Source organism: Saccharopolyspora sp. NPDC047091, assembly GCF_040643635.1.
In the GTDB taxonomy this organism is placed as follows: Bacteria; Actinomycetota; Actinomycetes; order Mycobacteriales; family Pseudonocardiaceae; genus Saccharopolyspora_C.
In genome coordinates, this window is record NZ_JBEYUS010000022.1 from 1 (window position 1) to 56368 (window position 56368).

General features: G+C 72.6%; 55 protein-coding genes and 1 tRNA gene (1 of these 56 cut by a window edge). 34 read left to right on the forward strand and 22 right to left on the reverse strand.

The window, feature by feature from the left end:
* Positions 1 to 370: 370 nt before the first annotated feature.
* Entirely contained in the window at positions 371 to 571 is a 201-nt protein-coding gene (locus tag ABZ805_RS12310; protein ID WP_358438301.1) for a hypothetical protein, read from the forward strand.
* Between the two features lie 176 nt (positions 572 to 747).
* Here ABZ805_RS12310 and ABZ805_RS12315 read toward each other — a convergent pair whose 3' ends face one another.
* The gene (locus ABZ805_RS12315) at positions 748 to 1215 is read right to left on the reverse strand and encodes a histone-like nucleoid-structuring protein Lsr2 (RefSeq protein WP_358438304.1); all 468 of its coding nucleotides are present in this window, start codon (positions 1213 to 1215) and stop codon (positions 748 to 750) included.
* 400 nt (positions 1216 to 1615) lie between these two features.
* Here ABZ805_RS12315 and ABZ805_RS12320 point away from each other — a divergent pair, with 400 nt between their 5' ends.
* Entirely contained in the window at positions 1616 to 1960 is a 345-nt protein-coding gene (locus tag ABZ805_RS12320; RefSeq protein WP_358438307.1) for an Lsr2 family protein, read from the forward strand.
* Between the two features lie 90 nt (positions 1961 to 2050).
* Here ABZ805_RS12320 and ABZ805_RS12325 read toward each other — a convergent pair whose 3' ends face one another.
* A complete protein-coding gene (locus tag ABZ805_RS12325; protein WP_358438310.1) occupies positions 2051 to 2944 on the reverse strand; it encodes a ribokinase in 894 nt (297 codons plus the stop codon).
* Between the two features lie 99 nt (positions 2945 to 3043).
* On the opposite strand from ABZ805_RS12325, the gene ABZ805_RS12330 reads away from it, so the two are divergent.
* Positions 3044 to 4111 carry a hypothetical protein gene (locus ABZ805_RS12330; RefSeq protein ID WP_358438312.1) on the forward strand — a complete coding sequence of 356 codons (1068 nt, stop codon included), beginning with the start codon at positions 3044 to 3046 and terminating at the stop codon, positions 4109 to 4111.
* 60 nt (positions 4112 to 4171) lie between these two features.
* Here ABZ805_RS12330 and ABZ805_RS12335 read toward each other — a convergent pair whose 3' ends face one another.
* The 4 genes from ABZ805_RS12335 to ABZ805_RS12350 form a co-directional block, all read right to left on the reverse strand.
* Entirely contained in the window at positions 4172 to 5044 is an 873-nt protein-coding gene (locus ABZ805_RS12335; RefSeq protein ID WP_358438315.1) for a spermidine synthase, read from the reverse strand.
* Positions 5045 to 5141: 97 nt separating this feature from the next.
* Positions 5142 to 5543, reverse strand: coding sequence for an adenosylmethionine decarboxylase (gene speD / locus ABZ805_RS12340; protein ID WP_358438318.1), 402 nt, complete (start codon positions 5541 to 5543; stop codon positions 5142 to 5144).
* A gap of 95 nt (positions 5544 to 5638) precedes the next feature.
* A complete protein-coding gene (locus tag ABZ805_RS12345; RefSeq protein ID WP_358438321.1) occupies positions 5639 to 6859 on the reverse strand; it encodes a type III PLP-dependent enzyme in 1221 nt (406 codons plus the stop codon).
* Positions 6860 to 7012: 153 nt separating this feature from the next.
* The gene (locus tag ABZ805_RS12350; protein WP_358438323.1) at positions 7013 to 8467 is read right to left on the reverse strand and encodes a helix-turn-helix domain-containing protein; all 1455 of its coding nucleotides are present in this window, start codon (positions 8465 to 8467) and stop codon (positions 7013 to 7015) included.
* A 569-nt stretch (positions 8468 to 9036) separates the two neighbouring features.
* Here ABZ805_RS12350 and ABZ805_RS12355 point away from each other — a divergent pair.
* From ABZ805_RS12355 to ABZ805_RS12395, 9 genes are all read left to right on the forward strand, one after another.
* Entirely contained in the window at positions 9037 to 9918 is an 882-nt protein-coding gene (locus tag ABZ805_RS12355) for an FAD binding domain-containing protein (RefSeq protein ID WP_358438326.1), read from the forward strand.
* Positions 9909 to 10382 (forward strand): (2Fe-2S)-binding protein, encoded by a 474-nt coding sequence (locus tag ABZ805_RS12360; RefSeq protein ID WP_358438328.1) that lies wholly within the window; start codon positions 9909 to 9911, stop codon positions 10380 to 10382. Before ABZ805_RS12355 ends, ABZ805_RS12360 begins: the two co-directional genes overlap by 10 nt.
* The gene (locus ABZ805_RS12365) at positions 10375 to 10545 is read left to right on the forward strand and encodes a hypothetical protein (RefSeq protein WP_358438331.1); all 171 of its coding nucleotides are present in this window, start codon (positions 10375 to 10377) and stop codon (positions 10543 to 10545) included. Before ABZ805_RS12360 ends, ABZ805_RS12365 begins: the two co-directional genes overlap by 8 nt.
* Positions 10542 to 12836 carry a xanthine dehydrogenase subunit D gene (gene pucD / locus ABZ805_RS12370; RefSeq protein WP_358438334.1) on the forward strand — a complete coding sequence of 765 codons (2295 nt, stop codon included), beginning with the start codon at positions 10542 to 10544 and terminating at the stop codon, positions 12834 to 12836. Before ABZ805_RS12365 ends, pucD begins: the two co-directional genes overlap by 4 nt.
* A gap of 17 nt (positions 12837 to 12853) precedes the next feature.
* A complete protein-coding gene (locus ABZ805_RS12375; RefSeq protein WP_358438337.1) occupies positions 12854 to 13336 on the forward strand; it encodes a nucleoside deaminase in 483 nt (160 codons plus the stop codon).
* 100 nt (positions 13337 to 13436) lie between these two features.
* A complete protein-coding gene (locus tag ABZ805_RS12380; protein WP_358438340.1) occupies positions 13437 to 14012 on the forward strand; it encodes a nucleotidyltransferase family protein in 576 nt (191 codons plus the stop codon).
* 132 nt (positions 14013 to 14144) lie between these two features.
* Complete coding sequence (locus tag ABZ805_RS12385; protein WP_224960604.1) at positions 14145 to 14450, forward strand: hypothetical protein; 306 nt, start codon at positions 14145 to 14147, stop codon at positions 14448 to 14450.
* Positions 14451 to 14538: 88 nt separating this feature from the next.
* Positions 14539 to 15162: a TetR/AcrR family transcriptional regulator gene (locus tag ABZ805_RS12390; RefSeq protein ID WP_358438343.1), complete on the forward strand. Its 624-nt coding sequence runs from the start codon at positions 14539 to 14541 to the stop codon at positions 15160 to 15162.
* Positions 15163 to 15167: 5 nt separating this feature from the next.
* A complete protein-coding gene (locus ABZ805_RS12395) occupies positions 15168 to 15899 on the forward strand; it encodes an MOSC N-terminal beta barrel domain-containing protein (RefSeq protein ID WP_358438346.1) in 732 nt (243 codons plus the stop codon).
* A 24-nt stretch (positions 15900 to 15923) separates the two neighbouring features.
* Here ABZ805_RS12395 and ABZ805_RS12400 read toward each other — a convergent pair whose 3' ends face one another.
* Positions 15924 to 16145, reverse strand: a complete 222-nt coding sequence (locus tag ABZ805_RS12400; RefSeq protein ID WP_224960620.1) for a DUF3618 domain-containing protein — start codon at positions 16143 to 16145, stop codon at positions 15924 to 15926.
* 157 nt (positions 16146 to 16302) lie between these two features.
* Between ABZ805_RS12400 and ABZ805_RS12405 the strand changes: the two genes are divergently transcribed.
* Positions 16303 to 16376: transfer RNA gene (locus tag ABZ805_RS12405), tRNA-Leu, on the forward strand.
* A 109-nt stretch (positions 16377 to 16485) separates the two neighbouring features.
* Here the strand turns inward: ABZ805_RS12405 and ABZ805_RS12410 are convergent.
* Entirely contained in the window at positions 16486 to 17100 is a 615-nt protein-coding gene (locus ABZ805_RS12410) for a DUF2249 domain-containing protein (protein WP_358438348.1), read from the reverse strand.
* Between the two features lie 120 nt (positions 17101 to 17220).
* Here ABZ805_RS12410 and ABZ805_RS12415 point away from each other — a divergent pair, with 120 nt between their 5' ends.
* From ABZ805_RS12415 to ABZ805_RS12425, 3 genes are read left to right on the forward strand one after another with little or no spacing between them, the layout of a single operon-like run.
* Entirely contained in the window at positions 17221 to 17871 is a 651-nt protein-coding gene (locus tag ABZ805_RS12415; RefSeq protein WP_358438351.1) for a transcriptional regulator, read from the forward strand.
* A 44-nt stretch (positions 17872 to 17915) separates the two neighbouring features.
* Complete coding sequence (locus tag ABZ805_RS12420) at positions 17916 to 18290, forward strand: hypothetical protein (RefSeq protein WP_358438488.1); 375 nt, start codon at positions 17916 to 17918, stop codon at positions 18288 to 18290.
* Between the two features lie 11 nt (positions 18291 to 18301).
* Positions 18302 to 18622 (forward strand): LuxR family transcriptional regulator, encoded by a 321-nt coding sequence (locus ABZ805_RS12425; protein ID WP_358438353.1) that lies wholly within the window; start codon positions 18302 to 18304, stop codon positions 18620 to 18622.
* Between the two features lie 12 nt (positions 18623 to 18634).
* On the opposite strand, the gene ABZ805_RS12430 is transcribed toward ABZ805_RS12425, so the two are convergent.
* Together ABZ805_RS12430 and ABZ805_RS12435 are read right to left on the reverse strand one after the other, a co-directional pair.
* A complete protein-coding gene (locus ABZ805_RS12430) occupies positions 18635 to 19267 on the reverse strand; it encodes a response regulator transcription factor (protein ID WP_358438356.1) in 633 nt (210 codons plus the stop codon).
* On the reverse strand, positions 19267 to 20469 hold the full coding sequence (locus ABZ805_RS12435; protein ID WP_358438358.1) for a sensor histidine kinase: 1203 nt from the start codon (positions 20467 to 20469) through the stop codon (positions 19267 to 19269). The genes ABZ805_RS12430 and ABZ805_RS12435 overlap by 1 nt, the downstream gene beginning before the upstream one ends.
* A 179-nt stretch (positions 20470 to 20648) precedes the next feature.
* On the opposite strand from ABZ805_RS12435, the gene ABZ805_RS12440 reads away from it, so the two are divergent.
* The 3 genes from ABZ805_RS12440 to lysX all read left to right on the forward strand — a co-directional run bounded on the left by ABZ805_RS12440 (position 20649) and on the right by lysX (position 24472).
* Positions 20649 to 21719, forward strand: coding sequence for an ABC transporter permease (locus tag ABZ805_RS12440; RefSeq protein WP_358438490.1), 1071 nt, complete (start codon positions 20649 to 20651; stop codon positions 21717 to 21719).
* Between the two features lie 139 nt (positions 21720 to 21858).
* A complete protein-coding gene (locus ABZ805_RS12445) occupies positions 21859 to 22539 on the forward strand; it encodes an ABC transporter ATP-binding protein (protein ID WP_358438361.1) in 681 nt (226 codons plus the stop codon).
* A 433-nt stretch (positions 22540 to 22972) separates the two neighbouring features.
* Positions 22973 to 24472 (forward strand): bifunctional lysylphosphatidylglycerol synthetase/lysine--tRNA ligase LysX, encoded by a 1500-nt coding sequence (lysX, locus tag ABZ805_RS12450; protein WP_358438364.1) that lies wholly within the window; start codon positions 22973 to 22975, stop codon positions 24470 to 24472.
* Positions 24473 to 24527: 55 nt separating this feature from the next.
* Here lysX and ABZ805_RS12455 read toward each other — a convergent pair whose 3' ends face one another.
* The 6 genes from ABZ805_RS12455 to ABZ805_RS12480 form a co-directional block, all read right to left on the reverse strand.
* Positions 24528 to 25523 (reverse strand): YdcF family protein, encoded by a 996-nt coding sequence (locus tag ABZ805_RS12455; protein WP_358438367.1) that lies wholly within the window; start codon positions 25521 to 25523, stop codon positions 24528 to 24530.
* Between the two features lie 91 nt (positions 25524 to 25614).
* Positions 25615 to 27264, reverse strand: coding sequence for a sulfatase (locus tag ABZ805_RS12460; RefSeq protein WP_358438369.1), 1650 nt, complete (start codon positions 27262 to 27264; stop codon positions 25615 to 25617).
* 166 nt (positions 27265 to 27430) lie between these two features.
* Entirely contained in the window at positions 27431 to 27823 is a 393-nt protein-coding gene (locus tag ABZ805_RS12465) for a hypothetical protein (RefSeq protein ID WP_358438371.1), read from the reverse strand.
* Positions 27824 to 28313: 490 nt separating this feature from the next.
* On the reverse strand, positions 28314 to 31244 hold the full coding sequence (locus ABZ805_RS12470; protein ID WP_358438374.1) for a penicillin acylase family protein: 2931 nt from the start codon (positions 31242 to 31244) through the stop codon (positions 28314 to 28316).
* A 164-nt stretch (positions 31245 to 31408) separates the two neighbouring features.
* Positions 31409 to 32479: an SGNH/GDSL hydrolase family protein gene (locus ABZ805_RS12475; RefSeq protein WP_358438376.1), complete on the reverse strand. Its 1071-nt coding sequence runs from the start codon at positions 32477 to 32479 to the stop codon at positions 31409 to 31411.
* Positions 32480 to 32563: 84 nt separating this feature from the next.
* The gene (locus ABZ805_RS12480; protein WP_358438379.1) at positions 32564 to 33625 is read right to left on the reverse strand and encodes a LysR family transcriptional regulator; all 1062 of its coding nucleotides are present in this window, start codon (positions 33623 to 33625) and stop codon (positions 32564 to 32566) included.
* A 467-nt stretch (positions 33626 to 34092) separates the two neighbouring features.
* On the opposite strand from ABZ805_RS12480, the gene ABZ805_RS12485 reads away from it, so the two are divergent.
* Positions 34093 to 34947, forward strand: coding sequence for a helix-turn-helix transcriptional regulator (locus tag ABZ805_RS12485; RefSeq protein ID WP_358438382.1), 855 nt, complete (start codon positions 34093 to 34095; stop codon positions 34945 to 34947).
* 252 nt (positions 34948 to 35199) lie between these two features.
* Here the strand turns inward: ABZ805_RS12485 and ABZ805_RS12490 are convergent, their stop codons facing one another.
* The gene (locus tag ABZ805_RS12490; protein ID WP_358438384.1) at positions 35200 to 35997 is read right to left on the reverse strand and encodes a serine protease; all 798 of its coding nucleotides are present in this window, start codon (positions 35995 to 35997) and stop codon (positions 35200 to 35202) included.
* A gap of 835 nt (positions 35998 to 36832) precedes the next feature.
* On the opposite strand from ABZ805_RS12490, the gene ABZ805_RS12495 reads away from it, so the two are divergent.
* Genes ABZ805_RS12495 through ABZ805_RS12515 form a run of 5 tightly spaced genes read left to right on the forward strand, consistent with a single transcriptional unit; the run spans position 36833 to position 42861 of the window.
* A complete protein-coding gene (locus ABZ805_RS12495) occupies positions 36833 to 37927 on the forward strand; it encodes an aminotransferase class I/II-fold pyridoxal phosphate-dependent enzyme (protein WP_358438387.1) in 1095 nt (364 codons plus the stop codon).
* Positions 37924 to 38946 (forward strand): polyprenyl synthetase family protein, encoded by a 1023-nt coding sequence (locus ABZ805_RS12500; RefSeq protein ID WP_358438390.1) that lies wholly within the window; start codon positions 37924 to 37926, stop codon positions 38944 to 38946. Before ABZ805_RS12495 ends, ABZ805_RS12500 begins: the two co-directional genes overlap by 4 nt.
* 2 nt (positions 38947 to 38948) lie before the next feature.
* Positions 38949 to 39938, forward strand: coding sequence for a UbiA family prenyltransferase (locus ABZ805_RS12505; RefSeq protein WP_358438393.1), 990 nt, complete (start codon positions 38949 to 38951; stop codon positions 39936 to 39938).
* Positions 39935 to 41602: a prenyltransferase/squalene oxidase repeat-containing protein gene (locus ABZ805_RS12510; RefSeq protein WP_358438396.1), complete on the forward strand. Its 1668-nt coding sequence runs from the start codon at positions 39935 to 39937 to the stop codon at positions 41600 to 41602. The genes ABZ805_RS12505 and ABZ805_RS12510 overlap by 4 nt, the downstream gene beginning before the upstream one ends.
* Before the next feature lie 2 nt (positions 41603 to 41604).
* Positions 41605 to 42861, forward strand: a complete 1257-nt coding sequence (locus ABZ805_RS12515; RefSeq protein ID WP_358438399.1) for an NAD(P)/FAD-dependent oxidoreductase — start codon at positions 41605 to 41607, stop codon at positions 42859 to 42861.
* A gap of 26 nt (positions 42862 to 42887) precedes the next feature.
* On the opposite strand, the gene ABZ805_RS12520 is transcribed toward ABZ805_RS12515, so the two are convergent.
* Positions 42888 to 43901, reverse strand: coding sequence for a methyltransferase (locus ABZ805_RS12520; protein WP_358438402.1), 1014 nt, complete (start codon positions 43899 to 43901; stop codon positions 42888 to 42890).
* 266 nt (positions 43902 to 44167) lie between these two features.
* On the opposite strand from ABZ805_RS12520, the gene ABZ805_RS12525 reads away from it, so the two are divergent.
* A complete protein-coding gene (locus ABZ805_RS12525; protein ID WP_358438405.1) occupies positions 44168 to 45028 on the forward strand; it encodes a TauD/TfdA family dioxygenase in 861 nt (286 codons plus the stop codon).
* Between the two features lie 451 nt (positions 45029 to 45479).
* Here the strand turns inward: ABZ805_RS12525 and ABZ805_RS12530 are convergent, their stop codons facing one another.
* The gene (locus ABZ805_RS12530; RefSeq protein WP_358438407.1) at positions 45480 to 46322 is read right to left on the reverse strand and encodes an SMP-30/gluconolactonase/LRE family protein; all 843 of its coding nucleotides are present in this window, start codon (positions 46320 to 46322) and stop codon (positions 45480 to 45482) included.
* A 182-nt stretch (positions 46323 to 46504) separates the two neighbouring features.
* Here ABZ805_RS12530 and ABZ805_RS12535 point away from each other — a divergent pair, with 182 nt between their 5' ends.
* Genes ABZ805_RS12535 through rdgB form a run of 6 tightly spaced genes read left to right on the forward strand, consistent with a single transcriptional unit; the run spans position 46505 to position 50502 of the window.
* Entirely contained in the window at positions 46505 to 47062 is a 558-nt protein-coding gene (locus ABZ805_RS12535) for a rhomboid family intramembrane serine protease (protein ID WP_358438493.1), read from the forward strand.
* Entirely contained in the window at positions 47059 to 47871 is an 813-nt protein-coding gene (murI, locus tag ABZ805_RS12540; RefSeq protein ID WP_358438410.1) for a glutamate racemase, read from the forward strand. Before ABZ805_RS12535 ends, murI begins: the two co-directional genes overlap by 4 nt.
* Positions 47868 to 48635, forward strand: coding sequence for an MBL fold metallo-hydrolase (locus ABZ805_RS12545; RefSeq protein ID WP_358438413.1), 768 nt, complete (start codon positions 47868 to 47870; stop codon positions 48633 to 48635). The genes murI and ABZ805_RS12545 overlap by 4 nt, the downstream gene beginning before the upstream one ends.
* A gap of 31 nt (positions 48636 to 48666) precedes the next feature.
* On the forward strand, positions 48667 to 49086 hold the full coding sequence (locus ABZ805_RS12550) for an Imm1 family immunity protein (RefSeq protein ID WP_358438415.1): 420 nt from the start codon (positions 48667 to 48669) through the stop codon (positions 49084 to 49086).
* Between the two features lie 55 nt (positions 49087 to 49141).
* Positions 49142 to 49897, forward strand: coding sequence for a ribonuclease PH (gene rph, locus ABZ805_RS12555; RefSeq protein WP_258342625.1), 756 nt, complete (start codon positions 49142 to 49144; stop codon positions 49895 to 49897).
* Positions 49894 to 50502: an RdgB/HAM1 family non-canonical purine NTP pyrophosphatase gene (rdgB, locus tag ABZ805_RS12560; RefSeq protein ID WP_358438418.1), complete on the forward strand. Its 609-nt coding sequence runs from the start codon at positions 49894 to 49896 to the stop codon at positions 50500 to 50502. Before rph ends, rdgB begins: the two co-directional genes overlap by 4 nt.
* On the opposite strand, the gene ABZ805_RS12565 is transcribed toward rdgB, so the two are convergent.
* A complete protein-coding gene (locus ABZ805_RS12565; RefSeq protein WP_358438421.1) occupies positions 50496 to 53678 on the reverse strand; it encodes an NACHT domain-containing protein in 3183 nt (1060 codons plus the stop codon). The two genes, rdgB and ABZ805_RS12565, sit on opposite strands and share 7 nt — an antisense overlap.
* A 484-nt stretch (positions 53679 to 54162) precedes the next feature.
* Here ABZ805_RS12565 and ABZ805_RS12570 point away from each other — a divergent pair, with 484 nt between their 5' ends.
* Positions 54163 to 54366, forward strand: coding sequence for a hypothetical protein (locus ABZ805_RS12570; RefSeq protein ID WP_358438423.1), 204 nt, complete (start codon positions 54163 to 54165; stop codon positions 54364 to 54366).
* Positions 54367 to 54492: 126 nt separating this feature from the next.
* A complete protein-coding gene (locus ABZ805_RS12575; protein WP_358438425.1) occupies positions 54493 to 55248 on the forward strand; it encodes a sulfite exporter TauE/SafE family protein in 756 nt (251 codons plus the stop codon).
* A gap of 392 nt (positions 55249 to 55640) precedes the next feature.
* Here ABZ805_RS12575 and bcp read toward each other — a convergent pair whose 3' ends face one another.
* Both bcp and ABZ805_RS12585 read right to left on the reverse strand, forming a co-directional pair.
* Positions 55641 to 56114, reverse strand: a complete 474-nt coding sequence (gene bcp, locus ABZ805_RS12580) for a thioredoxin-dependent thiol peroxidase (protein WP_358438428.1) — start codon at positions 56112 to 56114, stop codon at positions 55641 to 55643.
* Between the two features lie 84 nt (positions 56115 to 56198).
* Positions 56199 to 56368: the 3' portion of a hypothetical protein gene (locus ABZ805_RS12585; protein ID WP_358438431.1), read on the reverse strand. 157 nt of this gene lie beyond the right edge of the window; 170 of the gene's 327 nt are visible here — the last part of the coding sequence; its start codon lies beyond the right edge, outside the window; its stop codon occupies positions 56199 to 56201.

Consider the following 56368-nt stretch of genomic DNA (forward strand, 5'->3'; position numbering starts at 1 on the left):
ACATCCGCCACCGGCCTGCCGTTTAGAGTTGATTCATCAGGTCGCTCACTCTACCAGTCACCTGGAAGCCCGTTTCGCAACCCCCGCCGCACCCGACCCGATTCGTTTTCGGCCCGTTCCGTGCTGGCAGAAAGAAATCTACACGGGCCTGAAACGGGCCTGAACACCACCCCCCATTAACGCGAAAACCGCAGGTCATTGCAGCTTCACCCGGATGGCGGCTTGCTGCGGGACCATCGCGCACCACGACACCGGTCCGCCGACCGCCGGAACTCCGGCGACCTCCATCGAGTGATCGCGGTGCGTTTCGCGCGCTGATGCGCGCCGCGCGCGGGTAGCGTGCTCGCCGACCAAGAGGCAGGGGGTAACCGTGGACTCCACACCCATCTACACCGAGTTGCAGCAGCAGCTGATCGACCCGGAAGCGAGCAACTGGGGCCTCAGCGCCCCACCCGAGTTCGCCGCGGCGCTCACGGAGAGCGCCGAGTCGTCGGCCGCCGAACCGGCGGCCACCCAGCACGCCGACGCCGGCGGTCGCGGGAAAGGGCGCAGGCACCGCGCGGCGGACTGAGGAGCGCGCGTTCCGCGCGCGGGGGAGGCGGCAGCGGAGCGACCGGTCCGGAAAGACGACGGTCCCGGAAAGACGAAGAACCGCATCGCGGATCACCACGATGCGGTTCTTCTGCGTTCGGGGCCGGTTGCGGCCCGGCGCCGGGAACGCGACCGGCCGAGACCACCGGTACCGGCTCAGTCCACTGCGGACGAGAATTGCGGCAGCGAGACCGAAGTGGCGGTGCCGTTCGGCCGTTCCTCCTGCGGGCGCGGAGCTTCCGGGGCGACCTGTTCCGGTTCGCGCGGTTCCACCGCGAGCACGGGTTCGGCCTCGGCCTGTTCGTCCGCTTCCGGTTCGTGCTGCTTGTGCAACCGGTCCTTGCTCCGTTGTGCGGCGCCGCGAATCTGCTCGGTCAGCTGCCGATTCGCCTGGCGGGCGTCGCGCTCATCCCGTTCCTGGCGCTTGGCCGCGGCGGGGGACTGCTCCCGCTCGGGAACGCGCGCCCGCTCGATGTACCGGGCGAAGACTCCGCGCAGGCGTTGCGCGTGCCGTTCGCTCAAGTCGATTTCGTAGGTCACGCCGTCCAGCGCGAAAGTAACGGTCTGCTGGGCTGGCGACCCGTCTATGTCGTCGACGAGTTCGACCTGAATCCGCTCGGCCATGATCACCTGTCTCGGGAACGTGCCCCGTCTCGATCCGCGACACCTGCAGGCGAGACTCCTGCGACCCTGGCCCACGTTGTAGCACGCGGCATCGCTGTTGTCTCGCGTCAACGATAGAACAGCACCACCGGCCGTTGAGAACCGCCGTGCGGGGGCACCGTCGACCCCGCGATGCCGGGTCCCCGGGCGAACCACCCGCAACACACCGTAGCCGATCGGCCGCGAAATCGAGAAAGTAATCTGAAGCACAACGCGGTCACAACAGCGTTCCGGCACTCACGGTCAGTGCTCGACGGACCCAGGGTGGCACATTTTCGCAACAACGGTTTATTGTTCAGAACGTTCTTCGTACGCTCTTGCGCGAAGGCCAGCAATAACGAACCGGAATCGAGGGTTTTCAGTGGCGCAGAAGGTCACCGTGCAGCTCGTCGACGACGTCGACGGGTCGGAAGCAGAGTCGACGGTCGAGTTCAGCCTGGACGGGGTCGACTACACGATCGACCTGTCCGCCGACAACGCAGCGAAACTGCGGGACTCGTTGGCGTCGTACGTCTCCGCCGCACGCCGCACCGGGGGCCGCAAGCGCGCGGCGGGCAAGGTGGGCAAGGCCGCCGCCGCTCCCACGGCCGCCGACCGGGAACGCAACCAGGCGATTCGGGAATGGGCCCGGGAGCAGGGCATGCAGGTGTCGGATCGAGGACGCATTCCCTCGGAGATCGTGGACGCCTACGACAAGGCCAAGTGAGGCGATCGGGATGTCGCGCGGCGCCGCCCGTGCGGGATCGGACATTTCTCCGGTCGGCGGCGTCCGCGACATTCCACCCCGCTTCCGCGCTCAGCCGCGGAACTCCCTGATCTCCTGTTCCACCGGCATCGAGGACATGGCGCCGTGGCGCCCCACCGCCAGCGCCGACGCGGCCGAGGCGGTCGCCAGCGCTTCCCGCACTTCCGCTCCCCCGGCGCGCGCCGCCGCGAAGACGCCGACGAAGGTGTCCCCCGCCGCGGTCGTGTCCACGGCTCGCACGCGGTGTGCGGGCGACCGGAGCACCTCCCCCGCCGCATTGCCGTAGAGCGAACCGGCGGCACCGAGCGTGATGATCACTTCCGGTACTCGTTTCACCAATTCCCGCAACGCCTCGTCCGGATCGTCGCATCCGGTGAGGACGGCGGCTTCGTGTTCGTTCGGCACCAGCACGTCCACGTTCGCCAGCAACGCGGCGGACAGTTCCGCGGCGGGTGCGGGCGTGAGAATCACCGGAACTCCGGCGGCGCGCCCGGCCGCGGCGGCGGATTCGACCCCGGTGAACGGGATCTCCAGCTGCAACAGGAGCGCCCCGGAACTCGCGATCAGATCGGCATCGCCGGGTGCGAGCGAATCGACGGTCGCATTGGCTCCCGGGACCACGACGATCGCGTTTCCGCCGTCGTCGTCCACGACGATATGCGCGGTCCCGCTGTTTCCGGGGACGGTGCGCAGGCCGCGCACATCGACGCCGAAGCCGCGCAATGCCTCGCGCAGCCCGTTCCCCAGTTCGTCCTCCCCCACCGCGCCGATCATCAGTGCCGTGGCGCCCGCGCGGGCGGCCGCGACCGCCTGGTTCGCGCCCTTTCCTCCCGGGTCGGTGCGGAATTCGCGCCCGAGCACGGTTTCCCCGCGCTTCGGGGCGGTTCCCACGTAGGCCACCAGGTCCATGTTGCAGCTGCCGAACACCGCCACCGTCGTCGTCACCAGGTGATGATCCCGCGTTCCGCCGCGGTGGCGCAGGGGGCTCTCCGGGAGCAGTGGCACGTACCATTCGGTGCGTCCGGGAATGGAGAGGCAGCAGCGGTGGACTACGTGGTGACGGCGGTGCTCGAACCGCCGGTGGCGGTGCAGGGACTGGACGAGTTGCAGCAGCAGGGCGTGGTCGCGTTGCTCGACCGCAGGCTCGCGCTCGTGGAGGGCGTCACCGGGCCGGACCAGGCCGACATCGACGTGCTGGACTTCCGGATCTCGCCGGGTCCGGACCGGACGACGGTGGTGCTGGTACTGGACGCGCCGTCGCTGGTGGCGGCGGAGTGGGCGGCGGCGACGGTGCTCGACGAGCTGCTCGGCGAGATCGACGAGCTCAGCGGCTGGTCGGTGGCCGAGTCGAAGGTGCGGATCACCGAGGACGAGTTCAACCAGAGCCTGGCCGCGGCGGACGTGCGCACCCCGGACGACTCCAGCGAGCTGGAGCTGGCCGTGGAGGAGGCGCTGGGGGCCGCGGAGCCCGCGGTGGAGGCGAAGCACTGGCGGGAGACGCTGCTGGAGTGCGCGCCCCGGCTGCGCGCGTTCGGCCCGGAGGCCTTCGCGGTCCCGGGTGCGGACGAGTCGGCGGCGCGGCTGGCCGCGGGTGCGCTGATCCACGCGGTGTGGGTGGTGACCGACGAGATCTTCTACGACGAGCTGTCGCTGTCCATCAACAACGCGACGGTGGACGAGGCGCAGGGCCTGCTGGTGCTCTCGGAGCTGCCGCCCTGCTACGGCGCCCGCTACGACTCGGCGTTCGCGCGCGCGTTCCTGCTGGCGTCGGCGGCGGTGGCGACCCGCCTGTCGGAGCCGGTGTGGACGCCGCCGCAGTGCGTGGCGGAGGCGCTGGCACTGCGGCTGCTGGTGCACGAGGCGCAGGTGCTGCTGGATGCGGCGGAGCTGCTGGACTGGTCGCGGAGCACGCCGATCTTCGCGGCGTTCGGAGCGGCCGCGTTCGACGACACCGCGCACGAGCTCTTGTACGAGGTGGACGCGCGGCAGTCGGACGACGCGGTGAACTCGGCGTGGGAGGGGGAGTTGCGGGAGCGGGGCATCGCGTTCGAGCAGTGGTTCGGCGCGCGCACCGGTGCTCCCGGGCTGCACCCGTACCTGCAGTTCCGCTGAGGCCGGACATGCGAAGAGCCCGCCGGATCGGGTGATCCGGCGGGCTCTTCCGCTGTTCGCTCAGCCCTGGTTGCGCACCGAGTAGGGCGGGACGGTGCAGCCGATGAGGCTGGCGTCGTCGATGGTGCGCGGCTGGTACTCGCTGTTCGGGAGGTTCTCCAGCATGAGGTTGGTGGGGTCGTCGACCGGTTCGGCGCGGCCGAACAGGAACGCCCACTCGTGCTCGTCGGAGCCGAAGTAGGTGACGCTCTCGAACACCGAGCGGAACCGGTTGTAGGCGCGGATCAGCGTTTCGTTGCGCCACACGGTGGGGCAGCCCGCTTGGAACGCGACGACGCCGCCAGGGGCGAGGACCGTTTGGCAGCGCTGCAGGAATTCGAGGCCGTAGAGCCGGTTGTGCTGGCCGTCGGCGTCGTCGGCGCGTTCGTCGGGGAGGTCGACGACGACGAGGTCGTAGCCTTCCGGCGGGGCCTGGTCGAGGAAGGCGACGCCGTCGCCGAAGTGCAGGGTGATCGGTCCGTCGCCGCGTTGCAGCGCGGGGATCTCGTCGGTGGTGTAGCCGTAGGGCAGGTGCTCGGCGCAGGCCCGCACGCAGTCCTCGTCGATGTCGACGTGGTCGACGCGGGTGGCTCCGGCGGCGACGGCGAGCTGGCTGGCGACGCCTTCGCTGGAGCCGATGATGAGCACCCGGTCCAGGTTCGCGGCGAGCAGGAATCCGGGGACCAGCATGGCTTCGTGGTAGACGAGCTGGGAGAACTCGGTGCTCTGCCGGTCGTCGTCGCAGAACAGCGAGACGCCCTGGTCGGTGCGGCCGATGAGCACGTGCTGGTAGGCGGTGTCGCCTTCCCAGATCACGTCATCGATGCGCCACAGCCGCCGCATGTCGGCGCCCATGGGTTCGCTGACCCAACGCTGCCCGTCGATTTCGATCAACGGTGCTCCTCCTCGTCGTGGCGCCCGGGTGGCGGGCATTGAGTGTCCAGTGTGGAGTGATGTCCGCCGGCTCGCGGTCGGCGAGCCGGCGGACCGCTCACGAGACCAGTTCCGGGTCGTAGTCCCGGCCCCGGCGGATCGTCCGGGTGTTCACCGACGCGGGCCGCAGCGCTTCGGCGAGCAGTTCGACCGCTCGCTCCGGCTGCGCGGTGTTCCCGCAGGTGAACACGTCGATGAAGATCGATCCCTCTTCGGGATAAGTGTGCAGCGACGCATGGGATTCCGATAGCAGTGCCAGCACTGTGACGCCCTGCGGTTCGAACCGCTTGGCGATCACCTGGCACACGGTGGCCTGCGAGCGGCTCAGCGCGCTGTGCAGGGTGTCCCGCAGGAACTGCTCGTCGTCGAGCAGTTGCGCGTCCACACCGTCGAGCTCGGCGAGTACGTGCTGCCCGGTGAACAGACCGACGGGTTGCAGGGTTCCGGCATCAATCGACATCTATCGACCTCCCAACATTTCGCAGATTTCGCGGGGAACGTTCGTGTTCGCGCATCGGCGGGGCGCACCGCTGTGGCACGGGCGTGCCGCAGCGGTCAGGGTCGCTCGTGCCCGTCGATGCAGTAGGTCGGCAGCGGCGGGAAGCCGTTGAAGCCGACCGAGGCGTAGCTGGCGGTGTAGGCACCGGCGCTGAGCAGGTCCACGGTGTCCCCGGCGCGCAGCGTCAACGGCAGCTCGTAGCGGGTGCGCTGGTAGATGACGTCGTCGCCGTCGCAGGTGGGGCCGGCGAGCACGACCGGGCCGGTCGGGTCGCCGTCGCGGGAGGTGCGCAGCCGGTAGGTGATCGCCTCGCCCTCGGTCTCGGCGAGCCCGTTGTAGCGGCCGACGTCGAGGTAGACCCAGCGCCGTTCGCCGTCGGAGTCCGGGGCGACGAGGACGACCTCGCTGCGCAGCACGCCCGCGTCGCCGACGAGACGACGGCCGGGTTCGACGAGCAGTTCGGGCCGGTCGGCGCCGAAGTCGCGGTCGAGGGCGCGCTCGATGCTCCGCGCGTAGTCGGCCAGCGGCGGCGCGGCATCGGTGTAGTGCGCGGGCAGCCCGCCGCCGAGGTTGACCAGGCGCGGGCGGACGCCGTGTTCGGCGGCGCCGCGGAACACCTGCCGCACGGCGGCGATGCCGTGCTCCCAGGCCGCGGTGTCGTGTTGCTGCGATCCGATGTGGAAGGACGCGCCGCACGGGTCGAGGCCGAGCTCGGCGGCGCGGACGAGCAGCCGGACGGCGGTGTCGGGGGTGCAGCCGAACTTGCGGCCGAACGGGGTTCGCGAGCCGTCGTTGGCGACCAGCACGCGGCAGAACACGCTCGCGCCGGGTGCGGCTTCGGCGATGGTGGTGAGGTCGGCTTCGCTGTCGGTGGCGAACAGCCGGACGCCTTGCGCGTGGGCGCGGGCGATGTCGGCGCGCTTCTTGATGGTGTTGCCGTAGGAGATCGCCGCCGGGTCGGCGCCCTGCTGGAGGCAGAGGTCGATCTCGCCGGGGCTGGCGACGTCGAAGGAGGAGCCGAGCTCGACGAGCGCGGCGATGACCTCGGGCATCGGGTTGGCCTTGACCGCGTAGCAGATCCGCGCGTCCGGCAGTGCGGCTCGCAGTTCCGCGTAGCGCTCCCGCACTGCGGTCAGGTCCATCACCAGGCAAGGGGTGCCGGGTACCGCGCCGTCCAGGTGTTCCCGGATGCGTTCAGCGGAACGTGCCGCGGTTCCGGCGACGTCGCCGTCGCTCGGGCGGTCCGTCACACCGGTGGTGGCGGACTGATCGGTCAATCCCGTTACCTCCGTGGCTTCGCGTCGCTCCGGCCGCCGGGGTGGCGGCCGACCAAGCACGGTACCGGTCGACGCACCCGATTACGAACCGATCGGGTGAAACCCCCCGGGCCGGACGGGCGTTTGTGACCACTCACACGACGCAGCGGCCGATCAGGACGGGCCGTCGTCGAGAAGTTGCAGTGCGAGGTGGAAATCCACGCGCGCGGAGAGGTTTCCGAGCTTCCGCCCGGTGATCTGCTCGACCCGGCCGATCCGGTACCGCAGCGTGTTCACGTGCAGGTGCAATCGCGCGGCGCACCGCGACCACGAACCCGAGCACTCCAGGAACACCCGCAGCGTGCGCACCAGGTCCGCGGCGTGCGCCTCGTCGTACGCCAGCAGCGGGCCCAGCAACTTGTCCCGGTAGGACCGGCGCAGCTCCTCCGGCACCGACGCCAGCAGCACCCGGTGCGAGGCGAGCGCGTCCGCCGTCACCACCACCGCGTCCGGCGACAGCTGCGCGAGCCGGCGCGCGTGTCCCGCCTCCTCCACCGCCGAGCGCAACCCGTCCGCGGCGGCGACATCGCTGATGCCCGCCCGCAACCCGATCCCCGGCTCCGCGAGAGCGGCGAACTCGCGGAACCGCGCGGGCAGCCGCGCCAGCCGCGACTCCTCGTCCGCGAACACCGCCGCCGCCACCTCGCCCAACGGCGCGGCCACCCACGGCAGGCCCGTCGCCGCCGCCAGCTCGCGCAGCACCGCCGCCGAACGCGCCGCGCCACCGGACACCGACACCTGCACCACCCGCAGCGGCTCCCCCACCGGCAGACCCGCCGCGTCCAGCCGCGCCGCCACCTCCGCCGCGCTCGACGTGCCGTCGAGCAGCCTGCGCAACGCCGACTCCGCGGAACGACCCGCGATCCGGCGAGCCTGATCCACGCGGGTGCGCACCAGCGCGACCACGGTGGCCAGCTCCGCGAGCGCCTCCGGCGGGACCGCACCGGCGCGGGACACCACGAACCAGCGGGCGAGCCGCGGCTCCCGGCCGCCGCCGACCGGGTGCACCGACCACTCGACGAGGCGGGCCGTGCCCGACAGGCCCGGCCGCAGCACCTCCGCCGCGGGCGGCTCCGGCGGGCCTGCCAGCACCGCGCCCGCGCCCGACACCACCCAGCAGCCGGTGCCCAGCTCCGCCGACGCCAGCCCCAGCACCTCGTCCAGCCCCGCGCCCGCCGCCAACGCCGGCACCCAGCCCCGGCCCGCCGCGCGGTGCGCGTCCAGCACCCGCTCGGACAGGGCGCTGAAGCTCACCGCGACCGGCACCTCCAGCAGCGGGAGACCGTGCTCGCGGCAGGCCGCCACCAGATCCGGCGGGGTGCTGCCGAGCCGTGCCGTGCCCGCGGCGACCGCCGCCACGCCCGCCGCGGCCAGGTGGGCGGCGAACCGGGCCGAATCCGCCGGGCTCGCCCGCCACATCAAGCCGGTGATCACCAGCTCGCCGCCGCTCAGGTAGCGGCGCGGGTCGAGCAGGTCGGTGACGTACACGCCGCGGAGCACCGGGTCGGTCGGGTCGGTGAGCAGCGTCAGACCCAGCTCCGGGTCGTCGACGAGATCGCTCAGGTGCACGCCGCTCACTCTGCACCGTCGGAGGCGGGCTGTGGAGGTATCCGGCGGGATGGAGTGAACGGACCGTTCGTCCGATCCCGTGGGACGAACGGTCCGTTCACCCCGCCCGGGCTGGGCGGCTGGGCGGCGGCGGTGCGCCCCTCCGCAACGCCGCGGGGGTTTCGAGTGAACGGACCGTCCGTCCGATGGAGCCGGACGAACGGTCCGTTCACTCCACCAGCAGCGGAGACGGTCTCGCGCTCGTTCGGGGTGAACGGACCGTCCGTCCCAGCACGTCGGACGAACGGTCCGTTCACTTCGAACCGGAGTCGGGGCGGAGCGGGGGTGGCAAGCCGGACGGGGGCGGCGATCTGTCCGGGTGAACGGACCGTTCGTCCCGTCAGGTCGGACGAACGGTCCGTTCACCCGGTTCGTAGGAACGCACGAGGGGCGGGTGTTCACCCGTCCGGCATTTCGGGCTTTCCACCGCTGGTCGAGTTCCGCTCGCGGGTTGTGTACTGGGACGACGACCCTCGGCGACGGGCCGCGGCCGGTGCGGCTCTCGTCGACGAGCGACGGGAGGCAGCGCCGTGGACTTCCTGCGACCGACCTCGTGGCGCGAGGCCCTGGAACTCCGGGCGGCCCGCCCGGACGCGACCGTGCTGGCAGGCGGCACGGACGTGCTGGTAGGGCTGAACTTCGGGCACGACCGGCCGGCGGCGTTGCTGGACCTCACCGCCACCGGCGCCGAGCAGGACTGGTCGGAGTCGGACGGGCTGCTGCGCATCGGCGCCCTGCTGCCCTACGCGCGGCTGATCGAGGAGCTGGGCGACCGGCTCCCGGGCCTGGCGACGGCGTCGCGCACCGTGGGTTCCCCGCAGATCCGCAATCGGGGGACGCTCGGCGGCAACCTCGGTTCGGCGTCCCCCGCCGGGGACGGGCATCCGCCGCTGCTGGCCGCGGACGCGCGGATCGAGGTGGTCTCGGTGCGCGGCACCAGGACGCTGCCGGTCGCGGGGTTCTTCACCGGTCCGAAGCGGACCGCGCTGGCCCCCGACGAGTTGATCGCGGCGGTGCACGTGCCGCCCGCAGCGGGCCCGCAGCAGTTCGCGAAGGTCGGCACCCGCAACGCGATGGTGATCGCGGTGTGCGCGTTCGCGATCGCGCTGGACCCGGACCGGCGGCGGGTCGGCACCGGGGTGGGTTCGGCGGGCCCGGTGCCGTTCCGCGCCACCGCGGCCGAGGACTTCCTGGCGGCGGAGCTCACCGCGAGCGACGGGTGGGAGCGGCCGCGGGCCCTGCCGGACCTGGTGGTGCGCCGGTTCGGTGCGCTCGTGGCGGCCGCGGCGCACCCCATCGACGACGTGCGCGGCACCGCCGGATATCGCAGGCACGCGCTGGCCGTGCTGGCCCGCCGGACGGTGCAGCGGGTGTGGGACGAGCACCGGAGCGGGAGGCGGTCATGCGCGTGAACTTCACCGTCAACGGGCGGCGGCAGCAGGCCGACGACGTGTGGGAGGGCGAGAGCCTGCTGTACGTGCTGCGGGAACGGCTCGGCCTGCCCGGTTCGAAGAACGCGTGCGAGCAGGGCGAGTGCGGTTCGTGCACGGTGACCTTGGACGGGGTCGCGGTGTGCGCGTGCCTGGTCGCGGCCGGGCAGGTGGAGGGCCGCGAGGTGGTCACCGTGGAGGGACTCGCGGACGGCGACCGGCTCAACCCGGTGCAGCGGGCGTTCCTGGACGCGGGCGCGGTGCAATGCGGGTTCTGCACGCCGGGCCTGCTGGTGCAGGCCACCGATCTGCTGCGGCGGCGGCCGAGCCCGTCGGACGTGGAGATCCGGGAGGCGTTGGCCGGGAACCTCTGCCGGTGCACCGGGTACGAGAAGATCCTGGACGCGGTGCGGCTCGCCGCCCGGCGGGAGGCCGGCGATGCCTGACCGGCCCGTCCCGCCGCGGCCGCTGCCGCGCGGCGCGCGGCGCATCGTCGAGGACGGCGCCCGCAGCGCGGCGTCCGAAGTGGACTCGGCGCGCGATCTGCGCGCCGCGAGCAGCAGGCTCCGCACCCGATCCGAGGCACGATCCGGGGAGGTGGCCCGATGAACGGCCCCACGCGCACTCCGCAGCACCTCGACACCGGCATCGCGGGCGGCATCGGGGAATCGCCGCCGCGTCCCGACGGCACGCTGAAGGTGCGCGGCGAATTCGCGTTCGCCTCCGACCTGTGGGCGGAGCACATGCTGTGGGGCGCGACGCTGCGCAGCCCGCACCCGCACGCGCGCATCACCTCGATCGACGTGACCGCGGCGCTGCGGTTGCCGGGGGTGCGGGCCGTGCTCACCGCCGCCGACGTGCCCGGCCGCAACCGGTACGGCGTGAAGCAGCAGGACCAGCCGGTGCTCGCGGAGGACGTGGTGCGCTACCGGGGCGAACCGGTGGCGCTGGTCGCCGCCGAGCACCCGGAGCTCGCGCGCCGCGCCCTGGACCGCATCGACGTGGCCTACGAGGTGCTGCCCGCCAGCACCGACGCGGAACTCGCCGCGCACGACACGGCGTTGCCGCCGCTGCACCCCGGCGGGAACGTGGTGCGCCACCAGGTGATCCGCAAGGGGGATCCGGATGCGGTCGCCGACGTCGTCGTCTCCGGCACCTACACCGTCGGCATGCAGGACCAGGCGTTCCTCGGCCCCGAGGCCGGGCTGGCGATCCCCGCCGACGACGGCGGCGTCGACCTGTACCTCGCCACCCAGGACCTGCACTCGGACCGCGCGCAGACCGCCGCCGCGCTCGGCCTCGACCCGGAGCTGGTGCGGATGACGCTGTCCGGGGTGGGCGGCGCGTTCGGCGGGCGCGAAGACCTGTCGATCCAGGTGCACGTGTGCCTGCTGGCGCTGCGCACCGGAAGACCGGTGAAGATGGTGTACGGGCGCGAGGAATCGTTCCACGGCCACGTGCACCGGCATCCCGCGACGATGTACTACGAGCACGGCGCCACCCGCGACGGCGAGCTGGTGTACGTGAAGGCGCGGCAGTACTTCGACGGCGGCGCCTACGCGTCCAAGACCCCCGTCGTGGTGGGGAACGCGACGACGCTCGGCGTCGGCCCCTACCGGGTGCCGAACGTGGACGTCGAGGCCTGGGGCCTGTACACGAACAACCCGCCGTGCGGGGCGATGCGCGGGCTCGGCGCGGTGCAGCCCACGTTCGCCTACGAATCGCAGCTGGACCGGCTCGCCGCCGAACTCGGCATCGATCCGGCCGAGCTGCGCATCCGCAACGCCCTCGCCGAAGGCGACACCCTGCCCACCGGGCAGCGGATCGACCACCCGGCGCCCGTCGCGGAACTGCTGCGGCGGCTCCGCGCCATCCCGCTGCCCGCGGACGGCGGCGAGCGGGACGTGCGGGAACTGCCCGGCGGGGTCGCCAACACCACCCGCGGCGAAGGGGTGGTGCGCGGCATCGGGTACGGCGTGACCATCAAGAACATCTGCTATTCCGAAGGCGCCGACGACTACTCCACGGCCCGCGTCCGGCTCGCCCTCGTCGGCGGTGAACCGCTCGCCGAGGTGCACACCGCGGCCGCCGAGGTCGGGCAGGGCCTCGTGACCGTGCAGCAGCAGATCGCCCGCACCGAGCTCGGCGTCGAACGCGTCACCATCCACCCCAACGACACCTCCGCGGGCCCCGCCGGGTCCAGCTCCGCGTCCCGGCAGACCTACGTCACCGGCGGGGCCGTGCAGGCCGCCTGCGCCGCGGTGCGCGACGCCGTGCTGCTGCGGGCCGCCGAACTGCACGGCGTCACGCCGGCCGCGCTGTCCCTGCAAGGCGGGAAGATCGTGTCCGCGACGGCGGGCGTGCTCGCCGAACTCGCCGAGGTGCTCGGCGACGGGCCCGTCGAGCACACCCGCGAATACCACCACCGCGCCACGTTCCCCCTGGACGCGTCCGGGGCGAGCGAACGCGCCCAGGTGCAGCACGCGTTCTCCGCGCACCGCGCCGTCGTCGACGTCGACGTCGAACTCGGGCTCGTGAAGGTCGTGCGGCTCGACTGCGCGCAGGACGTCGGGAAGGCCGTCAACCCCGACGCCGTCCTCGGGCAGATCCACGGCGGCAGCGCGCAAGGGCTCGGACTCGCCGTCATGGAGGAGGTCCAGGTCGTCGACGGCGCCGTGCGCAACGCGTCGTTCACCGACTACCTCATCCCCACCATCCTCGACATGCCGCCGATGGAGACCGACGTCATCGAGCGCGGCGATCCGAACGCGCCCTACGGGGTGCGCGGAGTCGGCGAGCCGCCGACGATCTCCAGCACGCCCGCCGTGGTCGCCGCGATCCGCGCCGCCACCGGCAGAGCCCTCACCCACGTTCCCGTGGCACCGCACCACATCGTCTGAGCCCGTTGGAGAACCCCGTGCCGTCGACCGAACCCGCCGAGGCCCGCTGGGCCGCGGAAGCCGTCGCGCTCGCCACCGGCAGCGTCAGCGACGGCGGCGGACCGTTCGGAGCGCTCGTGCTGCGCGCCGGGCGGGCCGTCGCCACCGGCACCAACCTCGTCACCGGCGAGCTCGATCCGACCGCGCACGCCGAGATCACCGCGATCCGCCGCGCCTGCCGGGAACTCGGCGGGTTCCGGCTCGACGGATGTGTGCTGGTCAGCTCCTGCGAACCGTGCCCGATGTGCCTCGGTGCGGCGCTGTGGGCGCGGGTCGACCGCGTCGTGTACGCCGCGGACCGCGAGGACGCGGCGCGCGGCGGGTTCGACGACCGCGCCTTCCACGACCTGTTCCGGCATCCCGAGCAGCCGTGGCCGACCGACGTCCGGCAGGTGGCGCTGGCCGAGCGGGCGGTGCCGTTCGAGCGGTGGCTGGCGAAGGCGGACCGGGTCGACTACTGACCCCGCGCGGGCGCTGCACCGGGTTCGGGTGAGCGGACCGTTCGTCCAGCAGGATCGGACGAACGGTCCGCTCACTCCGCGCCTCGGTAGGGTTCGGGGCATGCGGGTCGCTGGGGTGGTGCTGGCCGCGGGAGCGGGTCGCCGGTTCGGGATGCCGAAGGCGCTCGTCGAGTACCGCGGCACCCTCCTGGTCGACCGCGCGGCGCGGGTGCTCACCGAGGGTGGTTGCGCACCGGTGCTCGTGGTGCTGGGCGCGGCCGAGGCGGAGGTGCGGGCGGCGGCGGAGCTGCGGGGCGTCGAGGTGGTGTCCAATCCGGACTGGGACAGCGGGATGGGTTCCTCGTTCCGGGCCGGTCTCACCGCTCTCGCAGCGGAATCCGCGGACGTGCCCGCCGCGCTGTTCCTGCCGGTGGACATGCCGGGCGTGACGCCGGAGGCGGTGCGCCGGGTGGCCGCGCACGCCGCTCCGGACGCCCTCGCCGCCGCATCACTCGACCAGCGTCGCAGTCACCCTGTGTTGCTGGGCCGCGCGCACTGGCGGGGGGCCGCGGCGACGGCCGTCGGAGATGCGGGTGCGCGCGGTTACCTTCGTGATCACGCCGTCACCCTGGTGAGGTGCGATGGCGTCTCGGAAGGTTTCGATATCGACCGGCCCGCAGACCTCGACCACGGCTAACCCGTAGAGTCGGCTGTCACGCGTGAGGTGACGCCGAGCCACCGTCCGCGGCTGCGGCGCCCGCCGAGCAGGAGCGCCAACCCGGGCGGTGCGCGCGTGACCGGCCCGCAACAGCGCCGACGGGGAGGCAACATGGCAACGGGACACATCACGGCCAACTACGTGCCGGACGGCGACGACTGGTCGGTCACCGTTTCGACGGGGCAGACGACCCGCACCGCCCGCGCACCCGGCCTCATCGCCGCCCGGGACCAGGCCGACCAGCTCATCGAGCACTTGGCGCCGAACCCGACCGGCCGCGTCGTGATCCACCTGCTCAACGGCGATGGTTTCGCGTTCAGCACCGCCTACCTGCAGGCTCGGCACGGGTTGTCCGACGAGGCGACCCGCCAGGCCGCGGCCGCCGCCGACACCGCCAGCGCGCACGCCGCGCGGTGATCCGGTTCCCGGCGCCCTGGTTCGGGACGATCACCCGGAGGGCCCGGTGGACACCACTCCCCCGTCACTTCTCCCTAGGATGGTCGCCGTGAACGCACCGACCAGCAGCTTGCCCGACGGGACCGGACGGTCCCCCGGACGCGGCCGGCCGCGGGACGCCACGCGCGACGCCGCCCTGCGCACCGCGGCGATGGAAGTGCTCGCCGAGGTCGGCTACCGCGCGCTGACGATGGACGCCGTCGCCGCCAGGGCCCGAGCGGGCAAGGCCACGATCTACCGGCGCTGGGAGTCGAAGCTCGACCTGGTGATCGACACCTGCAACGAGCTGGTGCAGCGCAACATCCCGGAACCGGACACCGGCAGCGTGCCGGGGGACCTCGGCGAGTTCCTCCGCGCGTTCGCGGCGTTCCTCACCGGCCCGGCGGGGAAGGCGGCGCAGGCCCTGGTCGGGGAACTCCCGCACGAACGCGAACTGGCGGCGGCGTTCCGCGAATCGTTCCTGCTGCCGCAGCGCGACGTGCTGCGGCGCATCGTGGAGCGCGGCGTGCGGCGCGGCGAGATCAACGCGCAGGCGCCGATGGACACGGTGGTGGAGCTCGCCGGTGCCGCGCTGCTGCACCGCCTGATGCTCACCGGGGAACCGCTGGACTCCCGGTTCGTGGACCGGTTGCTGGACGACGCGCTGCTGCCGCTGCTGCACCGCGCCGTGTGAGCGGCGTGCTCCGCGGGACCATCGCGCGGATGCACCGCTGGCCGGTGAAGTCGTTGCGCGGTGAAGCCGTGCCCGCGGCCCGGTTCGACGAGCGCGGCATGGCCGGCGACCGGGCGCACGTCCTCGTCGACGAGCGCGAGCGGCGCGCCGGTTCGGTGCTGACGGTGCGGCAGAACCCGGCGCTGCTGCACTGGTCCGGGAGCTACGGCGCGGAGGTCGTGGATCCGGGGCCCGGGCCGACGCTGCACTCCCCGGACGGCAGCGCGTGGGACTGGTCGGATCCGCGGCTGCCCGCGGCGCTCACCGGTTCGCTGGGGATTCCGCTGCACCTGCGCAGCGAGCCGGGGAACCAGGATCGCGGGCCGACGGTGCTGATCACCGTGCAGTCCACGTTGGACGCGCTGGCCGCCGACCTGGGCGCGCCGGTGGACCTGCTGCGGTTCCGCCCGAACGTGCACCTGGAGCTGGCCGTGGCGCCGTTCGCGGAACTGGGCTGGGGACCGGGGACCACCATCACCAGCGGCGAGGTCGTCTGGGAGGTCGTCGGCCCGAACTCGGGGGCCTGCGTGCGCTGCGCGGTGCCCAGCTGGGACGCGCGCGGGCGGACGCGGTGGAAGGAGCTGCAGCGGCGGCTCATCGATCGCTGGGACAACCGGTTCGGCACGATCGTGCGCGTCACCCGGGACGGCACCGCGCACCGCGGGGCGGCCGCGGTCGTGCGCCCAGCAGGGCCGTGACCCCGCGGACGCACGCCGCGCGGCTCAGCGGAAGATCTTGCGCACGACGATGACGGCGACCAGTGCGCCGACCCCGATCATCGCGTAGCGCACCCGCGGGTCGTTCAACTTCTCCTGCACGCTGGCCTTACCGGACTCCACGAACCGCTTGGGGTCCGCTTTGGTGCTCAACTCGTCCAGTGTCACGGCCAGTGAGTCCCGTGCCTTCTCGATGTCGCGCTGAATGGCGTCCGGATCACGAGCCACGCCGTCCTCCTCCATGTTCACCTGGCTGGTGACACCGTAGATCACACGTCCGGCCCGGACCCACCGACCGTTCCCCGAGTCGAGGCACGCACCGCTCGCCGAACCACCCGGCCGGGGACACAACGGACATCACCAACCGTTAGGCTGGTGCGCACTGGGGGCCGTAGCCCAATTGGCAGAGGCACTAGGTTTAGGTCCTAGCCAGTGCGGGTTCGAGTCCCGCCGGCCTCACCGTCCGCCGCCCGGCGTCGTCGCATTCCGCGCCCGCACCGTCGAATCGGACGGCCTTCCCCGTGTGCTCCGTCGTGGCCCCGCGCTCGCGGGACGTCGCGCCACGGGGTCAGCGGCCGGAGTGGGTGAGCCCTTCGATGGTGAGGGCCTTGCGGCGCTGGTGGACCGTCAGGTAGCGGAGCCCGGACTCCCCGGCGAGGAATTCGCGGCGCGAGCGCTTCGGCAGCCAGAGCAGCACGCCGGGAGCGAGGGGGACGTCGCCGCCTTCGGTGCGCAGCGTTCCCGTTCCGCGCAGCACGTGGATCAGCACGTCGAGGTCGGGCCCGGCGTGCGCGTCGATCTTCCGGCCCGCGGGCAGCTGGATGACGTTGGAGTCCAGGTCGCGGTCGCGGACCGGCAGCGCCCACACCGCACCCGCCGCGTCGGGATCATCGCCCAGGTCGCCGGTGCCGCCCAGATCGCCGGTGTCGCACAGGATCCGGGGCAGCGGCGTGGAGTGCAGCCTGCCGATGCGCACCCGCCACTCCTGCGGACCCTCGGCCAGGTACTCCCAGCTGAAGCCACCGGGGAAGTCCGCTTCGAACTCGCCGCGCAGGGGCTGCGGATCGTGGTCGTCGACCAGGACGACCGCCGCACCGGGGGCGAGCGCGGCGAAGGCGCCGAAGATCGCGGGGTGCTTCCGCGGCTCCGGCAGCGCGCGGACGTCGAGCTCCTGCTCGGGCATGGGGCCTCCCGGGCCTGTTTCCACAACGATCGGTTGTATAAACTCTACGGCCAGGACCGGCAGCGGAACCAGGGCACCTCACCCGGCCCGCGCTCACGGCCACCACGGGAGGAGATCGTCATGGGTGGGAACCCGGCCCCGGCACCGTCCGGGCGGCGGCGGGAAGTGCTGGCGCTGCTGCGGGAGTCCCGCACGACGTGGGACATCACCGCACTCGCCGCACGGCTGCGGGTGCACCCGAACACGGCCCGGTTCCACCTGGACGCACTGGTCGGCACCGGGCAGGTGGAGCGGGTCGACGCGCGGCGCTCCGGCCCCGGGCGGCCGCCGCTGCTGTTCCGCGCCAAGCCGGGCATGGACCCGGCAGGGCAGCGCGAGTACCGGCTGCTCGCGGGCATCCTCGTCGACGAGCTCGCGCAGTCCCCGGATCCGGTGCGCAGCGCGGGCGATGCCGGGCGGCGCTGGGGCGCGCGGCTCGCGGGCGACACCCCGCGGCCCACCCGCCCGGACGCCGTCGAGCACCTGACCGGAGTGCTCGACCGGCTCGGATTCCGGCCCGAGTCGCGTGCGGGAGGCGCGGAGATCGGGCTGCGGCACTGCCCCTTCCTGGAACTCGCCGAGCAGCAGCGGCAGGTCGTGTGCCAGGTGCACCTCGGGCTCATGCAGGGCGTCGCGGCGGCGACGGGTTCGCCGGTGACCGTCGATCGGCTCGACGCGTTCGTGGCGCCCGACCTGTGCGTGGCGCACCTCGCCCCCGCGGAGCGGGGGTGACCGCGTGGGCGGTCGCGGCGGCCGTCACCTTCACCTGGATCGGCATGGTGCTCGCGATCTCGTTCGTCGAGGCCCCGCTGAAGTTCCGCGCGCCCGGGGTGACGGTGCCGATCGGGCTGGGCATCGGACGGCTGGTGTTCCGCGCGCTCAACGCCGTCGAGCTCGTGCTCGCGCTGGTCCTGCTGAGCTGCCTCGCCGCGCGGACGCCGCCGGTCGCGGCCCGGGTCGCGTCGGGGCTCGCCGTGGCGGCGCTGGTGGTGCAACTGCTGCTGGTGCGGCCGGTGCTGGGCCGGCGGACGCGGGCCGTGCTCGCCGGGCAGGAGCCACCGCGCTCGCACGCCCACCTCGCCTACGTCGCGCTGGAGGTCGGCAAGCTGATCGCGCTGCTGACCGGCGGCGTCCTGCTGCTCACGTCCTGAAGGGGAGACCGTTGGCCACGACCCCGCTCACCGAACTCGCCGCCGCCCGGCGCTCCCGCGCGGGACGGGCCGCGAGCACCGTCCACGGCGGGTCGGGGCACGCGTTGCGGCAGGTGCTGCTCGCGCTCACCGCGGGCAGCGCGCTCGCCGACCACGAAAGCCCCGGCGAAGCGACGTTGCAGGTGCTCCGGGGTTCGGTCCGGGTCACCACCGGATCCGATCGCGTCGCCGCGACGGAAGGCGATCACCTCGCCCTGCCGCGCGAACGGCACGGCCTGACCGCGGTCGGCGACGCCGTGGTCCTGCCGACCGTCGTCGCGCCCACCTCGTGACGCGGCCGGTCGTTACCGGCGGATGAGGCCGCGGTCGACGGCCACGGCCACCGCCGCCGTGCGGGAGTCCACGCCGAGCTTGCCGTAGATGTGCACCAGGTGGGATTTCACCGTGGCCTGGCTGAGGAACAGCCGCTTGCTGATCGCCTGGTTCGACAGGCCGTCCGCGACGAGCTCCAGCACCTCCGTCTCGCGGCGGCTCAGCGCGGTGCCGGGCGTGCGCATCCGGTCCATCAGGCGGTGCGCGATGGTCGGCGCCAGCGCGGACTGGCCCGCGGCGGCGGTGCGCACGGCCGCGGCCAGCTCCTCGGGAGGCGCGTCCTTGAGCAGATAGCCGGTGGCCCCGGCCTCGACCGCGGCGAGGATGTCGGCATCGGTGTCGTAGGTGGTCAGCACCAGCACGCGGGGCGCGTCCGGCAGCGCCGTGATGGCGGCGGTCGCGTCCGAGCCGTGCATGCCCGCGCCGAACCGGAGGTCCATCAGCACCACGTCGACCTGTTCGGTGGTGGCGAGCCGGACGGCGCGCGCGGCGTCGGCGGCCTCGGCGACCACCTCGAAGTCCGGTTCGGTGTCGAGCACGGCGCGCAGGCCGGTGCGCACCACCGGGTGATCGTCGGCCAGCAGCAACCGGATGGTCCCGCTCATCACGCCTCCCCTTCCGCCGCCGGCCTGCGCGGGAAGCTCACCGCGAGCGCGGTGCCCTGCCCGGGCGCGGACTCCACGCTCACCGTGCCGCCGAGCGCCCGGGCCCGCGCCCGCATCGCGGCCAGCCCGAAGCCGCCGTCGACGCGCGCGGCGCCGGACTCCGCCGCCGGGTCGAACCCGATCCCGTCGTCCACCAGGTCGAGCGCGACGCGGGTGTCCATGTAGGTCAGCGTCATCTCCGCCGCCTCGGCCCGCGCGTGCCGGACGGTGTTGGCCAGCGCGGACTGCGCGATCCGCAGCAGCGCCACCTCGAACGGGGTGGGGATCGCGGCCGGTTCGCCGTCCAGGTGGAACCGGACGGCGGTCTCGGCGTGCGCCGAGGTGGTCGCGCACAACCGCTCCAGCGCCGCCGGGAGCGAGCCGCCTTCCAGGTCGGGCGGGGTCAGGGCGTGCACGAAGCGCCGGGCCTCCGCCAAGTTGTCCTGCGCCTCCCCGCGCGCCCGCAGCACGTGGTCCGCGGCCAGTTCCGGCTGGTCGGGCAGGGCCCGTTCGGCGGCGCGCAGCAGCAGCTGGATGCTGGAGAGGCCTTGCGCGAGGGTGTCGTGGATCTCCTTGGCCAGTCGCTCCCGTTCCGCGAGCACCCCCGCGGAGCGCTCGGCCGCGGCGAGGTCGTGGCGAGCCGCGGTGAGCTCCTCGATCAGCTCGCGGCGCTGCTCGCTCTCCCGGTACAGGGCCTGGTAGCCGAGCACGACGGCCACCGCGACGGCCGCGCCGAGCGCGGGGCCGAGCGCCGCCGCCGGGGTGAAACCGCCCTGGTGCCAGGCGAAACCGGCGATCGCGAACACCGTGGTGAGCAGGACGACCGGCAGCCCCGACCGATCCGGCAGCAGGTGCAGCTGCAGGAAGAACAGCGGGAACGCCACCCACACGCCGTCCGGGGTGAGCCACAGCAGCACCAGCCACACCGCGCCGAGCAGGCCCAGCCACACCGCCGCGGCCCACTTCGACCGGCTCACCCTGGGCAGCAGCGGCCCCGCGGCGTACACGGCGGCCAGCGCGGTGGCGGCGGCGATCACCCCGCCGGGGCGCGGCAGGTCGTTGGTGACGGCGTGCACGGCGGCCAGCACGAGCAGGCCCGCCATCAGCAGGTGCAGGCACAGGCGCAACGCGCGCAGCGGTCGGGTGAGCGTCAGCGGATCCACGGTTGTTCCAGAGTACGTCCTGGTCAGGGCGGTGCATCGATCGAAAGGTTGATTCGCGGCCGCACCCTTCGACGCCGCGGAGCCGACCGCGGGCGCGATGTTCCGGAGCGCTCCTCGGACGAGTGTCGGTGCCGTGCCGGGGAGGACCCCGGCGGAACGTGAGAGAAAGGCACTCGGCCGTGTTCGTCGCCACCAGAGACCTCCGGTTCGCGAAGGGGCGGTTCGCCCTGATGGGGACCGTCATCGTCCTGATGACCCTGCTCGTCGGCTTGCTGTCCGGCCTGACCGCGGGCCTGGGCCGGGAGAGCACCTCGGCCATCACCGACCTGCCCGCCGACCACGTGGTGTTCGCCGCGCCGCGGGAGGGCCAGGAACCGACGTTCACCGAGTCCGAAGTGGACCGGCAGCAGTGGCTGCGGTGGCGCGAGGTCCCCGGCGTGCACGGCGCGGACCCGCTGGGCATCGCCACCGCCAAGGTGCGGTCCGGCACGACCAGCACGGCGCTGGCCACCTTCGGCGTCGAGCCCGGTTCCGCGCTGGTGCCCGGGGGCGGCGACGTCGGTCCCGGCGCGGTCGTGCTCTCCGAAGGGGCCGCCGAGGACCTCGACGCCGGCGCGGGCGATTCCATCACCGTGTCGGGGCAGGCGATGCGGGTGAGCGCCGTGTCCGGCGACGCCTCCTACAGCCACAACCCGGTCGTGTGGACGAGCCTCGCCGACTGGCAGCGGCTGTCGCCCGGCACCGAGCGGCAGGCGACCGTGATCGCGCTCGACAGCGACGACGACGCCGACCTCGCGGCCGCCGACGCGCGGCTGGGCACCAGCACCGCAACCACCTCCGGCGCCCTGTCGGCGATCGGCTCGTACAGCTCGGAGAACGGGTCGCTGCAACTGATGCGAGCGTTCCTGTTCGCGATCTCCGCGCTGGTCATCGGCGCCTTCTTCACGGTGTGGACCATCCAGCGCAGCGGGGACATCGCGGTGCTCAAGGCGCTCGGCGCCACCACCCGCTACCTGCTGCGCGACGCGCTCGGGCAGGCCGTGGTGCTGCTCGTCGGCGGTACCGCCCTCGGCACCGGCCTCGCCGCCGCGATCGGCGCGGTCGCCGTGGGCACCGTCCCGTTCGTGCTGGAAGTCGGCACGGTGCTGCTGCCCGCCGCCGTGATGGTCGTGCTCGGCGCGCTCGGCGCGGCGCTGGCGGTCCGGCGCATCACGGCGGTCGATCCGCTGACCGCCCTGTCCACCCGTTGACCGCTGCCCCCTCGTCGACCGCTGCCCACCCGTTGATCGGCCTGCCCGCCCGCTGATCACCCCGTTGGCCCGCCGACCGCTCTGCCCACCCGCTGATCAGCCCGGCCATCCGCTGATCGATTCGAACCTGGAGCCAGTCATGAGCTTGCAGTTGCGCGACATCACCCTCACCTACCCCGACGGCGATTCCCGGCTCACCGCCGTCGACCGGGCGAACCTGGACGTGCCCGCCGGTTCGGTGACGGCCGTGATCGGCCCGTCCGGTTCCGGCAAGTCCAGCCTGCTCGCCGTCGCCGCCGCGCTGGTCACCCCCGACTCCGGCCGGGTCGTCGTGGACGGCACCACCCTCACCGGCCTGAACCGGGCGCAGCTGACGGCGGTGCGGCGGGAGAAGATCGGCATCGTCTTCCAGCAGCCGAACCTGATCGCCTCGCTGACCGCCGCCGAGCAGGTGCAGGTCATGGCGCACCTCGACGGTCGCCCGGCGCGCGCCGCGCGGGACCGCGCGGTGGAACTGCTGGACTCGGTGGGCCTGGCGAAGGAGAAGGACCGCAGGCCGCACCAGCTCTCCGGCGGGCAGCGGCAGCGCGTCAACATCGCCCGCGCGCTCATGAACGACCCGGCGGTGCTGCTCGTCGACGAGCCGACCAGCGCGCTCGACCACGAACGCGGCGCCGCCGTGCTCGACCTGATCACCACGCTGACCCACCGCCGCGCCACTGCGACCGTGCTGGTGACCCACGACACCACCCACCTCGGCGAGGTGGACCGGGTCGCCGAGGTCGTCGACGGCCGGGTCCGCGTGCCCGCGGCGGGCTAGCCGGGACGCGATCCGGCCGCGGTGGTCGACGCGGTCCTCGGCCTGGAGCGCCGGTTCCCGTCGATCCACCGCACCCGGCCCGCGCCGATCGGCGCTGAGCCCCGCGGTCCTGGGTGAACGGACCGTTCGTCCGATCCCGTTGGGCGAACGGTCCGTTCACCTGGGCCGTGGCGGGCGGACGCGCCGCCGAGACGAGGTCCGCATCGCTCCGCCGGACCGACCGGCGGAGCGGTACCTGCGGGAGGGCACTTCCGCGGTGCTCAGCACGACCGAGGCGCTGCACGATGCGCCGGCCCCGAGCCGTTCCGCTGATCACCGGGACCACCGCGACCCGCGACCGGTGCGACCGCGCGGTGCTCGGCGCCGGGTCCCCGCGCTGCGCCGCGAGCTGAGCCCCCGGGAGGCAGGTGAGCTGGGCCGATACCATGTCCGGGTGAGCGAAGCGGTGGACGAGAATCACGAGGACCTGCCGGAGCAGATGCGCATCCGGCGGGAGAAGCTGGACCGGCTGCGGGAGAACGGAGTCGACCCCTACCCGGTCGGCTACCCGCGCACCACGTCGATCGAGCCCGTCCGCGCGAAGCACGAGGGCCTCGAACCCGACGTCGCCACCGGCGACCGGGTCTCGGTCACCGGTCGGGTGCTGCTGTACCGCACCGGCGGCAAGCTGTGCTTCGCCACGATCCGGGACGACAGCGGCTCCATCCAGATCATGCTCGCGCTGGACAAGATCGGCGCGGAGGCCCTGGACTCGTGGAAGGCCGACGTCGACCTCGGCGACCACGTGGGCATCACCGGCGAGGTGATCACCTCGAAGCGCGGCGAGCTCTCGATCATGGCCGACGAGTGGACGTTGACCTCGAAGTGCCTGCGGCCGCTGCCGGAGAAGCACAAGGGGCTCACCGACCCGGAGGCCCGGGTGCGGCAGCGCTACGTGGACCTGATCGTGAACCCGGAGGCGCGGCAGCTGGCGCACCAGCGCGGCAAGGCCGTGCAGGCGCTGCGGACGGTGCTGCTCGGGCGCGACTACCTCGAGGTCGAGACCCCGATGCTGCAGCAGGTGCACGGCGGCGCCACGGCCCGCCCGTTCACCACGCACATCAACGCCTACGACCTCGACCTGTACCTGCGGATCGCGCCGGAGCTGTACCTGAAGCGGCTCGTCGTCGGCGGGATCGAGAAGGTCTTCGAGATCAACCGCAACTTCCGCAACGAGGGCGCGGACTCGACGCACAACCCCGAGTTCACGATGCTCGAGTTCTACGAGGCCTACGGCGACTACGACACGGCGGCCGACCTCACCACCGAGCTGTTCCGGCAGGCCGCGCAGGCCGTGTTCGGCGACATGGTGGTGCGCCACCCGGAGCACGGAGACATCGACCTGGGCGCCGAGTGGCCGTCGATCACGCTGTACGGCGCGGTCGGCGAGGCCCTCGGCGAGGAGATCACCACCGCCACCCCGGTCGAGCGGCTGCGCGAGCTGGCCGACGGCAAGGAGATCACCTGGGACCCGGCGTGGGGCCCGGGCAAGCTGGTGGAGCACCTGTTCGAGGAGCTCGTCGAGCACACCCTGATCCGGCCGACCTACGTGCGGGACTTCCCGCTGGAGACGAGCCCGCTGACCCGGCAGCACCGGGAGAACCCGCTGCTCACCGAGAAGTGGGACCTGATCGGGTTCGGGATGGAGCTCGGCACCGGCTTCTCCGAACTGGTCGACCCGGTGGAGCAGCGGCGCAGGCTCACCGAGCAGTCGCTGCTCGCCGCCGGTGGGGACGCCGAGGCGATGCAGCTCGACGAGGACTTCCTGCGCGCCCTCGAGTACGGGATGCCGCCGAGCGGCGGGGTCGGCATCGGCATCGACCGGATGCTGATGGCGTTCACCGGCAAGGGGATTCGGGAGACGATCCTGTTCCCGATGGTCAAGCCCGGCTGATCCCGGTGGCTCGTGGCGGGGCGGTGCGCGTGGTCGCACCGCCCCGTTCCGCGTTTCAGAGCGCGGGGAGCACGGTGCCGAGGACCATCAGCCCGCACAGGCCGAAGTTCACCACCCGGTGGTCCAGGAAGATCGCCACGAATTCGCGGATCGTCGCGCTCGGCCAGAAGTAGCGCGCCGTCGGCGATCCGATGACCTGCGCGTTCACCCGTTCCTTCCGGGCGATGCGGGCGGCCCGCATCACGTGGAAGTTGTTCGTGACGACGAGGGCGCGGTGCTGCTGCCGGTGTTCGCGCATGATGACCGCGCTGAACCGCAGGTTCTCCTCGGTGCTGCGCGACCGGTCCTCGACCAGCACGCGGTCCGGCGGGGCACCGCGGGCAAGGAGGTGGTCGGCCATGGCGCGCGCCTCCGGAACGTCCTCACCGGGGCCCTGCCCACCGGAGGTGACCAGCACCGGGTCGCGGCCCTTCGCCCGCTGCTCCTCGAACACGGCGAGCCCCTTGTCCAGCCTGCTCGCCAGCAGCGGCGGCACCCGCGATCCGATCAGCCCCGAACCGAGCACCACGATGAAGTCGGTCTCGCGACGGTGCGGGAACGCGGCGTAGACGAGGGAGTACAGCAGGAAGCACGCGAACAGCACCGAGACGTAGCCGATGACCCGGCCCGCGGCGTCCAGCGCCACCTCCAGCGGCGTCCACCCGGTGGTGCCCGCCACGCCGCGCAGCACCACGAACGCGATGATCCCGATCCCGGCGGCCAGCGACAGTACGTTCGCGAACCGCCTGCCTTCGCGCCGCAGCATCGTGATCCCGTTCAGGACGAGGAACACCGCCAGCGCCAAGGTGGTCAGCGGGATCAGCAGGCCCAGCACGACCACCACCACCGCCGCCGCGGGCTGCGAGTACGTCGCCAGCCACAGCAGCAGGCCGCCGACCAGGAACAGGCAGGCGAGGAACAGGTAGACGCCGTTGCGGACCAGTCGCCGTTCGTAGGCGAAACCGATTCCGAAGATCACGAACAGGACGGCGGCGGGGATCAGGAACAGCACGCGGCGCAGCCTACCGAGCCGGATCGGGCGAGATGGCCGATCGCGTCGATCTCCCGCCTCGTGCGGGGATACCCCTGAGCGCGCCGGAATCTCACCCGGGCTGCGGCGGATCCGGTATCGGCTCGCCGCACTCCGCGCCGCGGCAGCCCTGCAGCGCGTCGAGGTGCCGGTCGAGGAACTCCCGCACCTGCGCGTAGCGGGCGTCGTCGTGCTTCGACGCCAGCTCGTACGGGTCCACGTGCAGGTCGTAGAGCTCGCGGTCGCCGCTGACGTACCGGACGTACAGGTAGCGTTCGGTGCGGATCGCCTCGTACGCGGCGTCGAGGACCTGGCTGTGGTCGTCCCGCGGTGCCGCCGGCGCGGGCGGCGAGGCGGAACCGTCCTGGTCCAGGTCACCGGCCCAGGCCGCCCGGCCCGAGGCCACGTCCAGCGCGGACGCCCCGTCGGACGCCGCGCCCGGCCGCACCGGCTCGGGCAGCGCGCCCTCCGCCGCCTCGTGCAGCAGCGGCCTTCCGGTGCGCAGCAACGGGTTCTGGGCGAACGGCAGCAGTGAACGCCCGTCCAGCGGGATCGTCGGTTCCGCCCCGCCGATGTCGGTGACGGTGGCCGTGAGGTCGGTGTTCGTGCTCAGCTCCGGGACGTGCGCGCCGCCCGCGATGCCCGGCCCGCGCAGCAGCAGCGGCACGTGCGCCGCCGCCTCGTGCGGCAGGAACTTGCCGGTCGGCACCCGGTGCTGGCCGAAGAAGAAACCGTTGTCCGACACGAACATCAGGTACGTGTCGTCGAGGTGCCCGTTGGCGCGCAGCGCGTCCACGATCCGCTGCACCGCCTCGTCCACGGCCAGCAGCGACTCCAGCCGCAGCCGGTAGCTGGCGTCGATCTCGGTGCGGGTGCCCGCCGAGATCCCCGGGTAGTCGCGGAGGAACTCCGGCTTGTCCGCCACGTCCTGCTCGCCGAAGGAGGCGTCGTAGGGCAACCGCTCCGCGGCGAACTCGCCCTGGTGGCGCAGCGCGGGACGCGGACCGCGGCCCACCCGGAAGAAGTCACCGTTGGTCGGGGCGCCGTGCACGTTCTCCCCGTGCGGAGCCAGGAACGCCAGGCTCAAGAAGAACGGGTTCCCCGCCGCCGACTGCCGGTCGATGAAATCGATCGCCTTGTCCCGGTACACGTCGGTCTGGTACATCGCCGGGTCCTGCACCCACGGGTCGCCGTAGGTGCGCAGCACGCCGTTCTCGTTCAACCGGTAGCCGTACATGTCGTAGGTAGTCGGGTCGATCGAACCGCGCCACTCGTCCCAGCCGGGCGGCACGTGCGTCTCGTCCGACTTGCCGTAGCCGTTCGGGTACTTGCCGATGTGCGAGGTCGTGTAACCGGCCGCCCGCATCCACACCGGCAGCGTGTTCGCCTCGTCCAGCGCGTCGTACCCGCCGAGCGGCGGCGCGTTGTGCCGCACCCCGTTGTTGTGCGCCAACTGTCCACTGAGGTACGTCGAGCGGGACGGGCAGCACAGCGGGAACGACGCGTAGTACCGGTCGAACGTGGCCCCGCCGAGCCCCAGCAGCCGCTGCACGTTCGGCATGAACCGCATGCTGTCCAGCCACTGGTCGTCGGTCATCACCACGACCACGTTCGGCTTGCCGCCCGGAGCCGCCGTGCGCACCGGGGACGCGCAGCCCGCCAGCAGCACGCCGAGGACCAGCAGAGCGGACAGGGCGCGCGGAGTTCCGGCGGAACGGGCCATGACCTCGATTTCCGCGCCGCACCGGGGAAAAGTCAAGGAGCCCGGCGCGGTGGAACACGTTCAGCCGCGTCCCATCGGGTCATCTTCGAGCGCGTGAATCGATCAGGCGGGAACCCGGCCTCCAGCTCGCCGGGCCCGCCGCCGACGGGATCAGTAGCCGACGGGATCAGTAGCCGTCGCCGCCGAAGAAGGTCTCCTCCAGCTGGTCCGCGGTGTCCGCCACCAGCTGCAGCGGGTCGAGGAACTCGTTGATGTCGAGGTTCAGCAGCGGCAGCGAGTGGCGCAGCACCACGTGTTCGCCCATGATCACCGCGCCGCAGACGACGGAGGTCTCGCCGATCTCCTTCAGCACCAGGCGCAGGTCCACGTCCGAGACGAGGCCGCACACCGAGGCGATCTGGACCCATTCCTCCCGCTGGTCCAGCACCTCCCGGCACACGATGATCACCTGGCTGCGGTCGTCCTCGTACTCGATGAGGATGCGGATCTCGTCGCCGGTGTCCTCGATGACGCGGTAATCGGACCGGACGAATGCGGCGATGTCGTCCCACGTGGCCAAGGTGCCCCCAAGGTCGTCGAGCGTGCCGCCGCGAGACTAGTGCACTCGATCATGCCGCGGGAACAGCTCGACAGCGTGATCCGATTGCCCCGATCGCACGCCACCGCCCCGAATCCGGCGACACCCCGTGCCTCCCGGCGGCAACGGTGTGACCCCCTCGGTTCTCCGAGTGAACGGACCGTTCGTCCGATCCCGCTGGGCGAACGGTCCGTTCACCCGGCTCGGCCCGCGGCCGCCGCACGGCTCGAACCGCGCCGCTCTCCTCGGGTGAACGGACCGTCGGTCCGATCCTGTTGGGCGAACGGTCCGTTCACTCCGACCTGTCCGCAGCCGTGCCGTCGCCGAGTGAACGGACCGTCCGTCCGATCCCGTTGCACGAACGGTCCGTTCACCCCAGCCGGACCACGGCCGACGCGGCTCCCCCGGCACCGAGTGAACGGACCGTCCGTCCGATCCCGCTGGACGAACGGTCCGTTCACTCCGGTTCGGGTCAGCGGTGGGTGGGGAACTCCACCACCTGCTGGTAGGTCGGCCGGTTCTGCCAGCTGATCGGGTCGTGCGCGATGCCGCCGATCTTGTTGTGCACGATGGCGTCGGCGCACCACTGGTCGCCGGGTTCGCAGTCGGCGTCGCCGGGATAGGTCTCCTCGGCGGGCGTGTCGGCGGCGGCGCGGAGGCTGTCCTGCAGGGCCTGCCTGCAGGCGTCGAGGCTGCCGTCGCCGCACAGCGAGTTCCCGGGCGCGGCGGGTCCGGCACCGAATCCGCCGGGCACGTCGTCGCCGAGCGCGCCGCGCAGGTTCTTCGACACCTGCCCGTACCAGCCGTTGAGGAACGCGGAGCCCTGGTGCGGTTGCCCGACGTGCAGCCCGGGTTCCCCGTTCTGCCAGCCGGAGGGCGATTCGTTGATGTGCTCGGCCCCGGTCAGCGCCTGGTAGGCATCGGCGCCGACGGCGGGTTCGAAGATGCCGCGGGTGAGCAGCGGCCACCAGGCGTCGAGGAGTTCGATGGCGTCGGCGTGCGCGTACTCCTCGCTGCCGGGTTCGGTTTCGGTGCGGAGTCCGCCGTCGGCGAGCCAGGCACGCAACGAGTCGACCTTCCCGGCGAGCTCGGGGTCGGCGGGCCCGCTGTCGAGGACGCGCAGCAGGTCGGGCAGCACGCGTTCGGCGCGCAGGTCGACGAGGGCGGCTTCGGACATGGCGCGGGTGAGCTCGGCCCGGTCGACGCCGCCTTGCGCGACGAGTCCGCGGACGCGGGAGTCGAGCAGGTCGCCGCGCTGCACGGCGCCCTTGTTGAGCCCCGCGCCGCTGGTGCCGGGGGCCTGCTTGTTGTTCCAGCTGACGTAGTAGTCCTGGTCGACGGACTGCGGGTGCTGCTCGGACGGCAGGTAGCGGGCGGTGTTGCCGTCGGGGTTCCAGTCCTGCCAGTCGTTGCCGGGGTCGGCGAGGATCGGCATGGCGGGGTCGACGTGCGCCGGCCGCGCCGGGTTGGCCCCGGAGTTGAAGTAGGCGGTGTGCTCGGCGTCGGCGTAGAACCAGTTGAAGGTGTAGTTCACGTCGGTAGCGGCCTGCTGGAACGCTTCGGGCGAGGTGATCTCGGCGGGGTCGTTGAACCGCTGGAACCCGATGATCGAGTCGACCTCGTGCTGGAAGGTGGAGCGCAGCGAGGCGTAGGCGACGGGCTTGCCGTCGATGGTCGCGCGGTGCGTGATCGGCCCGTACGCGGTGCGGAAGGACACCAGCCGGTAGGACCCGGCGGGGGTGTCGTCGCCGAGGTTCGGTTCCCAGGAGTCGTGCCGTTCGACCTGCTGCATCGGCACGCAGTCGCCGCGGAGCAGGTAGTGGTCGGCGTCCTTGGTGACGAGCCCGCCGTCCGGGGAGCAGAGTTCGACGGCGTAGGTGTCGATGATGTCCTGGGCGGCGGTGGTGGCGCTCCACGAGTAGTCCTGGCCGCGGCCGAGCAGCGTGTAGAAGCTGAGGCCGGCGAACGAGGCGCCCTTGGAGGAGATCCCGGGCCCTTGCAGCTCTTGCAGGGTGAGCAGCTGCGGCGCGAAGTACCCGGTCTGCGGCCCGTACACGGCGATGGGGTGGCCGCTGGCGGTGTGCTCGCCGGAGACGAGCAGCGCGTTGGACATGCCGCGGGGTTCGGCCATGTCCGCGGGCAGCACGCCGTCGTCGAACATGCCGCGCAGCGCGTCGACCTGCTCTTCGGGGGCCAGCGGCCGTGCGGGCGCGGCTTCGGGCGCGGTCTGCGGCCGGGGCGCGGCGGGTTCGGCGGGTTCGGCTGCGGAGCCGGTGGCGTCGAACACGAGCTGCTGCTCGGTGACCGAGCCGGGGTCGGGCATGGCCCGGCCCTGCGGGTCGTCGGGCGTGGCGGCGTAGGGGAATTCGTGCCCGTCGTGGACGGTGGAGATGGCTTCGGGGTCGTTCTCGGCGCGGAAGGTGCGCCACACCTGTTCGCCGCGCTCGGGACCGAAGCGCTCGTGCAGCGACATGCGGGCCACCGCCTGCTGGACCTCGTTGCCGCCGCCACCGCCGAACTGGGCGCCGACGACGGAGGCGAGCACGACGAGGTCGGTGAGCTGGAACGGTTCGATCTCGCCCGCGTTGGTGATGGCGTCGACGTGGCCGGTGGCGACGTACTCGCCGGGGAAGTAGCGGCCGTCGTGGGCTTCGCGCAGGTAGGTGTTGATGCCGTCCACGTAGGACTGCGCGTCGGCGAGGGCCTGCACGCCGCGCGGCCCCTTCTGCGCGGCTTGGTCGATCTGCCGCTGCAGCTCCTCCTCGGTGTAGGGGGAGGTGGCGAAGAAGTCCTGCTCGAGCTGGCGGTTGGCGGGGGCGCCGCCGGCGAACGAGCTGACCTCGCCGCGACCGGCGTGGCGCAGCACGTCCATCAGGAACAGCTTGTCCTCGGCGGTGGTGTACCCGGCGCCGAAGGTGGTGCCGGAGCGCGTGTCGCCGTAGATGTGCGGGACGCCCGCGGACTTGTCCCGCACGACCGTGACGTCGTCGCGCGGGTGGTAGGTGCGGTCCACGTCGTCGGGCCGCACGCCGAAGGAGTTGTCGTGGAAGAACTCGTCGATGGTGCCGGTGGTGAGCTGCTGGTACCCGGTGGCCAGGTCGGCGTAGGGCGCGATCTGGTCGTCGGAGTGCTTCGGCTTGGTGCCGAACAGCAGGTGCCCGGCGAGTTCGGCGAGCGTGGCGTTGCCGTTCTGGCCGGGCGGCAGCACCTGGTGGCACTGGCCGCCGCAGTGGTCCGGGACCTCGGGCACCGCAGGTTCGGAGGCGGCGGCTTCGGGCGCGGCGGACCCGGGAGCAGCGGGCGCGGGAGCAGCGGGCGCGGCGGCCGCCGCCGGGGCGAGCGCGAGCGCGCCGAGGAGAGCGCCGACGCCGAGTGCGGCGGTGATGCGGTGCGGCCCGGCCATCTGCGAGTCCTCTCGTCGGGTTCGGGCCGGACGCTAATCGAACATCAAGAGAAATGAAATCAATTCATGTTCTGCGTGGATTCAGATTGGGCCATCCGAGTGATCAGGTGGACCTGAATGCTCACGCACGTGACAACCGGCGCTGCGCACCTCGGCGCAGCGGCTCATCCGGCATCCGGGTGCCGCGCCACGTCCGCGGCCGCCCGCTCCGCCGCGGACGTCCCCGCTCCCGGCACCGCCCGATCCGGCATCGCCCCGCCCAGCTCCGCCTCGCCCGACGCCGCCCGATCCGACGCCACCCGATCCAGCGCCGCCCGATCCGACGCCGCCCGACCCAGCGCCGCCCGATCCGGACCGGACCGCTCGATCCCGGAACGCCCCGGCACCCCGCCCGGCGCGGCCCCCGCGATCCCGCCGCCGCGGAGCCGCCGTTCCCGGAGCCGCCGTTCCCGGCGCAGCGCCAGCACTTCCCGCACCACCACCGCCACCGCGTGCGGCAGCAGATCCGCACCGCGCCGCACCAGCCACGGCACTCCCCGGAACACCAGCCACGCCGCGTGGTGCCAGGCCGTGACCCGGACGCCCCCGGCGCAGCGCAACGGCACCGGCTCCACCAGCAGACCGGCTGCCACCAGCCGCTCCCCCATCGCCCGCGCCAGCAACCGGTGCCCGAGCTCGGAGGGGTGCAGCCGGTCCACCGACCACGCGTCCGGCTCGTAGGCGCCGGGCAGCACGTCCAGGTCCACGCAGCGCGCCCCGTGCCGGGACAGCACCTCGTCGAGCACCGCGTTGACCTGCTCGATCCGCTTGCGCAGCGCGCGGTGCAGCGGCGCGGGCAACCGGAACACCCGCCCGTGGTCGTGGTAGCGCGCGGCCACCACCACCGCCCCGGCGCGGGTCAGCTCGCCCACCACCGCGTCCAGCCGCAGCAGCAGCAGGGCCGGGTCGAAATCGGAGCGCAGCGTGTCGTTCATGCCGACCACCAGCACCACCGCGTCGGGCCGCAGCCGCAGCGCGCCCGGCAGCTGCACCTCGTGCACGTCGCGCACCCGCGCGCCCGAGGCCGCCAGGTTCGCGTACCGGATGCGGCCCGGCCCGCCGCAGGCGTCCGCGAGCAGCCGGGCGAACCCGCGCCTGCCGCCGCCCGGTGTCCGGTCGCCCATGCCGACGGTCGTCGAATCGCCCAGCGCGACCAGGGTGCGCACCGGTCGTCCTGCGGTTCTCGGCTCGCTCACGCGCAACACCTTCACCGGCGCGGGCTCACCTGCGGTGAGAACCCGGTGGCCGGGCGGAGACGTCTCGGCGAACTGTCGGGCCGGTCAGGCCCGGGTGGACTTCTCCGCGCGCCACTCGTCGTGCCTGCTGGTCAGCGCCGACCACAACCGGTTCAGCGGATGCCCCGCGTCGTGCTGCTCCAGCTCGCCCGCCCGCGCGAACGCGCCGACCAGCACCTCCAGCTCCGGTTCCAGGTCGCCGAGCACGTCGAGGGTCCGCAGCCCGCGCCCGTCCGGCAGCCTGCCGTCCATCGCCGCCTCCGCGACGCCGCGGGTGACCAGCATGCAGCCGTGCAGCAGCCCGGAGCTGAGCAGTTCGAACCCGTAGCGCACGTCGTCGACTTCGGCGGCCACGTTCAGCGCCCCCCGGTAGTCGGCGCCGTACCAGCCGCGCAGGAACTCGGTGACGAGCCCGCTGCCCGCGACGATCAGCGGCAGCCGCGGCAGCGCGGCGGCGCGGACCGCGGGACCGGCGACCAGCCTCCGGTCCAGGTTGGTGACGAGGGTGAGCCCGCTGCGCCGCCACTCCAGCACGTCGAGCCCTTCCGGGTCCGCCCCGACGTGGGTGAGGGTGCTGCCGCAGACCAGGTCGACCTCGTTGGCGCGCAACGCTTCCAGCAGGTTGCGGGTGCGCAGGTGCACCACCTTGAGGTCGATGCCGTCATCGCGGAACCCGGCGGCGACCCGCTCCACCGCGGGTGTGAGGAAGCCGAGGGTGAACCGGGTGGTGCCGACCCGCAGCGATCCGCCGACGCGGCGCCGGGAGTCGGTGACCACGTCCAGCCAGTCGTCGAGGGTGTCCCGCGCGCGCTCGACCAGCGCCTCACCGGTGCCGGTGAACAGCGCGCTCTTCCCCCTGCCCTGCTTGAGGACCAGCGGTTCGCCGCACAGTTCGCGGAAGTTCCGGTTCAGGGTGTCCAGTTGCTTCTGCACGCTGGACTGCTCGCGGCCGAGCAGCCGGGCCGCGGCCAGCGCGGTGCCCGCCTCGTGCACCACCACCAGGGTGCGCAGCTGGTCCAGGGTCGTGTCCAGGAGTGCCTGCGGGGCGTGCACCCGCCGGTGTTCGGCGTCGGCGGCTGCGATCTCGGAGGTTCCGGTTGACGGCATGTGTCCTTCCACATGTGCGGTGCCGCCCGCTCTGCGGAGCGTGCGTGCTGCGACCGTTGCGCGCGGCGGCTGACGGCCCTCCCCGGGCCGAGTCTATCCCCGCGAACTGATCTCGAGGGCACTCCACATGTTCCGGCGAATTGTCGGCCGTTCCAGTGGAAGCGGTGGTGGCGGTCGTGCCAACCTGATCTCAGCGGCACCGCGGGGGAGGCGCCGCACGGCATCCGGGGGGTCGGATGGCCTGGGGGTGGCGGGGGCCCGGTTTCCGGGTCCCCGCGACATCACCGCGCGTGGTCGGCCGGGAGGTCCGGTGCCGGAGCGGGGCTGCGCTGGTGGATCGCGGCCCGGAAGTTCTCGGCGGAGGCGCATCTTCGAGGTGGAATCGGGAATCTGCGGCGGTTCGGGCAGTTCACCAGTACCTGATCGAGCGACGGTTTTTTCCGCGCTGGCACCATATTCTGACGATCATGTCGAACTCCCCCCGGGCCCGCGCACTGGCGGCAGAGGTACGCAAGGTGCGCAAGGACAAAGGGATGTCCCAGGGAGTGCTCGCCGAACAGCTCGGCTGGAGCATCGCGAAGATCAGCCGCATCGAGACGGCGCAGCGCGGTATCGGCGGACCCGACCTGGCTGCGGTGCTGGCGGCGCTGCGGGTGCGCGGCAAGCGGCGCGAGCAGCTGCTGACGATGGCCGAAGAGCTGGGGCGCCCGTCGTGGTGGGAGGCGATGGCGGGGTTGTCGGCGCACACCCGCGCCTGCATCGACGCGGAGCAGCGCGCGTCCCGGCTCACCGAGCTCAGCCTCGGTTACGTGCCGGTGCTGCTGCAGACCCGGGCGTACGCGACCGCGGTGTGCGCGGCGTCCGGCGCGGGGACCGGTGAAGTCGACGAGCAGGTCAACGTGCGCCAGGTGCGGCAGGGCATCCTGCACAAGGCGTCGCCCGTGTCGTTCACCGCCTACCTCGACGAGTCGGTGCTGGCCCGGCCCGTCGGCGGTCCGGCGGTGAGCGCCGGGCAGCTGCGGCACCTGCTGCGCTGCGCGGAGGCGCCGAACATCGCGGTGCGGGTGCTGCCGACGAACCTGGGCGTGCACGCCGGGCTCGGCGGCCCGTTCACCGTGATCGAGTTCGCCCGTGGCGTGGCGACGGTGCTGCTGGAGAGCCAGGAGTGCGGACTGCTGCTGGACGACGAGGAGCGGGTCGCGGCGTTCCGCGAATCCGTCGACTGCCTGGACCGGGTCGCGCTGGGGACCGTGGAATCGCGCGCGGTCATCGGCGGCTACGCCACCAAGTTCGAGGACCGCTCGGCCCGCCAGCTCGCGTGAGCTCGGGTTCCCGCTCGGCCGGCGGAGCGCATCCACCGCTGCGGGGTCCTCGTCCCCGGTGGCTCCACCGCGGGAGAAGCCCACGTCCTCGCGGGGAAAGCGCGGCGAACCCGCTGCGGTGCGCGCGGGTGGCCGCCGCTCGGCGGCTGAGGGGACGTCGCCGGTAGGACGAGGCCAGGACGGGACGTCCGCCGGGAACGCGAGAACGGGGCGGTCCGCGTGGACCGCCCCGTTCTCGTACCGTTCAGCGGATCAGTTGCCGATCTGCTCGGTCAGGACGTCGTTGTAGGCGCCGACGCGGGCGTAGACGCCGGGCTTGCCGGGGCGGGCGCAGCCTTCGCCCCAGGAGGTGACGCCGATGAGGCGGCCGTCGGCCACCATCGGGCCGCCGGAGTCGCCCTGGCAGGCGTCGACGCCGCCCTCGGGCAGACCGGCGCAGACCATCGAGTCGGGGCTGTACTCGTCGTACCCGGCGGAGCAGTCGGCGTCGGAGCTGACCGGCACGGTCGCGGTCTTGAGGTGGTCGGAGGTGGAGCCGCCTTCCTGGGTGGTCCCCCAGCCGAGGAGGGTCGCGTCGGTGCCCGCGGTGTAGCCGGCGTCGTCGGCGGTGGCCAGCTCGATCGGCGCGGCGCCTTCGACGGGCGCGGACAGGGTCAGCACGGAGACGTCGAAGCCCTGGGTGGCGTCGGTGTACTCGGGGTGCACCCAGACGTCGCTGACCTCGGAGACGGTGCCGCCGGTGCCGCTGATCTCGGTCTGCCCGCTGAGCACGTTGATCTCGGACGGGTCGGAGCCGGTGGTGCAGTGCGCCGCGGTGACGACCTTGGTCTCGGAGACGAGCGAGCCGCCGCAGAACTGCTGTCCGTCGGGCGTGGTGAGGGCGACGACGAACGGGTGGTCGGCGATGTCGGCGTCCTGGCCGCCGACGATGTACGGGCTGACGTCGGCCGGTTCGGCCTGGGCGGCCGAGACGGAGACGGTGGCGGCGGCCGAGAGGGCGACCGCGGCGATCCCGGCGATGCGGGCCAGACGACGTGGGGCAGCGACCATCTTGCTCTCCTCGATCTCGCGTCCGGGTCGATGGGGCGTCCCGGGCGTTGTCGGTTGTCCGGGATCGGCTGCGCGTGGTCCGTTCCCGGGTCCCTCCACGAAACGGGCCGGTGCCCGCCCCGCTGCCATTGAGGAATCGTCTGCGACCCTAATCGCGGCGACATTCGGCCCAAAAGTGCCGGTATTTGCCGTTTTCACAGTGCCGTTCGGCAATCCGCGATTCGCCCGGTCGGCGGTATTCGGGTCGGCGCCGCGCTTTCGCGCCGAATGCCGGGGAAACGGGTCCGCGGCCCCGGCGCGCCCCGAACGCACCGGGGCCGCGGTTCTGCCGCGACCGGTACTCCCGCCGGTCGTGGCGCAGCCAGCGGTCCCCGGACCGTGGCGGGTGCGGCCACCGGGCCCCGACTGCCGCTGTGGCGGACGCACCGCGTCCGGTGTACCGAACGACCGGTGGAATATTCCAGAGCCATTCGGGCGACCACGTTCGCGCAGGCCGCGCGGCACCGGGGCCGGAACCCGCTGACCTGGTGAATCCACCTGGATCACAGATTGGTTGCAACGCGCGCGGACGGGCGCGCGACGGGCGACGGGCGCGGGGGCTCGGCCGCTCCCCCGGAGGGCTAGCACAGCGGCGGTCCGCACCGGCGGCGCCGCGACCCCCTGCCGCAGAACATTCAGGGAATCCCCTCGAAGAAAACCGACCACGCGGATTCCGAAACACGGACCTAACGTTCCACGAGAACGCGAACCTTGACATCGAACGCCGCGGAACACAGTATTCGACCAGCATCACGAGCGGTCCGGAACAGAACCGGCGGACACCGCACGAGAGGCCATGAAACCCAGCGGCCAGAACGGGATTGGCACTGTGACCTCAATTGTGCACCAGCTCTCCCTGAACGAGAATTTCGCCCCACCGCTGCCCGGCGTGAGAACTGCCGCCGAAGCCGCGCTCGACACGCTGAACCTCACTCCGGACCCGTTCTCCGCGGATCTGGTCGCGCGCATCGCCGAGCACCACGGGGTGGCCGCGGAACGGGTGCTGGCGGGGGTCGGGTCCGGCGCGCTGCTCCAGCAGTTCCTGCAGGTCCACGCGGGCCCGGGCACCGAGGTGGTGCACCCGTGGCCGTCGTTCGAGATGTATCCGCTGATGATCCGCAACGCCGGAGCGACCGCGGTGGGCGTGCCGCTGCGGGATGCGGCGCACGACCTGGACGCGATGGCGGCCGCGATCACGGAACGCACTCGTGCGGTTCTGCTGTGCAACCCGAACAATCCGACGGGATCGATCCTGACCGCGGAACAGATCACCGGGTTCCTCGATCGCATTCCGAGTGATGTGCACGTGGTGCTCGACGAGGCCTACATCGACTTCGCGACCGGGACCACCGAGACTATTGCGGATGGAATCGAACTAGCCCGAACGGACCAGCGCCTGACCATCGCTCGGACCTTTTCGAAGTCCTACGGGCTGCTCGGGATGCGCGTCGGTTACCTGCTGGCACCGGAACCGGTGGTGGCCGCGTTGAAGCCGGGCGCGCTGTTCTTCCGGGTGAGCGCCCCCGCACAGGCGGCGGCCGCGGCGGCGCTGGCGGCGTCCGCGGTGATGCGCGCCCAGTGCGCGGAGGTCGCCGCCGAACGCGACCGGCTCCGGGACGGCCTGCTGGCGCGCGGCATCCCGGTGCCCGCCAGCGGCGGGAACTTCCTGTGGCTGCCGCTGGGCGCCGCGAACCAGCGCTTCGTGGACCGGTGCGCCGAGCGCGGCGTGGTGGTGCGGGAGATCGCCGAGTCCGGGGTGCGGCTGACCGTCGGCACCTCCGACGCGAACGACCTGGTGCTGGAGGTCGCGGCCGAGTTCTCCACCGAACTCGCGCCCGCGGAGCCCGGTATCGGAGACCTGGCCGCCGAGGTCAGCGAGCCCGCCCGGTGACCGCCCGGATCACCGACGCCCACGACCTGTCCGGGGATCCGGCGGCGGTGCTGGCCGCGTCGCCGGTGGCCGCGGAGCTGCGCGCCGAGCTGGAGCGCCGCTGGCCGGCGGGCACCGACCACATCGGCGAGGTGTCGCGGTACGCGCTGCTGGCACCGGGCAAGGTGCTGCGCCCGGTGATGCTGGTCGCGGCGGCGGAGGCCGTCGGCGGGGACCGCGCCGCGGTGCTGCCCGCGGCGGTCGCCATCGAGTACCTGCACGTGGCGTCGCTGGTGCACGACGACATCATCGACGGCGACGAGCTGCGGCGCGGCCGGGCTTCGGTACCGGTGCGGTTCGGGGTGCCGGACGCGATCGTCACCGGGGACGCGCTGATCCTGAGCCTGTTCGCCGCGCTCACCGAGTGCGGGCTGCCCGCCGAACCGGTGCTGGCCGCGGTGCGCGCGGTCGCCGACGCGGGCGTGGACCTGTGCCGGGGCCAGGCGCTGGAGGCGGAGCTGCTGCGGGACCCGGCGTGCCCGCCGGAGCGGTACCGGCGGATGGCGGCGTTGAAGACGGGTGCCCTGTTCCGGGCGGCGTGCCGGTCCGGCGCGGTGCTCGGCGGCGGGGACGCCGAGCAGGTGGCGGCGGCGACGCGGTTCGCCGACCGGGTCGGCACGGCGTTCCAGATGCACGACGACCTGCTGCCGTACCTGGCGGACACCGAGGTGACCGGCAAGTCGGGCAGCAGCGATGCGGGGAACATGCGGCCGACGTTCCCGGTGATCGTGGCGCACGGCATGGCGGGGACGCGGGATCGCGCGCTGCTGGCGGAGGCGCTCAGCGGCTCCCGGTCGCCGGTGGAGTCGTTCGCGCTGCTGCGGGACGTGCTGACCCGGCTGGGCGCGGTGGAGCGCGCCGCGGCGGAGGCGGCCGAGGAGATCCGGCAGGCGCACCGGGATCTGGCGGTGCTGCCGGTCGGCGAGGGCGCGCGGCTGCTGGCGGCGGTCGCGGACCTCGCGATCCACCGGGACCGCTAGCCGTGGCCGCGTCGATGTCCGCGGTGCGCCGCGGGATCCGGGCGCACGTCGAGACCTGGCGGCCCTACACGACCTGCTATCCGGCGATGGTGGGGATCGCGGGCGCGGTCACCGCGGGCGCCGGTTGGGGCGTGCCGCTGGTGGCTGCGGCGGTGGTGCCCGCGCTGGGCTGGTTGTCCGGGCACTACCTGGGCGACTACTTCGACCGGGAGCTGGATGCGATCGGGAAGCCGCAGCGGCCCATCCCGTCCGGCCGGTTGTCGCCGCGCGCGGCACTGGCCTGCGGGGTGGGGTGCGCGGCGGCGGCCGCGGTGTTCGCGCTGCTGGTGAACTGGCGGGCGGTGCTGCTGGTGGTGGTGGCGACGGCGGGCATCGTCGCCTACAGCCGGTTCTGCAAGGCGCGCGGCCTGTCCGGGAACCTGGTGCGCGGCGCGCTGACGGCGCTGGCGCTGGCGGCGGGCGCGCTGCTGGGCGCGGACCGGTTGCCGTGGCCGGTGCTGGTGTTCGCGCTGGTGTTCTTGGCGCACGACGCGGCGTCGAACCTGGTGGGGACGATGCGCGACGTGGACGGCGATCGGGCCGGTGGCTACCGGTCGGTGCCGGTGCGCAGCGGTGTTCCGGTGGCGGTGCGGCTGTCGTTCGCGCTGTACGCGTCGGGGCTGCTGGTGGTGCTGGCGCTGGCGGAGGCGGTGCCGCAGCGGGGCGGCTATTCGGCGTTGGCGACGGTGGCGGCGTGCGCCGGGACGGCGGCGTTCTCGTTGCTGCTGGAGCACATCCGGGAGTTGCCGCCGCGGAAGGCGTTGCGGGCGCACGAGATCCTCGTCGCGGAGCGGTTGGTGCTGGCAGGCGCGCTGATCGCGGGTGCGGCGGGCCTGTGGCTCGCGTTGGCGGTGCTGGTGCCCGCGCTGGTGTTCAGCCTCGGTGCGCAGGCCGTGCTGCGTTCGGGGCACGAGTTCCCCACGGCGGAGCGACGGGAGGCGACGCTGCCATGACGACTTCGCGGGCCGAGGAGGTCTCCGAGGCGATCGAGGCCGCGGCGGAGGCGGTGTTCGCCGCGCGGCGCCCGGACGGCGTGTTCGACTACTCGGAGGACGGGCTGACGTCCACGTTGAGCACGGTGGGCGCGGTGAGCGCGCTGCACTTCGCCGATCCGCGGGGTTCGGCGGACCTGATCGAGCGGGGCGTGGCGTGGCTGCGGGCGCAGCAGTCGGACACCGGCGGCTGGAGCATGGTGCCGGGCGGTGCGGACGAGGCGGGCCCGACGGCGGTGGCGTCGGCGACGCTGCAGCTGGTGGCGCCGGAGTCGGCGGGCGACGCGGTGGCGGCCGGGCAGCGCTGGATGCTGGACCACGGTGGCCTGGACGGGATTCCGCACCCGGAGGTGACGGCCTGGTGCCGCCAGTTCTACTCGTTCGTCGGCTGGTTGCGGACCTCGGACATGCGCCGGTTCCCGCTGGAGCTGGCGGTGCTGCGCGGCCCGTTCCTGCGGTTGTTCGACCTGCGCGCGCCGATGGTGTGCGCGTTGGGCTTGGCGCAAGCGGCGACGCGGGAGCAGACGCCGGTGACGCGGCTGCTGGCGAAGGCGGGCACGCCGGGCGCGCTGGCGATCATCCGCGAGGTGTACGCGCACGAGGGCAGCACCGGCGGCTGGTGCGAGGACGCGTGGGTGACCGGGTTGATCTGCGGCGGCCTGGCGCGCGCGGGCCTGGGCGCGGACATGGTGGCGGGCGCGGTGCGCTGGTTCCGGGAGCAGGTGAACGAGGACGGGTCGTGGAACAGCGGCCCGCTGGGGCTGACCTGGTCGATGTACGCGGGGGGCGGGTTGCTGGAGGCCGGGTACGCGGCGGACGAGCGGCTGCTGGCGACCCGCGAGGTGTTCCTGCGGGAGCAGCAACACCGGCCGTTCACGGCGTTCGGCTGCCCGCCGGGTTTCTGGGGCTGGTCCGGCAAGGGCTGGCCGGCGTCGCTGGAGACCGGGGAGATCATGTCGGCGCTGGCCCGATTCCCGGGTGAGCTGCAGCGCCCCGCGCTGGACGCGGGCGCGCGCTGGTTGTTCGCGCAGCAGGACTCGCGGGGTTCGTGGGGCTTGTGCGTGCGGAACACGAAGGTGGCGAACAGCGGGCCGTGCCCGCACATGACGGCGCAGTCGCTGGACGGGCTGCTGGATTCCGGGGTTCCGGCGGCGGATCGGCGGATCCGCAAGGCGGTGCGCTGGTTGCAGCGGGCGCAGCGGCCGGACGGTTCGTTCGAATCGGTGTGGTACCGGATGCACACGGCAGGCACCTCGGCGGTGCTGCAGACGCTGGTGCGCGCCGGGGCGGGCGGTTCGGATGCGGCGCGGCGGGCGCAGGAGTGGCTGGTGCGCGCGCAGCTGCCGGACGGCTCGTGGGGAACCGGTGGCGACGAGCCGGGCACGGTCGAGGAGACGGCGTGGGCGGTCGGCGCGCTGCTGGTCGCGAGCGGCGGCACCGAGGGCGCGGAGGTGCGGCGCGGGGTGCGCTGGCTGCTGGACGCGCGCCGCCCGGACGGGTCGTGGTCGGCGGCTCCGGTGAACGAGTACGTGCGCCACGTGTCCCGCTACGGGAACCGGGCGTTGGCGAACGGGTTGGCGTTGCGGGCGCTGGCCCGCTACCGCGATGCGGCGGGGAGGAGTTGACCGTGGACGCCGATGTGGTGGTGTGCGGCGCCGGGGTCGGCGGCCTCGCCGCGGCCTGCGCGTTGAGCTCGCGGGGTTTCCGGGTGCTGCTGCTGGAGAAGAGCGCCGAGCCGTCGCGGGTCGCGAAGGGCGAGGTGCTGCAGCCGGGCGCGCTGCGGGTGCTGCGGGACTGGGGCGTGGCGCGGCGGCTGGAGGAGCGCGGCGGGCTGCGGCTGGCGCGGCTGGTGGCGCGGGACACCGCGGGCGCACCGCTGATGGCGTTGGACTACGACCGGTTGCGCGAGCAGGAGCGGTGGCTGCTGGCGCACGACTACCCGGTGATCCTGGATGCGCTGGCGGACCGGCTGGACGGTTCGGTGGAGTTCCGCCGGGGTGCGCTGGTGCGGGATCTGCTGCGGGACGCGGACGGCCGGGTCGTGGGGGTGCGGGTCGCCGAGGGCGGGCACGAGCGGGAGGTGCGGGCGTCGCTGGTGGTCGCCGCGGACGGCGTCTCCTCGCGGCTCCGGAAGGCGGCGGGCATCGAGGTGCGGCGCGACGAGTACCCGCACCGGCTGGCGGCGTTCGACATCGCGGACGCGCCGCGGGTCGAGCAGGACTTCTCGGCCTACGTCAGCGAACGCGGCCTGCGGTTGCGGTACCCGCTGCCGGGCGGCCGGGTTCGGCTGTACGTGCAGGTGGGTCCGGACGAGCTGCGCGGACTGGACGCCGACGGCATGGCCGGGTGGATCGAGCGGCTGGTGCGGGACACACCCGCGCTGGAGCCGCTGGCGGAGGCGCTGCGGGCGAGCGCGGCGAACCGGCAGGTGCTGCCGGTGTCCCGGTTCCTGGCACCGAGCCTGGGGATTCCGGGGTTGGCGCTGGTCGGCGAGACGGGGCACGCGGTGCACCCGATGGCGGCGCAGGGCATGAACACGTCGATCACGGATGCGGAGAGCCTCGCCCGGCACCTCGGCGACGACCTGGGCGCGGAGGCGGTGGACGCGGGAATTCGCTCGTACGAGGCGGAACGACTCCCCGAACTGGTCCACATCGGACAGACGAGCCACAACGCGGCCCGCATGATCACGGACCTGTCGTGGACCGGCCGGGTGGTGGGGCGGCGCGCGCTGCGCTGCACCGGCGGCAACGACCGGTTGCGCTACACGGTCATGCACAACATGGCCGGGCTCGGGCAGCACCGGTTGTCGCTGCTGGACCGGCTGCACCAGGTGGGGGTGCTGCCCGATCCGCGGGCCCGGCACCTCCCGGCCTGGGCATGAGCACCGCCCAGGCCGGGGCGGGGTGGCTACCCGGCGAGCTCGCACTCCACGAGCACCAGGCCGCCGTCCCAGCTGCGGGTGCCGCGCACGACGAGACCGGCTTCGGCGGCCAGCGCCTCGAAGTCGGCGACGGAGCGTTCGCGGCCGCCGAGCAGCGACAGCGACTGCAGGTCGAACGAGGAGTTGTTCTTCGCGTGCTCCTCCCCGGCCAGCACCTCCACCACCAGGATGCGGCCCGCGCTGCCCGCGGCCTCCGCGCAGCGGCGCAGGATGCGGACCGCGTCGGCGTCCGGCCAGTCCGTCAGCACCCGGGACACCACGTACCGGTCGTAGCCGGTGGGCAGCTCGTCGAAGAAGCTGCCGGGCACGAACTCGGCGCGGCCGGACACCTCGGAAGCGGCGAGCGCCTCGTCGGCTTCGGCGGCCACCGGCGGCAGGTCCAGCACCGCGCCCTCCAGGTGCGGCTGCCCGCGCAGCACCTCGACGAGCAGCGCGCCCACCCCGCCACCGATGTCGATCACGTTCTTGACCGCGGACCAGTCGTACTCGGCCGCCAGCAGCGGGCCGGTCTGCCACGCGTGCGCCGCCATGATCGCGCCGAAGAAGCCGCGCAGCGCGTCGTCCCGCTGGTAGTCCTCCCAGAACGGCACGCCGTGCACCGGCCCGTACCCGGAGCGGCCGGTGCGCACCGAGTGCGCCATGCCCGCGTACGCCAGGTCCATCTTCACGCCCGGCCCGTCCAGGTCCAGCCACTTCTTCTGCCACGCGCTGTCCGCGCCCAGCAGGTGCCGGGACACGTCGGTCAGCTCGAAGCGGCCGTCCTGCTCGGCCACGAACCCGATCGCCACCAGGTGGCGCAGCAGCCGCGCCAGCGAATCGGCGTCGGTTCCGGTGGCGGCGGCCAGCTCGGCGAGCCCGCCGGTGCCCTCCGCGATCCGGTCCGGGACGCCGAGCGTCACCGCCGCGCGCACCGCGAACGGGGTGGCGAGGTCGGTCAGCGCCGCCAACCGCGCGCCGGGATCCGTCGTCTCCGAAGCCATACTGGTGCACTCCTGTTCATGCTTCCGGTGTTCTCCAGCCGGATTCCCGGCTCGCGCTCCCCCGATTTCCCGCGCATTTCACGCGGTTCCTTCGCCCGGGGAAAATCACCACCGGAACTCGAATCCGGTTCGCGCAGCATCGCACCGGAACCCGAATCCGGTCAAGAATTCGACCCGATCCGGACGGCGATTCCTCGATTCGCCGATCCGCCATTCCGCGTGCGCGGAACAAGTGTCATCGGCTCCACTCAGAAAGGCGCATCATCATGGTGGCTCCCGCTCAGGACACCGGCCTGCAGGTTCGTCCGATCAGCGGCGCGCTCGGCGCCGAAGTCCGCGGCATCGACCTGAACGACCTCTCCGACGAGACGTTCGCGCAGGTCCACGCATTGCTGCTCGAACACCTCGTGCTGTTCTTCCCCGAGGCCGCCGGGCTCGGACCGCAGGCGCACATCGACTTCGGCAAGCGGCTCGGCGAACTCGAAGTGCACCCGTTCCTGCCGAAGCTCGACGGGCACGAAGAAATCGTCGTGCTCGATTCCGCGCAGGGCGCCAAAGCCGACGTGTGGCACACCGACGTCACCTTCAGCCCCACTCCGCCGGTCGCCTCCATCCTGCAGATCGTGCAATGCCCGCCGTTCGGCGGGGACACGATGTGGAGCAACCAGCACCGCGCCTACGAATCCCTTTCCGCGCCGCTGCGCGACATGCTCGACGGGCTCACCGCGATCCACGTGTTCGAGCACCCCAACGGCTCGTTCCGCAGCGAAGCCGAACACCCCGTGGTGCGGGTGCACCCCGAGACGGGGCGGCGCTCGCTGTACGTCAACCGCATGTTCACCCGCCGCATCCCGCAGCTGACCGCCGCCGAGAGCGACGCGCTGCTCCAGCACCTCTACGCCGTCGCCGAGCACCCGAGCAACGTGTGCCGGTTCCGCTGGAACGCCGGGGCCATCGCCATGTGGGACAACCGCGCCACCCAGCACTACGCGATCAACGACTACGCCGACCGCCGCGTCGGCCAGCGCGTCACCGTCCTCGGCGACACCCCCACGGGCGACACCCCGCGCTGGCCGCACCACGACGCGGACGGCACGGGCGCCGAAGCCCTCCGAACCAAGTCCTGACCCGGAAGCGAGTGAACGGACCGCCCGCCCAACTAGATCGGACCAACGGTCCGTTCACTCCGACCCCGAACGCTCCAGGAACGGTCAGCTAGGCGCGGCCACCGCACCCGAGTGAACGGACCGTTCGACCAACTAGATCGAACGAACGGTCCGTTCACTCCTCCCGAGGCAACGGGCGGCCGAGACGATCACCAGAGCCCACCCACCTCCACCGGAGCGGAGTGAACGGACCGCCCGTCCAACCGGAGCGGACCAACGGTCCGTTCACTCCGCTTCGTCCACGGCGCCCGAGTGAACGGACCGCCCGTCCAACTAGATCGGACCAACGGTCCGTTCACTCCGACCCGAGCGCCCCAGGAGCGGGCCGCTAGACGCGGCCACCACGCCCGAGTCAACGGACCGTTCGACCAACTAGATCGGACGAACGGTCCGTTCACTCGCGAAGAGCGGGTCAGCCGGGGAAGCTGTGCGCCCGCAGCCCCGACCCCGCGCCGGGCAGGACCAGCAGCGCCCCGTCCGCGGCCCCAGGTTCGGCGAGGCCGTCGCGGGCGGTGGTGATGTAGAGGTCGGTGAGGTCCTCGCCGCCGAAGCAGCAGCCGGTGGGGCGCTGCGACGGCAGCGGCACGGTCCGGTCGAGCCGCCCGTCGGGCGCGTAGCGCCGCACTTCGCCGCGGTCGCGCATCGCGATCCACAGGCAGCCGTCGGCGTCGGCGCACATCCCGGCGGGTTCCCCGTCGACCTCGAACGCGGCATCGCGCGCGGTGGCATCGCCCGTCACCTGGTCGACGGTCAGCACATCGACGCGCCGGGCGGCGCTGTCGGCGAGGTGCAGCCGGGTGTCGTCGGGGCTCCAGGCGAGCCCGTTGCCCGCGGCGATCCCGCCGGCGATGACGTGCGCGGCCCCGGTCGGGTCGACCCGGACGAGCCATCCGTCGCCGTCCTCGTGCTCGCACACGGTGGTCGCCCAGACCCGCCCGCACACGTCGACGGTGGTCTCGCCGGCCCGCACCCCGTCGCGGGCCCAGAAGGTGAGCCAGGTGCGGCGTTCCCCGTCGGCGTCGTAGAGCGCGACGCCTTCGTCGAAGTGCAGCAGCAGCCCGCCGCGGGTGCGCGGTTTGGCCGCGCTGACCTGCTGCGGGACCTGCATGGAGTGATCGGTGTCGTCGGGCGCGTAGCGGTGCACGGCGCGGGCGCGCAGGTCGGTCCACAGCAGGCTCGCGGTCCCCGCGTCCCAGGTGGGGCCGTGCCCGTGCTGCGCTCCGGCCGGCACGGCCTGCTCGGCGGGAGTGGGCACCGCTGTTACCTCCTGGAGATTCCGGTTCGGCGAACGGTGCGGGAGCTTAGCTGGCCCGGATGGCGGTACCGGCTCGTCCCCGAGCCACCGAGGTCACTCCTCCGCGTAACCTCGAAAAGGTGACGAATCAGCCAGAGCGGCCGCGCGTGCTCCCGCGGAATCCGCTGCGCGCGGTGGTGCAGATGGCGTTCATGGTGGCGGTGCTCTACGCCGTCGAGTTCTGGGACCAGGCGACGCCGGGAAACCTCGACCAGAACGGCATCGTGCCGCACCGGATCAGCGGGTTGGACGGGATCCTGTGGGCTCCGCTGCTGCACGCGGGCTGGGGCCACCTGATGTCGAACACGGTGCCCCTGCTGGTGCTGGGCTGGCTGCTGCTGGCGAACGGGGTGGGGCAGTTCGTGGCGGTGACGGCGATCGTGTGGGTCGTCGGCGGCCTCGGCACCTGGCTGATCGCGACCGGCGGCGTGCACGTGGGCGCGTCGGGAGTGGCGTTCGGCTGGATGGTGTTCCTGCTGGTGCGCGGCTTCTTCAACCGCAGCCTGGGGCAGATCGTGGTGGCGGTGGTGCTGTTCTTCTACTGGGGCGGCCTGCTGTGGGGCGTGCTGCCCGGTCAGCCGATGATCTCGTGGGAGGGTCACCTGTGCGGGGCGCTCGGCGGGTTGCTGGCGGCGTGGCTGGTGGCGCGCGGCACTCGTCGCCGCTCGGGAACGGCGCAGCCTGGCACACTGTCGGCGTGACGAACGCGCCGATCGGGATCTTCGACTCCGGGGTCGGCGGGCTGACCGTCGCCCGGGCCGTGCTGGACCAGCTGCCGGGCGAGGCGATCCGCTACGTGGGCGACACGGCGAACGCCCCGTACGGGCCGCGCCCGCTGGCCGACATCCGCGAACGCACCTTGGCGATCACCGATTCGCTGGTGGAGGGCGGGGTGAAGGCCCTGGTCATCGCTTGCAACACGGCGTCGGCCGCGTGCCTGCGGGATGCGCGGGAGCGCTACGACGTGCCGGTGGTGGAGGTGGTGCTGCCCGCGGTGCGCCGCGCGGTGGCGACGACCCGCAACGACCGGGTCGGGGTGATCGGCACGGCGGCGACGATCCGTTCCCGCGCCTACGACGACGCGTTCACCGCGGCCCCGCAGGTGCGGCTGACGACGGCGGCGTGCCCGCGGTTCGCGGACTTCGTGGAGCGCGGCATCACCAGCGGCCGCCAGGTGCTGGGGCTGGCGCAGGGCTACCTGGATCCGCTGCAGCGGGCCGATGTGGACACGCTGGTGCTGGGCTGCACGCACTACCCGATGTTGACGGGCGTGCTGCAACTGGCGATGGGCGATCAGGTGACGCTGGTGTCGAGCGCGGAGGAGACCGCGAAGGACGTGGTGCGGGTGCTCACCGAGCAGGACATGCTGGCGGGGCCGCAGGAGCCGGCCCACGAGTTCCGCACGACGGGTGATCCGGCGAGGTTCACCCGCTTGGCGAGCCGCTTCTTGGGGCCGTTCGGGGCTTTCGGGTCCGCTCGGCCGTTCGCCATGTCAGGCTCGTCAGCGTGAAGCTGACGATTCTCGGATGTTCCGGCAGCCTGCCCCGGCCGGATTCACCCGCCTCCGGCTACCTCGTCGAAGCCGGTGGGGCGCGGATCGCGCTCGACCTGGGCAACGGGACCGTGGGAGCGCTGCAGCGCCACCTGGACCCGTTCGAGCTGGACGGCCTGTTCCTCAGCCACCTGCACCCGGACCACTGCTCGGACTTCGGGGCGTTGACGGTGCTGCGCCGCTACCACCCGGAGCCGCCGCACGACACGACGCGCCGCAAGCTGCCGGTGTTCGGCCCGCCGGAGACGCAGGACCGGTTGACGAGGTTGTACGCGCCGAACGCCGCGGAGCTGGCGGAGACCGACCTGGGGGACGTGTACGAGTTCGGGGGTGTCGACGTGCCCGCTGAGGTCGGCCCGTTCCGGGTGTCGGCGTTCGCGGTGGACCACCTGTGCCCGGCGTGGGGGTTCCGGGTGGCGGCGGGCGACCGGGTGCTGGCCTACACGGGGGACACCGGTCCGTGCGCGGCGTTGGAGGAGCTGGCGCGGGGCGCGGACGCGCTGCTGGCGGAAGCGTCGTGGTCGGACTCGCCGGATCGCCCCGACGGGGTACACCTGTCCGGGCGGCAGGCGGCGCGGGTGGCGAAGCGGGCCGGGGTGCGGCAGCTGCTGCTGACCCACCTGCAACCGTGGACCGACCCGCAGGAGATCCTGCGGGAGGCGACCGAGGAGTTCGACGGCCCGGTGGAGGTCGTCGAGGCCGGTCGCGACTACCTGATCTGAGCGCGCCGCGGGCGCGGCGGGAAGGACGAGCATGACGATCACGGCGGTGTGGTCGATCGCGTCGACGGCGGACGCGAACGCGGGCGACGGGCTCAGCGTCACCGAACCGGGCGAGGTCGACGACCTGGTGCGCCGGTTGTCGGAGCCCAACGCGGGCCCGGCGACGATCTGGCACGAGGGCCGGGAACCCGCGGACTCCGCCACCGGCATGCTCGACCACGACGTGATCGCGGCGGTGTCCGGCGGCTACGGCTACCTGAGCCACATCGACACCGACCACGACTACGCCGTCCTCGACGGCGACCCGGAATCACCCGCGCTGATCAGCGAAGACGCCGAGTTCCCCGCGGGCAGCGGCGTGGACCCGGCGGTGCTGGCGGCGGCGCTGCGGGACTTCCTGGCGACGGGGCGGCGGCCGAAGGCCGTGGAGTGGCGCACCCTCGACTGGTAGCGCTCCGGTCACCGCCACCCAGAACGGGCGCGACCCCGGCAGTTAGGGTGGGCGCGTGGCGAGAGCGGATGGGCGGAGCGACGATCAGCTCCGGGACGTGCGAATCACCCGCGGATACCAGGACTGGCCTGCCGGTTCGGTCCTGGTCGAGTTCGGGAAGACCCGCGTGCTGTGCGCGGCGAGCGTGCAGGACGGGGTGCCGCGCTGGCGCACCGGTTCCGGCCTCGGCTGGGTCACCGCCGAGTACGCGATGCTGCCGTCGGCGACGAACACCCGCGGAGTGCGCGAATCGGTGAAGGGCCGCATCGGCGGCCGCACCCACGAGATCAGCAGGCTCATCGGCCGTTCGCTGCGCGCCTGCATCGATCTGGCGGCGCTGGGCGAGAACACGATCGCGCTGGACTGCGATGTGATCCAGGCCGACGGCGGCACCCGCACGGCGGCGATCACCGGCGCGTACGTGGCGCTCGCGGACGCCGTCACCTGGCTGAGCTCCGCGGGCCGGTTGTCCGACCCGAAGCCGCTGTCCTGCTCGATCTCCGCGGTGAGCGTCGGCGTGGTGGACGGCCGGGTGCGGCTGGACCTGCCGTACGAGGAGGACTCGCGCGCCGAGGTGGACATGAACGTGGTCGCCACCGACCACGGCACCCTCGTCGAGGTGCAGGGCACCGGGGAGGGCGCCACCTTCCCGCGGTCCACTTTGGACACCATGGTGGACTTCGCGCTGAACGGCTGCGCCGAGCTGTCCCGCAAGCAGGCCGAAGCGCTCGCCGCGCCGTACCCCGGTGAACTCCCCGGCGGTGCCCGGTGACGCGCCTGCTGCTGGCCACCCGCAACGCGAAGAAGCTCGTGGAGCTGCGGCGCATCCTCGAAGCCGAAGGCGTCACCGGCGTCGAGGTCGTCGGCCTGGACGCGGTGCCCGAGTTCCCGGAAGCACCCGAAACCGGGGCCACGTTCGAGGAGAACGCGCTCGCGAAGGCCGCCGACGCGGCCCGCGCCACCGGACTCCCCGCCGTCGCCGACGACTCCGGCCTCGCCGTGGACGCGCTCAACGGCATGCCCGGCGTGCTGTCCGCCCGCTGGTCCGGCGGGCACGGCGACGACCAGGCGAACCTGGACCTGCTGCTCGGCCAGATCGGGGACGTGCCCGACGAGCGGCGCGGTGCCGCCTTCGTCTCGGCCGCCGCGCTGGTGCTGCCGGACGGCACCGAGACCGTGGTGCGCGGCGAATGGCCGGGAACCGTGGTGCGCGCCGAACGCGGCACGAACGGGTTCGGCTACGACCCGATCTTCGTGCCCGCGGGCGAGACCCGGACCGCGGCGGAGCTGTCCGCCGCGGAGAAGGACGCGGACTCGCACCGGGGGCGGGCGCTGCGGCTGCTGCTGCCGACGATTCGGGAGTTGGCGGGTCAGTAGCGGTAGGCGTAGTAGCGGTTCATCTTCTTGACTCGGGCGATGGACTTCTCCCGTGACTTGATGCGCCGCACTCGCGTCCCTGGCGGCAGGTCATCAGCGCCGCTCACCGAGGCGTCCTCGTGAACGAGGACTGCCAGGTCCGGGTTGCGCAGACTGCTCAGGTCGACGGCCTCGCAACTCTCCAAAGCGAGCTTCTGCAAGGATGTGAGCGCGGCCAACTCACTCAGTTCCGCGGAATCGTTCAGGTCGAACAACCTGAGCTCACGCAGGTGCGGAACCGCAGCCCAGTTCCCGGTGCGCAATGACGCTCGCAAAATACCAAGGTAACGGAGCCCAGAGCACCGCTCGGTCACGGTTGCGAGATCCACGTCCTCGCGAAGACGGACACGGACATCGAGGCGCGTGACACCCTCCGGACGCGGAAGGCTGTTGATCAGGTGTTCCGACGCGTGCAGGCCCCGCGTGGTGAGCTCTCGAACCTCGGTCAGCGAATCGAGTGGTTCCCAACGGGCGTTCCACGCGATCGGCCCGATGTTCAATATCTTCAATCGGGACAGTTCCGACAGCGGGCCGATGTCGTCGAGCGGCTTGCGGGGCATCAGGCGGAGAGCCCGCAAACCGTGATGTCGCCCGAGCGCGGTGAGGTCTATCGCGTCGACCCCGAGCACGTCCAAGGATCTCAAACCACGCACGTCGTTCAGGAGCCCCATGTCGAACTGATTGGGGGCGAAGAACTGGATATGCGTGTGCCGGCAGTGCCGCAGTTCATGGAGCCATGGCAACAGATCCGGTTCCTGAATGAGCACCGCCCCGTCGTGCAGCGGTGCGTCTCGCAGCACGGTGCAGGCGTACTCCTCAGGGTCGTAGAACTCCCAGGCGTCGATGAGTTCGTCCTGCACCGCCAGCCGGGGATCTGCGGCGTACTTCTGCAGCAACGGCAGTGAGTCCGGACCGTTGATCAGGCTGGCGGTGTAGACGCAGGCCGCCGCCTGGGCTTCGGTCAGCCCGGAGAGGTCCGTCGGCAACCGGTCCAGCAGTGATTCGCCCACTGTGGACAGTGACCGGCTGACCGTCGTGTTCGCAGGTGGGACGAGCGTGCCGATGCAGTCGTCCAGCCGCGCGAGGACCTCGGGTTCCAGGTCGTGCACCGATTCGCGACAGGTCGCGGCGAGCAGCCGGAGTCGGCGGGCGATCCTGCCATCGACGCGGTCGGCCAGGTCCAGGATTCCGCTGAGCAGCTCGCTGCGTTCCCGCCGGTGGAACAGCCCCGCCGCCATGATGACGACCTCGCGCCACTGGTCGGAGCTCGCCTTGTCGATGAGCAGCCCGACGTTGCCGTCGTCGACGGATTCCCGCGCGGTGAGGAACTCCTGGAAGGTGCGGTGCACGAAGTCGATGCGCCCGACCGCCGGTTCGCGCAGCACCCCGCTGCGTTCCAGCAGGTGGTCGAGGGCGTCCTCCGCGGAGGTCGACGCCCTGGTCGACCGGCCCAGGGTGCGCGCGAACCGGGTCAGCGCCTCCTCGCGGGTCAGCTCGGAGCGGTTGTTCAGCGCCAGCCAGTGCGCCAGGTCCTGCAGCAGCACCAGCTTGTCCGGGTACGGCAGCGACACCGCGGAGGTGATCTCGCGGAGGGCGTCGCGGCGGTCCAGCAGCATCTCCAGCGCCGCCTCGTACAGGCCTTTCCGGTTGCGCGGCAGATCGCCGTCGCGGTCCAGGTTCAGCGCGCACACCATCGCGCACAGCAGCGGGTTCCGGGTCAGGTTCCGCAGGTGCGGGCGGGATTCCAGCTGGGCCAGCAACCGGCGGTGGTGCGCTTCGAGGACGGGGCGCTCGAACGATCGGGCGTCCCGGTCGGCGGCGAGCAGCGCCTCGTGCCAGCGGCGCAGGAACTCGCGCACATCACCGGGTGTCATGTCTTCGAGGGTCACCGCGCTGAACCCCTCGTGGGCGAGCCACTTGGCACCGGCCGCGGACGGACGCGCGGTGACGACCACGCGGATGCCCGGGTAGCCCCGCAGCAGCTCGTCCAGCCAGGCCCGCACCTTCCGGCGCTGCCCGGGCGGGACCTCGTCCACCCCGTCGACGAGCAGCAGCACCCGGCCCGCGTCGAGCTGCCGGTGCATCCAGCCGTCCGGCACCGGCGGCAACGTCGGCAGGTCGACGAACTCGGCGGGCGCCGGCAATGGGCGGCCCGCGTGGCTGCGCAGCTTGATCAGGACCGGCACGCAGCCGTTCCAGGCTTCGAGCGCGGGCCCGAACCGCTCCTGCGCGGCCGTGACGACCAGCCAGCTCAGCAGGGTGCTCTTCCCGGATCCCGCCTGGCCGCGGACCAGCACCCGGTCGGCTCGGCCCAGCGCGGCTTCGATCCGCTGCGAACCGCCGAGGTGATGCCGCTCGTTGAGCTCGAAGTCCGCGTCCTGCTGGAACGCGGTGTCCACGCTGAGGCTCAGGTAGGCGACCGACAGCGTGGTGCGCGGGCGGAAGTTGCGGACGCTGACGCCGATCAGCTCCAGGTCGTCGTGCTTGCGGGCCATCGCCGCCAGGTAGCGGTGGCGGAACTCCTCGTCCCGGTCGGCGCCCGCCGGGGCGTCGAGGCTGGTGGCCGGGAGGCGGTCCAGCACCCGGTCGAGGCCGGTGAGGACGGTGCCGAGGCGGCGCAGCGCCTCCTCGGCGAGCCGCTCCTCGTATTCCGGCAGCTCGCGCACCAGGTGCACCAGCTGCACGCAACCGCGGTCCAGCACCCGGTCGAACAGGGCCCGCGCCGACTCGCCCAACCCGGCCCGGCGCGGTGCGGACGGCACCTGGCGGCGAACCTCCCGGGCGAGGGACACCGGATCGAGGTCGACGCGCAGCAAGGTCGCGTCCGAGAGGTCGGCGTCGGACAACGCGTCCACCGCAGCGTCGACGGCCGCGGCGCGCTCGGCCTCGTCGAGGTCGGCGCACTCCCGTTCGCACCACGCCTGCAGGTGCGCGCCCGCGGTGTCGCCCGCCTCCTCCAGCTTCCGCACCAGATCTCGGCGGGATCGGGCGGACAGGCCACCGAAGCGCAACCCGATGAGCTCGGTCAACTCCGCGCCGCGCCGGTTCTCCGCGCTGCGCTGCGCGAGCCAGGCGCGGACAGCGCCGCGCACCACGATGTTGCCCGCCTTCAGCGCAGCGTCCTCCAGGCCGGTCACCGGATCTCCCCTCGTCGGAGACGAAGCCACCGATGGTCCCGGAAAGATCGTCGGCGCAGTGCCGGGTCGGCCCGACCATCATGCGAATGGCGGACCGCGCATCGGGTTTCACGCGGACGGCGCACCCGCTCGGCGACTTCGCCGAACCGCGGCGACGAGGTGGCACAGCCGAGCGGCGGCCGATCGGCACAAGGCCCGGCGCGGCACCGCCCGAATGCCGGGTGTGCGCTGCACTACTCCCGCCGGACTTCCCCTGGACGCCGCGTAACGACCAGCGGCGATCCCGCGAAGTGTCCGGTGGGTCCGCGAATCGGGGCGGGCTCCGCAACCTCTCGCCATCGGGCGGACATCGCCGCGCGGCGCGGTGCAGGGACGCACCACGCGCCGGCCCTTCGCACTCCGGCCCCTGCGCGGCCCGGAACCTCCGGTCCGATCGGCGACCCCGGTGCCCGCCGCACAGTTTTCGCCGAAGGAGAGAACCTCGATGAAGCCGTTGCTCGTGTGCGTGTCCGTCGGTGTCACGTCCGCCGCCGTCACCTTCAGCGTGCTCGCCGCGCTGCACGCCGCGAACTCGCTCGCCGCTCCCCCGCCGCGCCGCCGCGTCGAACCCGCCGACGTCCCCGCCGTTCCCGACGGCCTCGACGTCGACCTGCCGGAACCCGTGCGCGCCCCAGTCCCAGCGCGGTGAACCGACCAGCGCATTCCGCCCATACCGCCCGACTGCGCGCCCGAGGACGTTCACCAGGCGGAATACCGCTGTGACGACGGTCGCCCCAGGTCCCGGTCCCGCGGCGGCGGCGGTTAGGTTCCGCTGGTGTTCAGCGAATGGATCGAACCGGTGCTGCTGCTCGTCGTCGGATTCCTGTCCGGGGCGATCAACGCCGTAGCGGGCGGCGGATCGCTGCTGGTGTTCCCGGCGCTGCTGGCCACCGGGATGCCGCCGCTGGTCGCCAACGTGACCAACTCCGTGGTGCAAGGACCCGGCTTCGTCGGTGCCGCCGTCGGGCAGCGCGACGACCTCAAGGGCGCGCCGCGGCGGCTGTTGTGGACGTCCATCGCCGCGGCCGTCGGCTCCTCCATCGGCTGCGTGCTGCTCATGGTGCTGCCCGGCGAGGTGTTCGACGCCGTGGTGCCCGTGCTCATCGGGCTGTCCGCGGTGCTCATGGCCTTCCAGAACACGATCAAGCGCTGGTTCGGCCGGACCGAGGGCGGTGCCGAACGCCTCGGGTGGTTGTCGTTCGGGCTCTTCCTCGCCTCCATCTACGGCGGTTACTTCGGCGGGGCGCGCAGCGTCATCCTCATCGCGATCCTCATGCTCGCCGTCAACGACACGATGCGGCGGCTCAACGCGCTGAAGAACTGGCTCGGGTTGATCGGCAGCGCCGTCACGCTGGTGGTGTACTCGGCGATCGCACCGGTCGACTGGGCCGCCGTGCTGCTCGTCGCGCCGACGACCGTGCTCGGCGGTTACGTCGGCGGCAAGATCGCCCAGCGGATACCGGCGACGCTGCTGCGCTACCTGGTGGTCGTGATCGCGGCCGGGGTGGCGATCTACATGGCCCTCGACTGATCCGGAGTGAACGGACCGTTCGTCCAGCCGGATGGGGCGAACGGTCCGTTCACCCATGCCACGCCCGCTCCGCCGGACCTCCCGACCCGAGTGAACGGACCGTTCGACCAACCGCACGGGACCAACGGTCCGTTCACTCGCCCCACCGGACACCGGCCGACTTCCATCGCCGAGTGCGGTGAACGGACCGTTCGACCGGTCTGACGGGACGAACGGTCCGTTCACCCATCAGCCGGGACGTGTTGCGGGTTCGCGGCGGCCGAGCCGACGACTCGGGTGAACGGACCGTTCGCCCAACGGGATCGGACGAACGGTCCGTTCACCCACCGACGGGGAACATGCGGGAGGGGACGGTTCCGCGGTGGAACCGTCCCCTCCGGTGGTGCGGGTCGTCAGACGCCGAGGTCCTTGCGGAGCCGGTCGACGTGGCCGGTGGCCTTGACGTTGTAGAGCGCCTTGTCGATCTTGCCCTCGGGGCCGACGACGAAGGTCGAGCGGATCACGCCCTGCACGACCTTGCCGTAGTTCTTCTTCTCCCCGAAAGCGCCCCACGCGGTCATCACCGACTTGTCCACATCGGACAGCAGCGGGAAGGTGAGGCCTTCGGCGTCGCGGAACTTCGCGAGCTTCTCCGGCTTGTCCGGGGAGATGCCGACCACGTCGAACCCGGCGTCGTCGAGCGGCGCCAGGCTGTCCCGGAAGTCGCACGCCTCCTTGGTGCAGCCGGGAGTGCTCGCCGCCGGGTAGAAGTAGACCACCAGGGAACGGCCCGCGTAGTCGGCCAGCGCCACGGTCTTGCCGTCGGCGTCCGGCAGGGAGAAATCGGGGGCGGCGTCACCCGGTGCGAGTCGCTGCTGTTCGCTCATGCCCCGACGCTAGTGCACGCCGAAACCCTCGCTCGCCTGGGCGGCCACCGACCGCCCAGGCGACTGCTAGCAGGACCACCTCGGTCAGGGCAGCTGCGGCGCGGTCTCCGACACCGTCTGCGAGACGGTGTTCACCGACACCGCTTCCTCCTGACCATCTGTGGCGATGAACCCACCGAAGAACAGCCCGGCCAGAGCCGAGGCGGTCACGGACAGCGCGCAAAAGGTGTACAGGCGCAGGCTCACCGTTTTCC

What these genes read in the sequence shown, in the direction of transcription:
- ABZ805_RS12550 (WP_358438415.1), top strand. Translation starts at nt 48,667, where the DNA reads ATGACGATCACGGCGGTGTGGTCGATCGCGTCGACGGCGGACGCGAAC.
- ABZ805_RS12315 (WP_358438304.1), bottom strand. Translation starts at nt 1,215, where the DNA reads ATGGCCGAGCGGATTCAGGTCGAACTCGTCGACGACATAGACGGGTCG.
- ABZ805_RS12410 (WP_358438348.1), bottom strand. Translation starts at nt 17,100, where the DNA reads ATGCCCGAGCAGGAGCTCGACGTCCGCGCGCTGCCGGAGCCGCGGAAG.
- ABZ805_RS12520 (WP_358438402.1), bottom strand. Translation starts at nt 43,901, where the DNA reads ATGGCTTCGGAGACGACGGATCCCGGCGCGCGGTTGGCGGCGCTGACC.
- ABZ805_RS12535 (WP_358438493.1), top strand. Translation starts at nt 46,505, where the DNA reads ATGGCGTTCATGGTGGCGGTGCTCTACGCCGTCGAGTTCTGGGACCAG.
- ABZ805_RS12495 (WP_358438387.1), top strand. Translation starts at nt 36,833, where the DNA reads ATGAAACCCAGCGGCCAGAACGGGATTGGCACTGTGACCTCAATTGTG.
- ABZ805_RS12365 (WP_358438331.1), top strand. Translation starts at nt 10,375, where the DNA reads ATGCCTGACCGGCCCGTCCCGCCGCGGCCGCTGCCGCGCGGCGCGCGG.
- ABZ805_RS12385 (WP_224960604.1), top strand. Translation starts at nt 14,145, where the DNA reads ATGGCAACGGGACACATCACGGCCAACTACGTGCCGGACGGCGACGAC.
- ABZ805_RS12510 (WP_358438396.1), top strand. Translation starts at nt 39,935, where the DNA reads ATGACGACTTCGCGGGCCGAGGAGGTCTCCGAGGCGATCGAGGCCGCG.
- bcp (WP_358438428.1), bottom strand. Translation starts at nt 56,114, where the DNA reads ATGAGCGAACAGCAGCGACTCGCACCGGGTGACGCCGCCCCCGATTTC.
- ABZ805_RS12360 (WP_358438328.1), top strand. Translation starts at nt 9,909, where the DNA reads ATGCGCGTGAACTTCACCGTCAACGGGCGGCGGCAGCAGGCCGACGAC.
- ABZ805_RS12490 (WP_358438384.1), bottom strand. Translation starts at nt 35,997, where the DNA reads ATGGTCGCTGCCCCACGTCGTCTGGCCCGCATCGCCGGGATCGCCGCG.
- ABZ805_RS12570 (WP_358438423.1), top strand. Translation starts at nt 54,163, where the DNA reads ATGAAGCCGTTGCTCGTGTGCGTGTCCGTCGGTGTCACGTCCGCCGCC.
- ABZ805_RS12480 (WP_358438379.1), bottom strand. Translation starts at nt 33,625, where the DNA reads ATGCCGTCAACCGGAACCTCCGAGATCGCAGCCGCCGACGCCGAACAC.
- ABZ805_RS12445 (WP_358438361.1), top strand. Translation starts at nt 21,859, where the DNA reads ATGAGCTTGCAGTTGCGCGACATCACCCTCACCTACCCCGACGGCGAT.
- ABZ805_RS12485 (WP_358438382.1), top strand. Translation starts at nt 34,093, where the DNA reads ATGTCGAACTCCCCCCGGGCCCGCGCACTGGCGGCAGAGGTACGCAAG.
- ABZ805_RS12420 (WP_358438488.1), top strand. Translation starts at nt 17,916, where the DNA reads ATGGTGCTCGCGATCTCGTTCGTCGAGGCCCCGCTGAAGTTCCGCGCG.
- ABZ805_RS12460 (WP_358438369.1), bottom strand. Translation starts at nt 27,264, where the DNA reads ATGGCCCGTTCCGCCGGAACTCCGCGCGCCCTGTCCGCTCTGCTGGTC.
- ABZ805_RS12380 (WP_358438340.1), top strand. Translation starts at nt 13,437, where the DNA reads ATGCGGGTCGCTGGGGTGGTGCTGGCCGCGGGAGCGGGTCGCCGGTTC.
- ABZ805_RS12430 (WP_358438356.1), bottom strand. Translation starts at nt 19,267, where the DNA reads ATGAGCGGGACCATCCGGTTGCTGCTGGCCGACGATCACCCGGTGGTG.
- ABZ805_RS12470 (WP_358438374.1), bottom strand. Translation starts at nt 31,244, where the DNA reads ATGGCCGGGCCGCACCGCATCACCGCCGCACTCGGCGTCGGCGCTCTC.
- pucD (WP_358438334.1), top strand. Translation starts at nt 10,542, where the DNA reads ATGAACGGCCCCACGCGCACTCCGCAGCACCTCGACACCGGCATCGCG.
- speD (WP_358438318.1), bottom strand. Translation starts at nt 5,543, where the DNA reads ATGTCGATTGATGCCGGAACCCTGCAACCCGTCGGTCTGTTCACCGGG.
- ABZ805_RS12415 (WP_358438351.1), top strand. Translation starts at nt 17,221, where the DNA reads ATGGGTGGGAACCCGGCCCCGGCACCGTCCGGGCGGCGGCGGGAAGTG.
- ABZ805_RS12525 (WP_358438405.1), top strand. Translation starts at nt 44,168, where the DNA reads ATGGTGGCTCCCGCTCAGGACACCGGCCTGCAGGTTCGTCCGATCAGC.